Source organism: Kitasatospora sp. NPDC004723, from assembly GCF_040609255.1.
GTDB lineage: Bacteria > Actinomycetota > Actinomycetes > Streptomycetales > Streptomycetaceae > Kitasatospora.
This window is the reverse complement of record NZ_JBEXJT010000034.1, coordinates 1-57671: the sequence shown is the minus strand read 5'-3', so window position 1 is coordinate 57671 and position 57671 is coordinate 1. Positions and strand designations below refer to the sequence as shown.

Annotated in this window: 25 protein-coding genes (1 of these 25 running past the window's edge); 16 read left to right on the top strand and 9 right to left on the bottom strand. The window is 71.1% G+C overall.

Annotation, left to right across the window (positions count from 1 at the left end; genetic code table 11):
* Nucleotides 1-33851: the 5' portion of a non-ribosomal peptide synthase/polyketide synthase gene (locus tag ABZW10_RS26990; protein ID WP_355370438.1), read on the bottom strand. It extends 3457 nt beyond the left edge of the window; the window shows 33851 of its 37308 coding nt (coding positions 1-33851); it begins with the start codon at nucleotides 33849-33851; the stop codon falls past the left edge of the window.
* A 221-nt stretch (nucleotides 33852-34072) separates the two neighbouring features.
* Between ABZW10_RS26990 and ABZW10_RS26985 the strand changes: the two genes are divergently transcribed.
* The 3 genes from ABZW10_RS26985 to panD are packed head-to-tail and all read left to right on the top strand — an operon-like array spanning nucleotide 34073 to nucleotide 36529.
* Entirely contained in the window at nucleotides 34073-35431 is a 1359-nt protein-coding gene (locus ABZW10_RS26985; RefSeq protein WP_355370436.1) for a SidA/IucD/PvdA family monooxygenase, read from the top strand.
* Nucleotides 35418-36089, top strand: coding sequence for an FMN-binding negative transcriptional regulator (locus tag ABZW10_RS26980; protein WP_355370434.1), 672 nt, complete (start codon nucleotides 35418-35420; stop codon nucleotides 36087-36089). Before ABZW10_RS26985 ends, ABZW10_RS26980 begins: the two co-directional genes overlap by 14 nt.
* 32 nt (nucleotides 36090-36121) lie before the next feature.
* On the top strand, nucleotides 36122-36529 hold the full coding sequence (panD, locus tag ABZW10_RS26975) for an aspartate 1-decarboxylase (protein WP_355370432.1): 408 nt from the start codon (nucleotides 36122-36124) through the stop codon (nucleotides 36527-36529).
* A gap of 86 nt (nucleotides 36530-36615) precedes the next feature.
* Here the strand turns inward: panD and ABZW10_RS26970 are convergent, their stop codons facing one another.
* Complete coding sequence (locus ABZW10_RS26970; RefSeq protein WP_355370430.1) at nucleotides 36616-37647, bottom strand: streptomycin biosynthesis protein; 1032 nt, start codon at nucleotides 37645-37647, stop codon at nucleotides 36616-36618.
* Nucleotides 37648-38200: 553 nt separating this feature from the next.
* Between ABZW10_RS26970 and ABZW10_RS26965 the strand changes: the two genes are divergently transcribed.
* From ABZW10_RS26965 to ddaH, 3 genes are all read left to right on the top strand, one after another.
* On the top strand, nucleotides 38201-38971 hold the full coding sequence (locus ABZW10_RS26965; RefSeq protein WP_355370427.1) for an alpha/beta fold hydrolase: 771 nt from the start codon (nucleotides 38201-38203) through the stop codon (nucleotides 38969-38971).
* 93 nt (nucleotides 38972-39064) lie between these two features.
* Nucleotides 39065-39277 (top strand): MbtH family protein, encoded by a 213-nt coding sequence (locus ABZW10_RS26960; protein ID WP_355370424.1) that lies wholly within the window; start codon nucleotides 39065-39067, stop codon nucleotides 39275-39277.
* Between the two features lie 132 nt (nucleotides 39278-39409).
* Nucleotides 39410-40231 carry a dimethylargininase gene (gene ddaH, locus ABZW10_RS26955; protein WP_355370528.1) on the top strand — a complete coding sequence of 274 codons (822 nt, stop codon included), beginning with the start codon at nucleotides 39410-39412 and terminating at the stop codon, nucleotides 40229-40231.
* A 320-nt stretch (nucleotides 40232-40551) separates the two neighbouring features.
* On the opposite strand, the gene ABZW10_RS26950 is transcribed toward ddaH, so the two are convergent.
* On the bottom strand, nucleotides 40552-41229 hold the full coding sequence (locus ABZW10_RS26950; protein ID WP_355370422.1) for a uracil-DNA glycosylase: 678 nt from the start codon (nucleotides 41227-41229) through the stop codon (nucleotides 40552-40554).
* Nucleotides 41230-41303: 74 nt separating this feature from the next.
* Entirely contained in the window at nucleotides 41304-42407 is a 1104-nt protein-coding gene (locus ABZW10_RS26945; RefSeq protein ID WP_355370419.1) for an amidohydrolase family protein, read from the bottom strand.
* A 111-nt stretch (nucleotides 42408-42518) separates the two neighbouring features.
* Here ABZW10_RS26945 and ABZW10_RS26940 point away from each other — a divergent pair, with 111 nt between their 5' ends.
* Nucleotides 42519-43607 carry an aminotransferase class V-fold PLP-dependent enzyme gene (locus tag ABZW10_RS26940; protein WP_355370416.1) on the top strand — a complete coding sequence of 363 codons (1089 nt, stop codon included), beginning with the start codon at nucleotides 42519-42521 and terminating at the stop codon, nucleotides 43605-43607.
* A gap of 90 nt (nucleotides 43608-43697) precedes the next feature.
* Here the strand turns inward: ABZW10_RS26940 and ABZW10_RS26935 are convergent, their stop codons facing one another.
* A complete protein-coding gene (locus ABZW10_RS26935; protein ID WP_355370413.1) occupies nucleotides 43698-44315 on the bottom strand; it encodes a hypothetical protein in 618 nt (205 codons plus the stop codon).
* A gap of 184 nt (nucleotides 44316-44499) precedes the next feature.
* On the opposite strand from ABZW10_RS26935, the gene ABZW10_RS26930 reads away from it, so the two are divergent.
* A complete protein-coding gene (locus ABZW10_RS26930; protein ID WP_355370411.1) occupies nucleotides 44500-46083 on the top strand; it encodes a phosphonate degradation HD-domain oxygenase in 1584 nt (527 codons plus the stop codon).
* A gap of 76 nt (nucleotides 46084-46159) precedes the next feature.
* On the opposite strand, the gene ABZW10_RS26925 is transcribed toward ABZW10_RS26930, so the two are convergent.
* Nucleotides 46160-46990, bottom strand: coding sequence for a GntR family transcriptional regulator (locus ABZW10_RS26925; protein ID WP_355370525.1), 831 nt, complete (start codon nucleotides 46988-46990; stop codon nucleotides 46160-46162).
* Between the two features lie 344 nt (nucleotides 46991-47334).
* Here ABZW10_RS26925 and ABZW10_RS26920 point away from each other — a divergent pair, with 344 nt between their 5' ends.
* The 6 genes from ABZW10_RS26920 to ABZW10_RS26895 are packed head-to-tail and all read left to right on the top strand — an operon-like array spanning nucleotide 47335 to nucleotide 52510.
* Nucleotides 47335-48504, top strand: a complete 1170-nt coding sequence (locus ABZW10_RS26920) for an ABC transporter substrate-binding protein (protein ID WP_355370408.1) — start codon at nucleotides 47335-47337, stop codon at nucleotides 48502-48504.
* 46 nt (nucleotides 48505-48550) lie between these two features.
* On the top strand, nucleotides 48551-49516 hold the full coding sequence (locus ABZW10_RS26915) for an ABC transporter permease subunit (protein ID WP_355370405.1): 966 nt from the start codon (nucleotides 48551-48553) through the stop codon (nucleotides 49514-49516).
* A complete protein-coding gene (locus tag ABZW10_RS26910; protein ID WP_355370402.1) occupies nucleotides 49504-50355 on the top strand; it encodes an ABC transporter permease subunit in 852 nt (283 codons plus the stop codon). Before ABZW10_RS26915 ends, ABZW10_RS26910 begins: the two co-directional genes overlap by 13 nt.
* 19 nt (nucleotides 50356-50374) lie before the next feature.
* Entirely contained in the window at nucleotides 50375-51460 is a 1086-nt protein-coding gene (locus ABZW10_RS26905; protein WP_355370399.1) for an ABC transporter ATP-binding protein, read from the top strand.
* Between the two features lie 48 nt (nucleotides 51461-51508).
* Nucleotides 51509-52183, top strand: a complete 675-nt coding sequence (locus ABZW10_RS26900; protein ID WP_355370396.1) for an HAD family phosphatase — start codon at nucleotides 51509-51511, stop codon at nucleotides 52181-52183.
* A gap of 6 nt (nucleotides 52184-52189) precedes the next feature.
* A complete protein-coding gene (locus tag ABZW10_RS26895) occupies nucleotides 52190-52510 on the top strand; it encodes a multidrug efflux SMR transporter (RefSeq protein WP_355370394.1) in 321 nt (106 codons plus the stop codon).
* 77 nt (nucleotides 52511-52587) lie between these two features.
* On the opposite strand, the gene ABZW10_RS26890 is transcribed toward ABZW10_RS26895, so the two are convergent.
* From ABZW10_RS26890 to ABZW10_RS26880, 3 genes are all read right to left on the bottom strand, one after another.
* Nucleotides 52588-53337 (bottom strand): SDR family oxidoreductase, encoded by a 750-nt coding sequence (locus ABZW10_RS26890; RefSeq protein ID WP_355370392.1) that lies wholly within the window; start codon nucleotides 53335-53337, stop codon nucleotides 52588-52590.
* Between the two features lie 63 nt (nucleotides 53338-53400).
* Complete coding sequence (locus ABZW10_RS26885; RefSeq protein WP_355370389.1) at nucleotides 53401-54420, bottom strand: HEAT repeat domain-containing protein; 1020 nt, start codon at nucleotides 54418-54420, stop codon at nucleotides 53401-53403.
* Nucleotides 54421-54423: 3 nt separating this feature from the next.
* Complete coding sequence (locus ABZW10_RS26880) at nucleotides 54424-55086, bottom strand: HEAT repeat domain-containing protein (protein WP_355370387.1); 663 nt, start codon at nucleotides 55084-55086, stop codon at nucleotides 54424-54426.
* 226 nt (nucleotides 55087-55312) lie between these two features.
* On the opposite strand from ABZW10_RS26880, the gene ABZW10_RS26875 reads away from it, so the two are divergent.
* Together ABZW10_RS26875 and ABZW10_RS26870 are read left to right on the top strand one after the other, a co-directional pair.
* Nucleotides 55313-56734: an endonuclease/exonuclease/phosphatase family protein gene (locus tag ABZW10_RS26875; protein ID WP_355370384.1), complete on the top strand. Its 1422-nt coding sequence runs from the start codon at nucleotides 55313-55315 to the stop codon at nucleotides 56732-56734.
* Between the two features lie 14 nt (nucleotides 56735-56748).
* The coding region (locus ABZW10_RS26870; RefSeq protein ID WP_355370381.1) for an alkaline phosphatase family protein at nucleotides 56749-57671 on the top strand (923 nt) is incomplete at its 3' end.

Here is a 57671-nt window from a genome sequence, read left to right as displayed (position 1 = left end):
ATGTACGCGATGCGATCCGCCGGGTAGTCCGGGTCGACCGGCAGGTAACCCGCGCCCGCCTTCACCACACCCAGGATCGCCGCGAACAGTTCCGCGCCGCGCGGCAGCGCCAGCCCGACCAGGTCCTCAGCCCCGATGCCCCGGCCGATCAGCCAGTGCGCGATCCGGTTGGCACGCGCGTTCAGCTCCGCATACGTCCAGGTCGCATCGCCGGCCTCCAGCGCCACCGCGTCCGGCGCAACCGCCACCCTGGCCTCGAACAGCCCGGGCAGCGTCGCTTCCTCGACCTCGGGCCGGAACGTGGTCACCCAGTCCCGGAGCCGGGCCTCCTCACCCTCGGTGAGGAAGTCCAGCGAGCCGATCGGCCGGGACGGATCGGCGGAGACCGCCTTCAACAGCCGGGCCCAACGCTCGGTCAACGCCTCGATCGTCGACCGGTCGTACAGGTCCGTCGCGAACTCGATGTATCCGGCGACCCCCGTGGGCGAGCCGTCACGTTCGTGGAACTCGCCGATGTTGACGAACAGGTCGAAGCGGGACGTGTCCGTTGCCGCGGGCTGGTGGCTGACCCGCAGTCCCGGGAGCTGGAATTCGGCCTGCTCGTTGTTCTGCAGAGCCAGCATGACCTGGAAGAGCGGGTGGTGTGCCGCGGAACGGCGGGGGTTGAGCTTCTCCACCAGGTACTGGAACGGGACGTCCTGGTGCGCGTAGGCCTCCAGGCTGGTCCGCCGGACCTGCGCCAGCAGGTCGGTGAAGGACGGGTTGCCGGCCGTGTCGGTGCGCAGCACCAGGGTGTTGACGAAGAAGCCGACCAGGTCGTCGAGGTTCTCGTCGGTCCGCCCGGCGATACCGCTGCCGATCGGGATGTCGGTCCCGGCACCGAGGCGGGTCATCAGGGCGGCCATGGAGGCCTGCAGCACCATGAACACCGTCGCCCCGGCCGACCGGGCCAGCTGCGCGAGGTCCCGGTGCAGGTCGGCGTCGAAGGAGAAGGCGCAGACGTCACCGGCGTTGCCGGCGGTGGTGGGGCGGGGCCGGTCGGTGGGGACGGTGACCTGCTCCGGCAGACCGGCCAACTGCTCAGCCCAGTAACCGTACTGGCGACTGAACGGGCTCTCCGGGTCGCTGTCGTCACCGAGCAGCTCGCGCTGCCACAGCGTGTAGTCGGCGTACTGGACCGGCAGCTGCGGCCAGTCCGGCTCGGCACCCGTCAGGCGGGCGGTGTAGGCCGCGATCAGGTCGCGGGCCAGCGGCGCCATCGACCAGCCGTCACCGGCGATGTGGTGCAGCACCAGCATCAGCACCGAATCCGTCGGGCTGACGGTCAACAGCTCCGCGTGGAGCGGCACCTGGACCGACAGGTCGAACTCGTGGCGGGCGGCCCGGTTCAGCTCCTCCTGGATCCGGTCCTCGTCCACGGGGACGGCGTGCAGGTCGATGCGGGACCGATCGGGATCGAGGATGTACTGGCGGCCCTGTCCGTCGACGTCCCGGAAGACGGTGCGCAGCGCCTCGTGGCGTGCGATGACGTCGTTGATGGCGTCCTGCAGCGCCTGCCGGTCCAGGTCACCGGTCAGCCGCAGGGCGAGCGGCATGTTGTAGGTGGCGGAGGGGCCTTCCAGCTTGTGGATGAACCACAGCCGCTCCTGGGCGAACGACAGCGGGATGGCCTCGGGCCGGGTGGCCGGCGCCAGGGCGAGCCGTGTCTGCCCGTGCCCCTCCACCAGGCGCTCGGCCAGCTGGGCCACGGTCGGCGCCTCGAAGAAGGCCCGCAGCGGGGCCTCGATGCCCAGGGTCTTGCGGATGCGGCTGATCAGACGGGTGGCCAGCAGCGAGTGACCGCCCAGGTCGAAGAAGCTGTCGTCGACCCCGACACTCGGCCGTCCCAGGACCTCGGCGAACAGCGTGCACAGGATCTCCTCCCGCGGGGTGCGGGGGGCACGCCCGGTGGAGACGGGGGCGCGGTCAGGAGCCGGGAGTGCCGCGCGGTCGATCTTCCCGTTCGGGGTGAGCGGGATGCGGTCGATGACGATGACGGCAGCGGGGACCATGTAGTCCGGGAGCTGCTGCCGCAGGTCCTGTCGCAGCTGCGGCAGTGCGGGCTCGCCTCCGCCGCTCGGCACGATGTAGGCGATCAGGCGGACGTCGCCGGGCTGCTCCTCGCGGGCGACGACGACGGCCTGGGCGACCTCGGGGTTCCGGGTGAGCGCGGCCTGGACCTCTCCGGGCTCGATCCGGAACCCGCGGATCTTCACCTGGTCATCGCTACGGCCCAGGTACTCCAGCTCACCGTCCCGGTTCCACCGCACCAGGTCACCCGTGCGGTACATCCGGTCGCCCGCCGCACCGAACGGATCCGCCACAAACCGCTCGGCACTCAGACCGGGCCGGTTCAGGTAGCCACGGCCCACGCCCTTGCCCGCGACGTAGAGCTCGCCCGCGACACCCGGAGGAACCGGCTGCAGGTACTCGTCCAGCACGTGGAGCCGGGCGTTGGCGACCGGGTATCCGATGGGGGCGCGCCCGGCTGCGAACGGCCGGCTGATCGTCGCGTACACGGTGCACTCCGTCGGCCCGTACGCGTTGATCATCCGACGGCCCGGCGACCAGCGGTCCACCAGTGCCGGCGGTGTGGGCTCACCGATCATGCCCAGGACGTTCAGCTCGGACAGCTCGGCCTCGCTTCCCTCGGGCAGGCTCGCGAGCCGCGAGGCGGTGATGAAGGCGTGCGTGATGTGCCCGTCGGCGATGACCCTGGCGAGCTCAAGGCCCGCCAGGCGACCGCCGGACGGCAGCACGAGGGTTGCGCCCGCGGCGAAAGCCATGAAGATCTCGACCACAGCGGGGTCGAAGCTGGGCGAGGCCAGTTGCAGGACGCGGCTCTCCGGACCGGCCTCGCACCGCTCGACCGCGGTGGCTATGAGGTCGGCCAGCCCGGAGTGGGCGATGACGCTGCCCTTGGGCCGGCCGGTGGAGCCGGAGGTGTAGAAGGTGTAGGCGGTGTTCGCCGGGGTGAGCGGTGCGATCCGGTCCGTATCGGTCGGGTCGCCGGTCGGCTGCTGGTCCCACAGCCTGGCCTGGGACTCGATCGTGAGGATCTCGCTGCCGGGACCGGCAGCGCCGACGAGGTCCTCACTCAACCGGTCGGTGGTGAGCAGCAGGGCGGGGGCGGCATCCGCGAGCATGTAAGCGATGCGATCCGCCGGGTAGTCCGGGTCGACCGGCAGGTAGGCGGCGCCCGCCTTCGCGATGCCCAGGATCACGGCGAGCTGCTCGGCGCTGCGCGGCAGCGCGAGGCCGACGAGCTGCTCCGCCCCGATGCCCCGGCCGATCAGCCAGTGCGCGATCCGGTTGGCACGGGCGTTCAGCTCCGCATACGTCCAGGTCGCGTCCCCGGCCTCCAGGGCGGTGGCGTCGGGCGTGGCCTGCACCCGGGCCTGGAACAGCTCCGACAGCGTGGCGTCGCCGATCTCGGGCCGGGGGGTGGCCGCCCAGCTGCGCAGCTGGTGACGCTCGCCCGGGGCGAGGATGTCCAGCGAGCCGATCGGACGGGACGGGTCGGCGGCGACCGCCTTCAGCAGCCGGGCCCAGCGTGCGGTCAGCGCCTCGATCGTCGACCGGTCGTACAGGTCGGTGGCGAACTCGACCGTACCGGACATGCCGGCCGGGGTGCCGTTGTCGTCCCGGTGCTCCCCCATGTTGATGAACATGTCGAACCTGGACGTGCCCAGGGCCACGCCGGCCGGTTCCGCTTGCAGGTCGGGCAGTTCGAAGTCCGGCTGCTCGGTGTTGAGGAGGGCGAGCATGACCTGGAACAGGGGGTGGTGCGTGGTGCTGCGGTGCGGGTTGAGCTTCTCCACCAGGTGCTCGAACGGGATGTCCTGGTGGGCGTAGGCCTCCAGGCTCGTCCGGCGGACCTGCGCCAGCAGGTCGGTGAAGGACGGGTTGCCCGCCGTGTCCGTCCGTACCACGAGGGTGTTGACGAAGAAGCCGATGAGCTGGTCGAGGTTCTCGTCGGTGCGTCCGGCGATCGGTGCACCGAGCGGGATGTCCGTTCCGGCACCGAGACGGGTCAGCAGAGCGGCGAAGGACGCCTGCAGCACCATGAACATGGTGGTGCCGGTCGAACGCGCCAGCTCGGACAGCGCCTGGTGCAGCTCCGCGTCGATGCCGAAGGTGGTGGAATCGCCGGCGTAACTGGCGACGGCCGGGCGGGGCCGGTCGGCGGGGACGGTGACCTGCTCCGGCAGACCGGCCAACTGCTCTGCCCAGTAATCCTGTTGGCGGACGAAGAGGCTGTCGGGATCGGTGTCGTCACCGAGCAGGTCGCGCTGCCACAGGGTGTAGTCGGCGTACTGCACCGGCAGCTGCGGCCACTGCGGCGCGGAACCCTCCAGTCGGGCGGAGTACCCGGCGACCAGGTCGCGGGCCAACGGCGCGAGCGACCAGCCGTCACCGGCGATGTGGTGCAGCACCAGCATCAGCACCGACTCGCTCGGGCTGACGGTGAACAGCTCGGCGTGCAACGGCACCTGGACCGACAGGTCGAACTCGTGCCGGGCGGCCTGCTCCAGCACCTGCATGACGTCGGCCTGATCGACCTGCTGGACGTGCAGGTCGATGCGAGCGTGCTCGGGGTCGAGAACGCGCTGGTGGGGCTGCCCGTCGACGTCCTCGAAGACGGTGCGCAGTGCCTCGTGCCGCGCGATGACGTCGCTGATGGCCTCCCGCAGCGCCTGCTGGTCCAATTGACCGGTGAGCCGCAGCACCAACGGAATGTTGTAGGTGGCGGAGGGGCCTTCCAGCTGGTGCAGGAACCAGAGTTGCTGCTGGGCGTAGGAGAGGGGAAGGGGGTTGGGCCGGGTGGCGGGCAGGAGCGGCGGGCGCAGCTCGCTGTTCCGGGTCAGGCGCGGCGCGAGCCTGGCAACCGTGGGCGCCTCGAAGAGTGTCTGGAGAGGCGCCTCGGTGCCGAGGGTGGTCCGGATCCTGCTGGAGAGCTGGGTCGCCAGCAGGGAGTGACCGCCGAGCTCGAAGAAGTCGTCGTCCACCGTGACACCCGGCACGCCCAGCACCTCGGCGAACAGCGCGCACAGGATCTCCTCCTGCGGTGTGCGCGGTGCACGGCCGCCGGCGGTGGACGTGTACTCCGGTGCGGGAAGGGCCTTGCGGTCGATCTTGCCGTTCGGGGTCAGCGGAATGCGGTCCAGGGTGACGATCGCCGACGGGACCATGTACTCCGGCAACTGCGCCTGCAGCACCTGCCGCAGCGCCGTCACCAGTGCCCCGCTGGTGCGCGCCCGGGCCGGGGAGTTCGTCAGAGCGGAACCGCCACCGGAGGACCGGTAGACACCGGTCACCGCCCGGGTGTCCGCCGCGTCCAGCAGGACCGCGTCGAACCCGCCCGGAAGACCGGCGCTCCACGTGACCACCGCCCGGAATCCGAGACCCTCGGCCCACCCGTGGAAGGCCTCCGGATCGATCCCGGCCACCGAGCCGAGCACCGACCGCACCGCGTCCAGGTCCTCACCGGCGTCCAACGCCTCGACGGCAGCCGCCTCACCCGACAGACGCGCGTCGGGAACACCCACCACACGAAGCGGCACACCACCGGCAAGCCGCTCCCGCAACCCGTCCAACGTGCTGAGGTCGCTCCCCCACCGCACCACCGGCAGGCCGGCCAGATCCGTCAACGCCTCCGCACCCTTGTGAAGGGCGACCTCGTAACGGTGGCGGGTCAGCTCGTTGTGCGCCTCACCGCGCTTGATCCGGATGTCCACACCCACACCGCACTCGGCGGCGAGAGCGGTGAAATAGTCCGGGTGGACCAGCAGTTCCTTCTCCACCACCAGGGCGTGCTCCACCGCCGAACGCAGCCTGGCCGCACTCGCCGCCCGCGGCGCCTGCACCGCGGCATGGAACATCCGCAGCTGTCCCAGATGACGGATGTCACCCAGCAGAACCCGGCCACCCTCCGCCAACAACTCCAGAGCCTGACGCAGAACGGAGGTGAGGTACTCCCGGTTCGGGAAGTACTGCGCGACCGAGTTGATCACGATCGTGTCGAAGTAACCGGTAGGTAGTCCGGTGAAGTCCTCCGCCGGCCGGCAGCGCAACTCGACGTGCTCCCAGCCCCGCTCCGCGACCTGCCCCACCAGCCGGGTCACCACCGGCTGCGACAGATCCGTACCCCAGTAGGCCTCCACCTCCCCCGCCAGCGGCGCCATCAGCAGACCCGAACCGACACCGATCTCCAACACCCGCCGCGGCGCGAAGGAACGAATCCGCTCCACCGTCGCCGCACGCCACTCCCGCATCTCCTCCAACGGGATCGCCTCACCCGTGTACGAGCTGTTCCACCCCGCGAAATCCTCACCCAACGACGCGGCCGAACCCTCGTACAACGAGTCGTACAACTCCCGCCAGTCCTCAACCTGCTCACCGGCACCGACGCCCACGTCGGCACCACCGGCCCCCGGAACGACGTAAGCCACCAGACGGGTGTCACCGGGCTGGTCCTCACGCGGAACCACCACCGCCTGCGCCACCTCGGCATGCCGCGCCAGCACCGACTGGACCTCACCCGGCTCGATCCGGAACCCACGGATCTTCACCTGGTCATCACTACGACCCAGGTACTCCAGCTCACCCTCCCGGTTCCACCGCACCAGGTCACCCGTGCGATACATCCGGCCACCCGCCGCACCGAACGGGTCCGCCACGAACCGCTCCGCCGACAGACCCGCACGCCCCAGATAGCCACGCGCCAGACCCCGACCCGCCACGTACAGCTCACCCGCGACACCCTGCGGCACCGGCCGCAGATACTCGTCGAGGACGTACACCCGGGTGTTGACCACAGGCCGCCCGATCGGGACATGGGTACCCGACAGCGGACCACCGGTCGACGCATAGACGGTGGTCTCGGTCGGCCCATAAGCGTTGATCATCCGACGCCCCACCGACCACCGCTCCGCCAGATCGGGCGGGCACGCCTCACCCGCCACCACGACGGTGCCCAGATCAGGCAACGCACCCTCAGTACCGGACGGCAGACTCGCCAGAGCCGACGGCGGCAGGAACACATGACTGATCCGCCGCTCGGCCAGCACCCGGCCCAGCTCCTCACCCGCCAGCAGGGAAACCCGCGGCACCACCAACGTGGCCCCCACGGCAAACCCGAGCATCAACTCGATGACCGAGACATCGAAACTCGCCGAGGTGAACCGCAGCACACGACTGCCCTCACCAAGAGCGCAACGCTCGACCAGCGTGGCGACCAACGACGCCAGACCCGTATGCGCGACAGTGACACCCTTGGGCCGACCCGTGGAACCCGACGTGTAGATCGTGTACGCGGTGTTCGCCGGGGCGAGCGGCGCAACCCGCTCCGCATCCGTCGGATCACTCGCCGGCTGCCCGTCCCAGACCCCGGCCAGCCCCTCCACGGCCAACTCCTCGACCGCCAGACCCTCCGGCACCCCCTCCGCCAGCCGCCCCGTGCTGAGCAACAGGACGGGAGCCGCATCCGCCAACATGTACGCGATGCGATCCGCCGGGTACTCCGGATCCACCGGCAGATAACCCGCGCCCGCCTTCACCACACCCAGGATCACCGCGACCTGCTCGACACCGCGCGGCAACGCCACACCGACCAGATCCTCAGCCCCGACACCCCGGCCGATCAGCCAATGCGCGACCTGATTCGCCCGCGCGTTCAACTCCGCATACGTCCACGTCTCATCCCCGGCCTCCAACGCCACCACGTCCGGCGCGACCGCCACCCTGGCCTCGAACAGCCCGGGCAGGGTCGAGTCCTCGACCTCGGGCCGGGACGTGGTCGCCCAGTCCCGGAGCCGAACGCCTTCCCCGGAGGTGATGAGCTCCAGCGAGCCGATCCGCCGGGACGGGTCGGCGGCGATCGCCGTCAGCAGCCGGGCCCAGCGCGCGATCAGCGTCTCGATCGTGCTCAAGTCGTACAGGTCAGTCGCGAACTCGATGGCTCCGCCGATGCCTGCGGGCTCGTGGTCGCCGTCGTACTCCTCGGTCAGGGTGACCATCAGGTCGAAGCGCGAGGTGCTCGTGTGCGCACTCTCGGAGCGCATCTGCATTCCCGGCAACTCGAATTCGGCCTGCTCGTTGTTCTGCAGGGCGAGCGCGACCTGGAAGAGCGGGTGGTGCGAAGCGGAGCGGTGCGGGTTGAGCTTCTCCACCAGGTACTGGAACGGGACGTCCTGGTGGGCATGAGCCGCCAGGCTGGTCCGGCGGACCTGCGCCAGCAGGTCGGTGAAGGACGGGTTGCCGGCCGTGTCGGTCCGCAGGACCAGGGTGTTGACGAAGAACCCGACCAGGTCGTCGAGGTTCTCGTCGGTCCGCCCGGCGATCGGAGAACCGATCGGGATGTCCGTACCGGCGCCGAGACGGGTCAGCAGAGCGGCCACGGATGCCTGCAGCACCATGAACACCGTTGCCCCGGACGACCGGGCCAGCTCGGCGAGGTCCCGGTGCAGGTCCGCGCCGAAGTTGAAGTTGCACGCGGCACCGGCGTTGCCCGCGACGGCGGGGCGGGGCCGGTCGGTGGGGACGGTGACCTGCTCCGGCAGACCGGCCAACTGCTCCGCCCAGTAGCCGTACTGGCGGCTGAAGGCGCTCTCCGGGTCGCTGTCGTCACCGAGCAGCGCACGCTGCCACAGCGTGTAGTCGGCGTACTGCACCGGCAGCTGCGGCCAGTCCGGCTCGGCACCCGTCAGGCGGGCGGTGTAGGCCGCGATCAGGTCGCGGGCCAGCGGCGCGAGCGACCAGCCGTCACCGGCGATGTGGTGCAGTACCAGCATCAGCACCGAATCGCTCGGGCTGACGGCCAACAACTCGGCGCGCACGGGAACTTGGCCGGAAAGGTCGAACTCGTACCGGGCCGCTTCGTCGAGTTGTGCGGGGAGCGTGCCCTCACTGCTCGGTACGGCCTGCAGCATGATCTGTGCCTGGTCGGGGGCGAGGACGTGCTGGCTGGGCTGACCGTCGACCTCCCGGAAGACGGTGCGCAGCGCCTCGTGGCGGGCGATCACATCGGTGAGGGCGTCCTGCAGTGCCTGCCGGTCCAGGTCACCGGTCAACCGCAGGGCGAAGGCCATGTTGTAGGTGGCCGAAGGACCTTCCAACTTGTGCAGGAACCACAACCGCTCCTGCGCGAACGACAGCGGCAGCACCTGCGGCCGCGCGACCGGCACCAGCGCCGGGCGCAGCTCGCCCGCGTGGTCGGCCAATCGCCGGGCGAGCTGGGTCACGCTCGGGGCCTCGAAGATCGCGCGCAGCGGGATCTCGGTGCCGAGTGCGGCACGGACGCGGCTGATCAGACGAGTGGCCAGCAGCGAGTGACCGCCCAGGTCGAAGAAGTTGTCGTCGGCCCCGACCCCGGGCAGGCCGAGGATCTCGGCGAACGCCGCGCTGAGGATCTCTTCCTGCGGGGTGCGGGCGGCGCGGCCGATGCCGGCCGACGCGTAGACGGGAGCGGGCAGGGCGTTGCGGTCGATCTTCCCGTTCCGCGTCAGCGGGATGCTGTCGATCACCATGATCGCGGCCGGGACCATGTAGTCGGGAAGCTGTTGTCCCAGCTCACGGCGGAGCTGCGGCAGGGAGGGCTCGCCCCCCTGGTCGGCGTCCGGGACGATGTAGGCCACCAGGCGGACGTCGCCGGGCTGCTCCTCGCGGGCGACGACGACGGCCTGGGCGACCTCGGGGTTCCGGGTGAGCGCGGCCTGGACCTCTCCGGGCTCGATCCGGAATCCGCGGATCTTCACCTGGTCGTCGCTACGGCCCAGGTACTCCAGCTCACCGTCCCGGTTCCACCGCACCAGGTCACCCGTGCGGTACATCCGGCCCCCGGCCGCACCGAACGGGTCGGCGACGAACCGCTCGGCGGTCAGCGCCGGCCGGTTGAGGTAGCCGCGGGTCAGTCCCTTGCCGGCGATGTAGAGCTCGCCGCCCACCCCGACGGGGGCCGGCTGGAGACGTTCGTCCAGCACGTAGGTGAGGACGTTGTGGTTCGGGTACCCGATCGGGGTCGGCAGCTGGGTGAGTGGGCGGCTGATGGTGGTGAGGACGGTGGTCTCCGTCGGGCCGTAGACGTTGTACAGCGCACGGCCCGGCGCCCAGAGCTCGACCAGGTGCGGCGGGAACGGCTCCGCGCCGACGAGGAGGTGGACGAGGTCGGGCAGGTTCCGCGCGGTCTCGGCCGGGATGGTGTCGAGGATGGACGGCGGGATGAAGGCGTGGGTGATCCGCCGCTCAGCGAGGACGCGCCCGAGTTCCTCGCCGGCGAGACGGCCGGCCGGAGGCAGGACGAGGGTGCCGCCGTTGCTGATCGCCATGAGGAATTCCAGCATCGAGGCGTCGAAGCTGGGCGAGGCCAGTTGCAGGGTCCGGCTGTCGGGACCGGTGGCGGAGCGATCGCCCAGGGTGGCGGCGAGGCTGGCGAGTCCGGTGTGGGTGACGGTGGTGCCCTTGGGTCGGCCGGTGGAGCCGGAGGTGTAGATGGTGTAGGCGAGGTGCCGGGGGGTGAGCGGGGCGATCCGGTCCGCGTCGGTCGGGTCAGTGGTCGGCTGCCGGTCCGCGTCGGCCGAGTAGGCCCGGAGGGGGACGATCTCGGTTTCGCTGCCGGAGAGCCCCTGCGCCAACCCGTCGGTGGCGAGCACGAGTGCGGGAGCGGCATCCGCGAGCATGTAGGTGATGCGATCCGCCGGGTAGTCCGGGTCGATCGGCAGGTAGCCGGCACCCGCCTTCACCACACCCAGGATCGCCGCGAACAGTTCCGCGCCGCGCGGCAGCGCCAGGCCGACGAGCTGCTCCGCACCGATGCCCCGGCCGATCAGCCAGTGCGCGACCTGATTCGCCCGCGCGTTCAGCTCCGCGTACGTCCACGTCGCATCGCCGGTGTCGAGGACGGTCGTGTCCGGGCCCGCCTTGGTCACGGCCTCGAACAGCTCGGGCAGGGTGGCGTCGGCAAGGTCAGGGCGGGATGTGGTCGCCCAGTCGCGGAGTTGGCTTCGTTCGCCGGGGACGAGGATGTCCGGCGAACCGATGGGCTGGGTCGGGTCGGCGGCGACCGCCTTCAGCAGCACGGTCCAGCGCTCGGTCAGCGCCTCGATCGTCGACCGGTCGTACAGGTCGGTCGCGAACTCGATCATCCCGTGCATGCCGGAGGGCACACCGTTGTCGCCGCGATCCTCGGTCACGACGATGGCGAGGTCGAATCGCGCGGTGCCGGTTCCGACGCCGCCGGACTCGACCTGGAGTCCCGGCAATTCGAAGTTCGGCTGCTGGGTGTTCTGGAGTCCCAGGGAGATCTGGAACAGCGGGTGGTGGCTGGAGGAGCGGTGCGGGTTGAGCTTCTCCACCAGGTGCTCGAACGGGATGTCCTGGTGGGCGTAGGCCTCCAGGTTGCTCCGGCGGACCTGCGCCAGCAGGTCGGTGAAGGACGGGTTGCCCGCCGTGTCCGTGCGTACCACGAGGGTGTTGACGAAGAAGCCGATGAGCTGGTCGAGGTTCTCGTCGGTGCGTCCGGCGATCGGTGCGCCGAGCGGGATGTCCGTGCCGGCACCGAGACGGGTCAGCAGAGCGGCGAAGGACGCCTGCAGCACCATGAACATGGTGGTGCCGGTGGAACGGGCCAGCTCGGACAGCGCCTGGTGCAGCTCCGCGTCGATGCCGAAGGTGCTCACGTCACCCGCGTAGCCGGCCACCACGGGGCGGGGCCGGTCGGTGGGGACGGTGACCTGCTCCGGCAGGCCGGCCAACTGCCCGGTCCAGTACTGCTGCTGGCGGGCGAACAGGCTGTCGGGATCGGTGTCGTCACCGAGCAGGTCGCGCTGCCACAGGGTGTAGTCGGCGTACTGCACCGGCAGCTGCGGCCAGTCCGGCTCGGCACCCGTCAGTCGGGCGGAGTACGCGGCCACCAGGTCCTGGGCCAGCCGGCCCATGGACCAGCCGTCACCGGCGATGTGGTGCAGCACCAGCATCAGCACCGAATCCGTCGGGCTGACGGTGAACAACTCGGCGTGCAACGGCACCTGGACCGACAGGTCGAACTCGTGCCGAGCGGCCTGACGCAGCTGGTGGGAGAGACCGTCCTCGCTCGTGGTGCCGATCCGCAGGTCGATCCGGGCGTGCTCGGGGTCGAGAACGCGCTGACGGGGCTGCCCGTCGACCTCCTCGAAGACCGTGCGCAGCGCCTCGTGGCGTGCGATGACGTCGTTGATGGCCTCCCGCAGCGCCTGCCGGTCCAGGTCACCCGTCAGCCGCAGGGCGAGCGGCATGTTGTAGGTGGCGGAGGGGCCTTCCAGCTGGTGCAGGAACCACAGCCGCTGCTGGGCGAAGGAGAGCGGCAGCACCTCCGGGCGGGGCAGCGCGACGAGAGCCGGACGCGTCGCCCCCTCGTCCAGCCGCACGGAGAGCTTGGCAACCGTGGGCGCCTCGAAGAGCGCCTGGAGGGGCATCTCGGTGCCGAGGGTGGTCCGGATCCTGCTGGAGAGCTGGGTCGCCAGCAGGGAGTGACCGCCGAGCGAGAAGAAGTCGTCGTCCACCGTGACACCCGGCACGCCCAGCACCTCGGCGAACAGCGCGCACAGGATCTCCTCCTGCGGCGTGCGCGGTGCGCGGCCTCCGGCAGTGGACGTGTACTCCGGTGCGGGAAGGGCCTTGCGGTCGATCTTGCCGTTCGGCGTCAGCGGAATGCGGTCCAGGGTGATGATCGCCGACGGGACCATGTACTCCGGCAACTGCGCCTGCAACACCTGCCGCAGCACCGTCACCAGCGCCCCGCTCGTCCGCGCCCGGGCCGGGGAGTTCGTCAGAGCGGAACCACCACCGGAGGACCGGTAGACACCGGTCACCGCCCGGGTGTCCGCCGCGTCCAGCAGGACCGCGTCGAACCCGCCCGGAAGACCGGCACTCCACGTGACCACCGCCCGGAACCCGAGACCCTCGGCCCACCGGTGGAAGGCCTCCGGATCGATCCCGGCCACCGAGCCGAGCACCGACCGCACCGCGTCCAGGTCCTCACCGGCGTCCAGCGCCTCGACGGCAGCAGACTCGCCCGACAGACGCGCGTTGGGAACACCCACCACACGAAGGCCGCCTTCGGCCAGCCGCTCCCCGAGCTGCTCCAAGGTCGTGAGGTCGCTCCCCCAGTGCAGGACCGGCTGGCCGGCCTGGTCGCCCGAACCGGCAACGTCGGTCAGCTCCGCCGGGTTCTTGTGGAGGGTGACGTCGTAGCGGTGGCGGGTCAGCTCGTTGTGCGCCTGACCGCGCTTGAGGCGGATGTCCACACCCGCACGGTGGGTGGCGGCGAAGGCGGTGAAGTAGTCCGGGTGGACCAGCAGTTCCTTCTCCACCACCAACGCGTGCTCCAGCGCGGAACGCAGCTGCTCGGCGCTGGCGGCCCTCGGCGCCTGCACGGCGGTCTGGAGGGTGCGCAGCAGTCCGACGTGGCGGATGTCGCCCAGGACGATCCGTCCGCTCTCGGCCAGAAGGTGGAACGCCTGGGTGAGGACGGAGGTGAGGTAGTCCTGGTTCGGGAAGTACTGCGCGACGGAGTTGATCACGATCGTGTCGAAGTAGCCGGCGGGCAGCCCGGTGAAGTCCTCCGCCGGCAGGCAGCGCAGCTGGACGTGCTCCCAGCCCCGCTCCGCGACCTGCCCCACCAGCCGGGTCACCACCGGCTGCGACAGGTCGGTGCCCCAGTAGGCCTCCACCTCCCCCGCCAGCGGCGCCATCAACAGACCCGAACCGACACCGATCTCCAGCACCCGCCGCGGCGCGAAGGAACGAATCCGCTCCACCGTCGCCGCACGCCACTCCCGCATCTCCTCCAACGGGATCGCCTCACCCGTGTACGAGCTGTTCCACCCCGCGAAATCCTCACCCAACGACGCGGCCGAACCCTCGTACAGCGAGTCGTTCAACTCCCGCCAGTGCTCGACCTGCTCACCGGCACCGACGTCGGCACCATCGGCCTCCGGAACGACGTAGGCCACCAGGCGGATGTCACCGGGCTGGTCCTCACGCGGAACCACCACCGCCTGCGCCACCTCGGCATGCCGAGCCAGCACCGACTGGATCTCACCCGGTTCGATCCGGAACCCACGGATCTTCACCTGGTCATCGACCCGGCCGAGGTACTCCAGCTCCCCGTCCCGGTTCCACCGCACCACATCACCCGTGCGGTACATCCGGCCCCCGGCACCACCGAACGGATCCGCCACGAACCGCTCCGCCGACAGACCCGCACGCCGCAGATAACCACGCGCCAGACCCCGACCCGCGACGTACAGCTCACCCGCGACACCCTGCGGCGCCTGTTCCAGATTCTCGTCCAGCACGTACACCTGGGTGTTGACCACCGGCCGCCCGAGCGGGACGTGGGTACCCGACAGCGGCTCACTGGCCGTGACGTCCACCGTCGTCTCCGTCGGACCGTAGGAGTTGATCATGCGGCGGCCGACCGACCACCGCTCGACCAGCTCCGGCGGGCACGCCTCACCGGACACCACGATCGTGCCCAGGTCGGACAGCGCCGACTCACTGCCCGCAGGAAGCGTCGCCAACACCGAGGGCGGGAGCGCCACATGGGTGATCCGCCGCTCGGCCAGCACGCGGACGAGCTCCTCGCCCACCAACCGCTGCGGCCCCGCCACCACCAGCACCGAGCCGGTCGTCAGCGCCATCACCAGCTCCCACACCGCGCCGTCGAAGCTCGGCGAGGCGAACTGCAGCACCCGACTGCCCGCGGTCACCGCGAACCGCTCCAGATGCGTCATCGTCAACGACGCCAGACCCGTGTGGGTGACGGCGACGCCCTTGGGCCGGCCCGTGGAACCCGAGGTGTAGATCGTGTAGGCGGTGTTCGCCGCCCTCAGCGGTGCGACCCGCTCCGCGTCCGTCGGATCGGTGACCGGCTGCCCGTCCCAGACCGCGGCCAGTTCCTCGACGGCCAGACCGCCCGGCAACTCCTCCGCCCGTCCCGCACCGGTGAGCAGCAGCACGGGAGCCGCATCGGCGAGCATGTACGCGATGCGCTCGGACGGGTACTCCGGATCCACCGGCAGGTAGCCCGCGCCCGCCTTCACGATGCCCAGGATCACCGCGATCTGATCCGCACTGCGCGGCAGCACCACACCGACCAGGTCCTCGGCCCCGATGCCGCGCGAGATCAGCCAGTGCGCGATCTGGTTCGCCCGCGCGTTCAACTCCCCGTAGGTGAGGAGGCGATCCCCGGTTTCCAGCGCGACGGCGTCCGACGAAGCCTCCACCTGGGCCTGGAAGAGCTCTGGCAGCGTCGGCTGCTCGGCCCGCTCGGACTGGACCACCCGGTCGAGGCGTTCGCGCAGGGTGAGGATGTTCAGGGCACCGATCCGGTGGGACGGGTTCGCGACCGCGGCCCGCAGCAACTGCGTCCACCGCTCGATCAGCGTCTGGATGGTGGCCCGGTCGTAGAGGTCGGTCGAGAACTCGATGAAGCCGCTGATTCCCGTCGGAGCGCGCTCGACGTCGTACTCCTCGCCAAGGCTGATGAGCACGTCGAGGCGCGAGGTGCTGGTGCGCGTCTCCTCCGGGCGGACCTGGAGGTCCGGCAGCTTGAAGTCCGCCTCTTCGGTGTTCTGCAGCACGAAGGCCACCTGGAAGAGCGGGTGGTGCGCGGCGGAGCGGTACGGGTTGAGCTTCTCCACCAGGTACTGGAACGGGATGTCCTGGTGCGCGTGAGCGGCCAGGCTGGTCTGGCGGACCTGCGCGAGCAGATCGGTGAAGACGGGGTTGCGAGCCGTGCTGGTGCGCAGCACGAGCGAGTTGACGAACAGCCCGATGAGGTCGTCGACGTTCTCGTCGGTACGCCCGGCGATACCGCTGCCGATCGGGATGTCGGTCCCGGCGCCGAGGCGGGTCATCAGGGCGGCCATGGAGGCCTGCAGCACCATGAACACGGTCGTGTCGGTGCTGCGGGCCAGCTCGGCGAGGTCCCGGTGCAGGTCCGCGTCAAGACTCAGCCGGATGACGTCGCCGGCATAGCTGGCGACGGCGGGGCGGGGCCGGTCGGTGGGGATGGTGACCTGCTCCGGCAAACCAGCGAGCTGCTCGGCCCAGTATTCGTACTGACGGGTGAACACGCTGGTCACGTCGGTCTCCTTGCCGAGAAGGTGGCGTTGCCAAAGGGTGTAGTCGGCGTACTGGACCGGCAGCTGCGGCCAGTCGGGGTCGTCGCCGGTCAGGCGAGCGGTGAAGGCGGCGATGAGGTCGCGGGCCAGGGGGGCCATCGACCAGCCGTCCGCAGCGATGTGATGGATGATCAGCATCAGTACCGACTCGGTCGGACTGAGGGTGTACAGCCGGGCGTCCAGCGGCACCTGTGCGGACAGGTCGAACTCGTGACGCGCGGCCCGGTTCAGCGTCTGAGTGAGGTCGGCCTCGTCGATCTGCTGGATGTGCAGGGCGACCCGGGCCCGGTCGGGGGTGAGGACGTGCTGGCCGGGCCGTCCGTCGACCTCCCGGAAGACGGTGCGCAGCGCCTCGTGGCGGGCGATGACGTCGTTGATGGCGTCCTGCAGCACCTGGGGGTCGAGATCACCCGTGAGACGCAGGGCGAAGGCCATGTTGTAGGTGGCCGAAGGGCCTTCGAGCTTGTGCAGGAACCACAACCGCTCCTGGGCGTAGGACAGCGGCAGCACCTGCGGCCGCGCGACCGGCACCAGCGCCGGGCGCAGTTCGCCCGCGTGGTCGGCCAGCCGACGCGCGAGCTGCGCCACGGTCGACGCCTCGAAGATCGCGCGCAGCGGGATCTCCACGCCCAGTGCCCTGCGTATCCGGCTGATCAGACGGGTGGCCAGCAGCGAGTGACCGCCCAGGTCGAAGAAGCTGTCGTCGACCCCGACGCTCGACAGGCCGAGGATCTCGGCGAACGCCGCGCTGAGGATCTCCTCCTGCGGCGTGCGGGCGGCACGCCCGGCGCCCGCCGCGGTGTAGACCGGGGCCGGCAGGGCCTTGCGGTCGATCTTCCCGTTCGCGGTCACCGGCATCCGGTCCAGCGCCACGACGGCCGCCGGGACCATGTAGTCCGGCATCTGCTGCCGCAGACGGTCGCGGACCTCCTCGGTGGACACACCGCGCTCCGGTTCCGGAACGACGTAGGCCACCAGGCGCACATCGCCGGGCTGGTCCTCACGCGGAACCACCAGGGCCTGCGCGACCCCGGGCATCCGCGTGAGCACCGCCTGGACCTCGCCGGGCTCGATTCGGAACCCGCGGATCTTCACCTGGTCATCGCTACGGCCGAGGTACTCCAGCTCACCGTCCCGGTTCCACCGCACCAGGTCACCCGTGCGGTACATCCGGCCTCCGGCCGCACCGAACGGATCCGCCACGAACCGCTCCGCCGACAGACCCGCACGCCCCAGATAACCACGCGCCATGACCGTACCGGCGCTGTACAGCTCCCCGGCGACACCTGGGGGCACCAACCGGAGGTACTCGTCCAGCACATAGAGCTGCGTGTGGACGATCGGCCGCCCGATCGTGACGTTCCTGCCCGCCAGCGGTGAGCTGATGGAGCTGACGAACGTCTCCGTCGTCCCGTACAGGTTGATCATCTGGCGGCCCTGCGACCAGTGCTCCACCACCTCGGGCGGGCACGCCTCGCCCGCTACCAGCACCGTGTGCAGGTAGCGCAGCGAGGCCGCGGTGGCCTCGGGCATGCTCGCCAGCGCCGACGGCGGGATGAACGCGTGGGTGACGCGGCGGTCGGCCAGAGTGCGCGCAAGCTCCTCCCCCGCGAGGCGGCCGGGCTGGGGCACGACGAGGGTGCCGCCACGGCTGATGGCCATGAGGATCTCGATGATCGAGACATCGAAGCTGGGGGAGGCCAGTTGCAGGACGCGACTGTCAGGACCGGTCGCGCAGCACTCGATCAGGCTGGCGATGACACCGGCCAGTCCGGTATGGGGGACGGCGGTGCCCTTGGGCCGGCCGGTGGAGCCGGAGGTGTAGATGACGTAGGCGGTGTTCGCCGGAGTGAGCGGCGCGACCCGGTCCGCGTCCGTCGGATCGCTCGCCGGCTGCCCGTCCCAGACCCCGGCCAACTCCTCGACGGCCAGACCCTCCGGCAACTCCTGCGCCAGCCGCCCGGTGGTGAGCAGCAGGGCGGGAGCGGCATCGGCCAGCATGTACGCGATGCGATCCGCCGGGTAGTCCGGGTCGACCGGCAGGTAGGCGGCGCCCGCCTTCGCGATGCCCAGGATCACCGCGAGCTGCTCCATGCGGCGGGGCAGAGCCACACCGACGAGCTGCTCCGCCCCGATGCCCCGGCCGATCAGCCAGTGCGCGATCCGGTTGGCACGCGCGTTCAGCTCCGCATACGTCCAAGCCGCGTCCCCGGCCTCCAGGGCGATGGCGTCGGGCGTGGCCTGCACCCGGGCCTGGAACAGCTCCGACAGCGTGGCCGCACCGATCCCCACACCCGGAATGCTCGCCCAGTCCCGGAGCTGGGCAGCCTCACCATGGGTGAGGACGTCCAGGAATCCGATGGGCCGGGACGGGTCGGCGGCGATCGACCTGAGCAGTCGGATCCAGCGTGCGGTCAGCGCCTCGATCGTCGACCGGTCGTAGAGGTCGGTGGCGAACTCGACCGTGCCGGACATGCCGGCCGGGGTGCCGTTGTCGTCCCGGTGCTCCCCCATGTTGATGAACATGTCGAACCTGGACGTGCCCATGGCGACACCGTCTGCCGCGACCTGCAGGTCGGGCAGTTCGAAGTCCGGCTGCTCGGTGTTGAGGAGGGCGAGCATGACCTGGAACAGGGGGTGGTGCGTGGTGCTGCGGTGCGGGTTGAGCTTCTCCACCAGGTGCTCGAACGGGATGTCCTGGTGGGCGTAGGCCTCCAGGCTCGTCCGGCGGACCTGCGCCAGCAGGTCGGTGAAGGGCGGGTTGCCCGCCGTATCCGTGCGCAGCACCAGGGTGTTGACGAAGAAGCCGATGAGCTGGTCGAGGTTCTCGTCGGTGCGTCCGGCGATCGGTGCACCGAGCGGGATGTCCGTGCCGGCACCGAGACGGGTCAGCAGAGCGGCGAAGGACGCCTGCAGCACCATGAACATGGTGGTACCGGTCGAACGGGCCAGCTCGGACAGCGCCTGGTGCAGCTCCGCGTCGATGCCGAAAGTGCTCACGTCACCCGCGTAGCCGGCCACCACGGGGCGGGGCCGGTCGGCGGGGACGGTGACCTGCTCCGGAAGACCGGCCAACTGCCCGGCCCAGTAATCCTGTTGGCGGGCGAACAGGCTGTCGGGATCGGTGTCGTCACCGAGCAGGTCGCGCTGCCACAGCGTGTAGTCGGCGTACTGCACCGGAAGCTGCGGCCACTGCGGCGCGGAACCCTCCAGTCGGGCGGAGTACGCGGCGACCAGGTCGCGGGCCAACGGCGCGAGCGACGAACCGTCACCGGCGATGTGGTGCAGCACCAGCATCAGCACCGACTCGCTCGGGCTGACGGTGAACAGCTCGGCGTGCAACGGCACCTGGACCGACAGGTCGAACTCGTGCCGAGCGGCCTGACGCAGCTGGTGGGAGAGACCGTCCTCGCTCGTGGTACCGATCCGCAGGTCGATCCGGGCGTGCTCGGGGTCGAGAACGCGCTGGCGGGGCTGCCCGTCGACCTCCTCGAAGACCGTGCGCAGCGCCTCGTGCCGCGCGATGACGTCGTTGATGGCCTCCCGCAGCACCTGCCGGTCCAGGTCACCGGTCAACCGCAGGGCGAGCGGCATGTTGTAAGTGGCGGAGGGACCTTCCAGCTGGTGCAGGAACCACAGCCGCTGCTGGGCGAAGGAGAGGGGAAGGGGGTTGGGCCGGGTGGCGGGCAGGAGCGGCGGGCGCAGCTCGCTGTTCCGGGTCAGGCGCGGCGCGAGCCTGGCAACCGTGGGCGCCTCGAAGAGTGTCTGGAGGGGCATCTCGGTGCCGAGGGTGGCGCGGATCCTGCTGGAGAGCTGGGTCGCCAGCAGGGAGTGACCGCCGAGCGCGAAGAAGTCGCCGTCGATCCCGACGCCGGGCAGGCCGAGGATCTCCGCGAACAGGGTGCAGAGGATCTCCTCCTGCGGCGTGCGCGGTGCACGGCCACCACCTGCGGACGTGTACTCCGGTGCGGGAAGGGCCTTGCGGTCGATCTTGCCGTTCGGGGTCAGCGGAATGCGGTCCAGGGTGACGATCGCCGACGGGACCATGTACTCCGGCAACTGCGCCTGCAACACCTGCCTCAGCGCCGTCACCAGCGCCCCGCTGGTCCGCGCCCGGGCCGGGGAGTTCGTCAGAGAAGCGGAACCACCACCGGAGGACCGGTAGACACCGGTCACCGCCCGGGTGTCCGCCGTGTCCAGCAGGACCGCGTCGAACCCGCCCGGAAGACCGGCACTCCACGTGACCACCGCCCGCAACCCGAGACCCTCGGCCCACCGGTGGAAGGCCTCCGGATCGATCCCGGCCACCGAGCCGAGCACCGACCGCACCGCCTCCAGGCCCTCACCCGCGTCCAGCGCCTCGACCGCAGCCGCCTCACCCGACAGACGCGCGTCGGGAACACCCACCACACGCAGCGGCACACCACCGGCAAGCCGCTCCCCGAGCTGCTCCAAGGTCGTGAGGTCGCTCCCCCAGTGCAGGATCGGCCGGCCGGCCTGGTCGCCCGAACCGGCAACGTCGGTCAGCTCCGCCGGATTCTTGTGGAGGGCGACCTCGTAACGGTGGCGGGTCAGCTCGTTGTGCGCCTGACCGCGCTTGATCCGGATGTCCACACCCGCACCGCACTCGGCGGCGAGAGCGGTGAAGTAGTCCGGGTGGACCAGCAGTTCCTTCTCCACCACCAGGGCGTGCTCCACCGAAGCATGGAGCTGGGCACTGCCGGCGGCATTCGGGGCATGGATGGCCGTCTGGAACATCCGCAGCTGTCCCAGATGACGGATGTCACCCAGCAGGACCCGGCCACCGTCCGCCAGCAACTCCAGCGCCTGACGCAGAACCGAGGTCAGGTACTCCCGGTTCGGGAAGTACTGCGCAACCGAGTTGATCACGATCGTGTCGAAGTAACCGGCGGGCAGCCCCGTGAAGTCCTCCGCCGGCCGGCAGCGCAGCTGGACGTGCTCCCAGCCCCGCTCCGCGACCTGCCCCACCAGCCGGGTCACCACCGGCTGCGACAGATCGGTGCCCCAGTAGGCCTCGACCTCCCCCGCCAGCGGCGCCATCAGCAGACCCGAACCGACACCGATCTCCAACACCCGCCGCGGCGCGAAGGAACGAATCCGCTCCACCGTCGCCGCACGCCACTCCCGCATCTCCTCCAACGGGATCGCCTCACCCGTGTACGAGCTGTTCCACCCCGCGAAATCCTCACCCAACGACGCGGCCGAACCCTCGTACAGCGAGTCGTACAACTCCCGCCAGTCCTCAACCTGCTCACCGGCACCGACGTCGGCACCACCACCGGCCCCCGGAACGACATAGGCCACCAGACGGGTGTCACCGGGCTGGTCCTCACGCGGAACCACCACCGCCTGCGCCACCTCGGCATGCCGCGCCAGCACCGACTGGACCTCACCCGGCTCGATCCGGAACCCACGGATCTTCACCTGATCATCACTACGACCCAGGTACTCCAGCTCACCGTCCCGGTTCCACCGCACCAGGTCACCCGTGCGATACATCCGGCCCCCGGCACCACCGAACGGATCCGCCACGAACCGCTCCGCCGACAGACCCGCACGCCCCAGATAACCACGCGCCAGACCCCGACCCGCCACATACAACTCACCCGCGACACCCTGCGGCACCGGCCGCAGATACTCATCCAGCACATACACCCGGGTGTTGACCACAGGCCGCCCGATCGGAACCCTCGGCCCGGACAACGGACCACCGGTCGACGCATAGACGGTGGTCTCGGTCGGCCCATAAGCGTTGATCATCCGACGCCCCACCGACCACCGCTCCGCCAGATCGGGCGGGCACGCCTCACCCGCCACCACGACGGTGCCCAGATCAGGCAACGCACCCTCAGTACCGGACGGCAGACTCGCCAGAGCCGACGGCGGCAGGAACACATGACTGATCCGCCGCTCGGCCAGCACCCGGCCCAGCTCCTCACCCGCCAGCAAGGAAACCCGCGGCACCACCAACGTGGCCCCCACGGCAAACCCGAGCATCAACTCGATGACCGAGACATCGAAACTCGCCGAGGTGAACCGCAGCACACGACTGCCCTCACCAAGAGCGCAACGCTCGACCAGCGTGGCGACCAACGACGCCAGACCCGTATGCGCGACAGTGACACCCTTGGGCCGACCCGTGGAACCCGAGGTATAGATCGTGTAGGCGGTGTTCGCCGCCCTCAGCGGTGCGACCCGGTCCGCGTCCGTCGGATCGGTGACCGGCTGCCCGTCCCAGACCGCGGCCAGTTCCTCGACGGCCAGACCGTCCGGCAACTCCTCCGCCCGTCCCGCAGCGGTGAGCAGCAGCACGGGAGCCGCATCGGCGAGCATGTACGCGATGCGATCCGCCGGGTACTCCGGATCCACCGGCAGATAACCCGCGCCCGCCTTCACCACACCCAGGATCACCGCGACCTGCTCGACACCGCGCGGCAACGCCACACCGACCAGATCCTCAGCCCCGACACCCCGGCCGATCAGCCAATGCGCGACCTGATTCGCCCGCGCGTTCAACTCCGCATACGTCCACGTCTCATCCCCGGCCTCCAACGCCACCACGTCCGGCGCCACCGCCACCCTGGCCTCGAACAACCCGGGCAGCGTGGCGGACGGCACCTCGGCGGCGGTGTCGTTCCATTCGCTGAGGATGCGCCGGCGCTCGACCTGGTCGAGGATCTCGACCGTGTCGACGGTCAGCTGCGGATCGGCAACGACGGCCCGCAGCAGGCGTGCCCACCGCTCGGCCATGACCTCCATGGTCGACCGGTCGTACAGTTCCGTCGCGAACTCGACGAACCCGTTGATTCCCGCAAGCGCGCCGTCTTCGCCATGCTCCTCGCCGACAGTGATGAACACGTCGAATCGCGCGGTGCCGGTGGGAATCGGCTCGGGGCTGACTCGCAGCCCGGGAAGCTGGAAGTCGGCCTGCTCGTTGTTCTGCAGAGCCAGCATGACCTGGAAGAGCGGGTGGTGCGAAGCGGAGCGGTGCGGGTTGAGCTTCTCCACCAGGTGCTGGAACGGGACGTCCTGGTGCGCGTAGGCGGCCAGGGTGGCCCGGCGGACCTGCGCCAGAAGGTCCGTGAAGGCCGGGCCGCCGGCCGTGTCGGTCCGCAGGACCAGGGTGTTGACGAAGAAGCCCACCTGGTCGTCGAGGTTCTCGTCGGTACGCCCGGCGATCGGAGAACCGATCGGGATGTCCGTACCGGCGCCGAGACGGGTCATGAGGACGGCGAGGGAGGCCTGCAGCACCATGAAAACGGTCGTGTCGGTGCTGCGGGCCAGCTCGGCGAGGTCCCGGTGCAGGTCCGCGTCGAGACCGAAGGCGATGGTGTCACCCGAGTTGCCGGCGACGGCGGGGCGGGGCCGGTCGGTGGGGAAGGTGACCTGCTCCGGCAGGTCGGCCAACTGCTCAGCCCAGTAACCGTTCTGGCGACTGAACGCGCTCTCCGGGTCGCCGTCGTCACCGAGCAGCGCACGCTGCCACAGGGTGTAGTCGGCGTACTGCACCGGCAGCTGCGGCCAGTCCGGCTCGGCACCCGTCAGGCGGGCGGTGTAGGCCGCGATCAGGTCGCGGGCCAGTGGGGCCATGGACCAGCCGTCCGCCGCGATGTGGTGGACGATCAGCATCAGCACCGAATCGGTCGGGCTGAGGCTGAACAAGCGGGCGCTCAGGGGTACCTGGCCCGACAGCCTGAACTCGTGCTGGGCGGCTTGGTGGAGCTGGTCGCTCAGCCGGTCTTCGTCCGTGGCGACGGTCTGCAGGGCGACCCGGGCCCGGTCGGGGGTGAGGACGTGCTGGCCGGGCTGACCGTCGACCTCCCGGAAGACGGTGCGCAGCGCCTCGTGGCGGGCGATGACGTCGTTGATGGCGTCCTGCAGCACCTGGGGGTCGAGATCACCCGTGAGACGCAGGGCGAAGGCCATGTTGTAGGTGGCCGAAGGGCCTTCCAGCTTGTGCAGGAACCACAACCGCTCCTGGGCGTAGGACAGCGGCAGCACCTGCGGCCGCGCGACCGGCACCAGCGCCGGGCGCAGCTCGCCCGCGTGGTCGGCCAGCCGACGCGCGAGCTGCGCCACGGTCGACGCCTCGAAGATCGCGCGCAGCGGGATCTCCACGCCCAGTGCCCTGCGTATCCGGCTGATCAGACGGGTGGCCAGCAGCGAGTGACCGCCCAGGTCGAAGAAGCTGTCGTCGACCCCGACACTCGACAGGCCGAGGATCTCGGCGAACGCCGCGCTGAGGATCTCCTCCTGCGGCGTGCGGGCGGCACGCCCGGCGCCCGCCGCGGTGTAGACCGGGGCCGGCAGGGCCTTGCGGTCGATCTTCCCGTTCGCGGTCACCGGCATCCGGTCCAGCGCCACGACGGCCGCCGGGACCATGTAGTCCGGCATCTGCTGCCGCAGACGGTCGCGGACCTCCTCGGTGGACACACCGCGCTCCGGCTCCGGAACGACGTAGGCCACCAGACGGGTGTCACCGGGCTGGTCCTCACGCGGAACCACCAGGGCCTGCGCGACCCCGGGCATCCGCGTGAGCGCGGCCTGGACCTCGCCGGGCTCGATCCGGAACCCGCGGATCTTCACCTGGTCATCGACCCGGCCGAGATACTCCAGCTCACCGTCCCGGTTCCACCGCACCAGGTCACCCGTGCGGTACATCCGGTCGCCCGCCGCACCGAACGGATCCGCCACGAACCGCTCCGCCGACAGACCCGCACGCCCCAGATAGCCACGCGCCAGACCCCGACCCGCGACGTACAGCTCGCCGGCGACACCCGGGGGCACCAACCGGAGGTACTCGTCCAGCACATGGACCCGGGTGTTGGCCACCGGCCGCCCGATCGGAATGTACGTACCCGCCAGTGGCTCACTGACCGTGGCGGCCACGGTCGACTCCGTCGGCCCATAGGCGTTGATCATCCGACGGCCCGGCGACCACCGTTCGACCAGCTCCGGCGGGCACGCCTCGGCGCCGACGATGAGGCCGGAGAGCTCGGTGAGCGTGCTGGGCGCCTGGGCCGGGAGGGTGGCCAGGACGGACGGCGGGATGAACGCGTGGGTGATCCGCCGGTCCGCCAGGACCCTGGCCAGATCCTCCCCCGCCAGACGGCCCGGCGGGGGCACGACGAGGGTGCCGCCGCCACTGAGGGCCATCAGCAGTTCCAGGACCGAGGCGTCGAAGCTGGGCGAGGCCAGCTGCACCACCCGGCTCCGGTCAGTGGTACGGCAGCGCTCGACCAGCGTGGAGGCCAGCGAGGCCAGACCCGTGTGCGTAACGGTGACGCCCTTGGGCCGACCCGTGGAACCCGAGGTGTAGATCACGTAGGCGGTGTTCACCGGGGTGAGCGGCGCAACCCGCTCCGCATCCGTCGGATCGCTCGCCGGCTGCCCGTCCCAGACCCCGGCCAGCTCCTCGACCGCCAGACCCTCCGGCAACTCCTCCGCCAGCCGCCCGGTCGTGAGCAGCAGGGCGGGAGCGGCATCCGCGAGCATGTACGCGATGCGATCCGCCGGGTAGTCCGGGTCGACCGGCAGGTAACCGGCACCCGCCTTCACCACACCCAGGATCGCCGCGAACAGTTCCGCACCGCGCGGCAGCGCCAGCCCGACCAGGTCCTCAGCCCCGATGCCCCGGCCGATCAGCCAGTGCGCGATCCGGTTGGCACGCGCGTTCAGCTCCGCATACGTCCAGGTCGCATCGCCGGCCTCCAGCGCCACCGTGTCCGGCGCCACCGCCACCCTGGCCTCGAACAACCCGGGCAGCGTCGCTTCCTCGACCTCGGGCCGGAACGTGGTCACCCAGTCCCGGAGCCGGGCCTCCTCACCCTCGGTGAGGAAGTCCAGCGAGCCGATCGGCCGGGACGGATCGGCGGAGACCGCCTTCAACAGCCGGGCCCAACGCTCGGTCAACGCCTCGATCGTCGACCGGTCGTACAGGTCCGTCGCGAACTCGACGAAGCCACTGATCCCCGAAGGTGCGCCGTTCGAGCCATGCTCCTCGCCCACCGTGATGGCCAGGTCGAACATCGAGGTTCCGGTGGGCCAGATCTCACTGTCCGCCTGCAATCCGGACAGTTGGAAGTTCGGCTGCTGGGTGTTCTGGAGTCCCAGGGAGATCTGGAACAGCGGGTGGTGGCTGGAGGAGCGGTGCGGGTTGAGCTTCTCCACCAGGTGCTCGAACGGGATGTCCTGGTGGGCGTAGGCCTCCAGGTTGCTCCGGCGGACCTGTGCCAGCAGGTCGGTGAAGGACGGGTTGCCCGCCGTGTCCGTGCGCAGCACCAGGGTGTTGACGAAGAAGCCGATGAGCTGGTCGAGGTTCTCGTCGGTGCGTCCGGCGATCGGTGCGCCGAGCGGGATGTCCGTTCCGGCGCCGAGACGGGTCAGCAGAGCGGCGAAGGACGCCTGCAGCACCATGAACATGGTGGTGCCGGTCGAACGGGCCAGCTCGGACAGCGCCTGGTGCAGCTCCGCGTCGATGCCGAAAGTGCTCACGTCACCCGCGTAGCCGGCCACCACGGGGCGGGGCCGGTCGGCGGGGACGGTGACCTGCTCCGGAAGACCGGCCAACTGCCCGGTCCAGTACTGCTGCTGGCGGGCGAACAGGCTGTCGGGATCAGTGTCGTCACCGAGCAGGTCGCGCTGCCACAGGGTGTAGTCGGCGTACTGCACCGGAAGCTGCGGCCAGTCCGGGCCGGCGCCCGCCAGTCGGGCGGAGTACGCGGCCACCAGGTCCTGGGCCAGCCGGCCCATGGACCAGCCGTCACCGGCAATGTGGTGCAGCACCAGCATCAGCACCGCCTCAGCGGAACCGGTCACGAACAAGTCGGCGGACAGCGGAATCTGCGAGGACAGGTCGAACTCATAGCGGGCGGCCCGATCCAGCGCCCGGGCGACGTCGGCCTGCTCGACCCGCTGGACCGGCAGCTCGATGCGGGCCTGCTCCGGGTCGAGAACGCGCTGGCGGGGCTGCCCGTCGACGTCCTCGAAGACCGTGCGCAGCGCCTCGTGGCGTGCGATGACGTCGTTGATGGCCTCCCGCAGCGCCGGCCGGTCCAGGTCACCCGTCAGCCGCAGGGCGAGCGGCATGTTGTAAGTGGCGGAGGGACCTTCCAGCTGGTGCAGGAACCACAGCCGCTGCTGGGCGAAGGACAGCGGCAGCACCTCCGGCCGGGGCAGCGCGACGAGAGCCGGACGCGTCGCCCCCTCGTCCAGCCGCACGGAGAGCTTGGCAACCGTGGGCGCCTCGAAGAGCGCCTGGAGGGGCATCTCGGTGCCGAGAGTGGCCCGGATCCTGCTGGAGAGCTGGGTCGCCAGCAGGGAGTGACCGCCGAGCGCGAAGAAGTCGTCGTCCACCGTGACACTCGACAGGCCGAGGATCTCCGCGAACAGGGTGCAGAGGATCTCCTCCTGCGGTGTGCGCGGTGCGCGGCCACCACCCGCGGACGTGTACTCCGGTGCGGGAAGGGCCTTGCGGTCGATCTTGCCGTTCGGCGTCAGCGGAATGCGGTCCAGGGTGACGATCGCCGACGGGACCATGTACTCCGGCAACTGCGCCTGCAGCACCTGCCGCAGCGCCGTCACCAGCGCCCCGCTCGTCCGGGCCCGGGCCGGGGAGTTCGTCAGAGCGGAACCACCACCGGAGGACCGGTAGACACCGGTCACCGCCCGGGTGTCCGCCGCGTCCAGCAGGACCGCGTCGAATCCGCCCGGAAGGTCGGCACTCCACGTGACCACCGCCCGCAACCCGAGACCCTCGGCCCACCGGTGGAAGGCCTCCGGATCGATCCCGGCCACAGAGCCGAGCACCGACCGCACCGCGTCCAGGTCCTCACCGGCGTCCAGCGCCTCGACGGCAGCAGACTCGCCCGACAGACGCGCGTCGGGAACACCCACCACACGAAGGCCGCCTTCGGCCAGCCGCTCCCCGAGCTGCTCCAAGGTCGTGAGGTCGCTCCCCCACCGCACCACCGGCAGGCCGGCCAGATCCGTCAACGCCCCCGCACCCTTGTGAAGGGCGACCTCGTAACGGTGGCGGGTCAGCTCGTTGTGCGCCTCACCACGCTTGAGGCGGATGTCCACACCCGCACCGCACTCGGCGGCAAGAGCGGTGAAGTAGTCCGGGTGGACCAGCAGTTCCTTCTCCACCACCAGGGCGTGCTCCACCGAAGCATGGAGCTGAGCGCTGCCGGCGGCATTCGGGGCATGGATGGCCGTCTGGAACATCCGCAGCTGTCCCAGATGACGGATGTCACCCAACAGGACCCGGCCACCGTCCGCCAGCAACTCCAGCGCCTGACGCAGAACCGAGGTGAGGTACTCCCGGTTCGGGAAGTACTGCGCGACCGAGTTGATCACGATCGTGTCGAAGTAACCGACGGGCAGCCCCGTGAAGTCCTCCGCCGGCCGGCAGCGCAGCTGGACGTGCTCCCAGCCCCGCTCCGCGACCTGCCCCACCAACCGGGTCACCACCGGCTGCGACAGATCAGTGCCCCAGTAGGCCTCGACCTCCTCCGCCAGCGGCGCCATCAGCAGACCGGAACCGACACCGATCTCCAGCACCCGCCGCGGCGCGAAGGAACGGATCCGCTCCACCGTCGCCGCACGCCACTCCCGCATCTCCTCCAACGGGATCGCCTCACCCGTGTACGAGCTGTTCCACCCCGCGAAATCCTCACCCAACGACGCGGCCGAACCCTCGTACAACGAGTCATACAACTCCCGCCAGTCCTCAACCTGCTCACCAGCACCGGCACCCACATCGGCACCACCACCGGTCCCCGGAACGACGTAGGCCACCAGACGCACATCGCCGGGCTGGTCCTCACGCGGAACCACCACCGCCTGCGCCACCTCGGCATGCCGCGCCAGCACCGACTGGACCTCACCCGGCTCGATCCGGAACCCACGGATCTTCACCTGATCGTCACTACGACCCAGGTACTCCAGCTCACCCTCCCGGTTCCACCGCACCAGGTCACCCGTGCGATACATCCGGCCACCCGCCGCACCGAACGGATCCGCCACAAACCGCTCCGCCGACAGACCCGCACGCCCCAGATAACCACGCGCCAAACCCCGACCCGCCACATACAACTCACCCGCGACACCCTGCGGCACCGGCCGCAGATACTCATCCAGCACATACACCCGGGTGTTGACCACAGGCCGCCCGATCGGGACATGGGCACCCGACAGCGGCTCACTGGCCGTGACGTCCACTGTCGACTCCGTCGGACCGTACGCGTTGATCATCCGACGGCCCACCGACCACCGCTCGACCAGCTCCGGCGCGCACGCCTCACCAGCCACCACGATCGTGCCCAGGTCGGACAGCACGGACTCGCTACCCGCCGGCAAGGTCGCCAACACCGACGGCGGGAGCGTCACATGCGTGACCCGCCGCTCGGCCAGCACCCGGCCCAGCTCCTCACCCACCAACCGCTGCGACCCCGCCACCACCAGCACCGAACCGGTCGCCAGCGCCATCACCAGCTCCCACACCGCGGCATCGAAACCCGGCGAGGCGAACTGCAGCACCCGACTGCCCGCGGTCACCGCGAACCGCTCCAGATGCGTCACCACCAGGGATGCCAGACCCGTGTGCGTGACGGTGACGCCCTTGGGCCGGCCCGTGGAACCCGAGGTGTAGATGACGTAGGCGGTGTTCGCCGGGGTGAGCGGCGCGACCCGCTCCGCATCCGTCGGATCGCTCGCCGGCTGCCCGTCCCAGACCCCGGCCAGCTCCTCGACCGCCAGCCCCTCCGGCAACTCCTCCGCCAGCCGCCCCGTGGTGAGCAACAGGGCGGGAGCGGCATCCGCGAGCATGTAGGTGATGCGCTCGGACGGGTACTCCGGATCCACCGGCAGATAACCCGCGCCCGCCTTCACGACGCCCAGGATCACCGCGACCTGATCAGCACTGCGCGGCAGCACCACACCGACCAGGTCCTCGGCCCCGATGCCGCGCGAGATCAGCCAGTGCGCGATCTGGTTCGCCCGCGCGTTCAACTCCCGGTACGTCCAGCAGACATCAGCCCCGTCCACCGCCACCGCGTCCGGCGCGACCGCCACCCTGGCCTCGAACAGCCCGGGCAGGGTCGAGTCCTCGACCTCGGGCCGGGACATGGTCGCCCAGCCCCGGAGCCGGGCCTCCTCACCCTCGGTGAGGAAGTCCAGCGAGCCGATCGGCCGGGACGGATCGGCGGTCACCGCCTTCAACAGCCGAGTCCAGCGAGCGATCAGCGCCTCGATCGTCGACCGGTCGTACAGGTCCGTCGCGAACTCGACCGTGCCGGACATGCCCTTGGGCGTGCCATCGGGGTCGTGGCTCTCGTACATGCTGATGAACGCGTCGAAGCGCGCTGTGCCGGTGCCCCAGGTCTCGGAATCCGCCTGCAGGCCGGGCAGGTCGAAGTGAGCCTCCTCGTTGTTCTGGAGGACGAGCGCGACCTGGAAGAGCGGGTGGTGCGCATTGGATCGCAGCGGGTTGAGCTTCTCCACCAGGTACTGGAACGGGACGTCCTGGTGCGCGTAGGCGTCCAGGCTGGTCCGGCGGACCTGCCCGAGCAGGTCCGCGAAGGCCGGGTCGCCCGCCGTGTCGGTCCGCAGGACGAACGTGTTGACGAAGAAGCCGACCAGGTCGTCGAGGCTCTCGTCGGTGCGCCCGGCCACGCCGCTGCCGATCGGGATGTCGGTCCCGGCGCCGAGGCGGGTCAGCAGGGCGGCCACGGAGGCCTGCAGCACCATGTACAACGTACTGCCGGTGGAACGGGCCAGCTCGACGAGGTCCCGGTGCAGCTCCGCGTCGAGGCTGAAGGCGCTGGTGTCGCCCTCATAGCTGGCGACGGCGGGGCGGGGCCGGTCGGTGGGGACGGTGACCTGCTCCGGCAGACCGGCCAACTGCTCAGCCCAGTAGCCGTACTGGCGGCTGAAGGCGCTCTCCGGGTCGCTGTCGTCACCGAGCAGATCACGCTGCCAGAGCGTGTAGTCGGCGTACTGCACCGGCAGCTGCGGCCAGTCCGGCTCGGCACCCGTCAGGCGGGCGGTGTAGGCCGCGATCAGGTCGCGGGCCAGCGGCGCGAGCGACCAGCCGTCACCGGCGATGTGGTGCAGCACCAGCATCAGCACCGAATCCGTCGGGCTGACGGTCAGCAGCTCCACGCGCAGCGGCACTTGGCCGGAAAGGTCGAACTCGTACCGGGCGGCCCGGTTCATGGCCGGCGTGAGACCGGCCTGATCGACCTGCTGGACGTACAGCCTGGCGCGAGCCTGGTCGGGAGTGAGGACGCGCTGGCTGGGACGGCCGCCACCCTCCTCGAAGACGGTGCGCAGAGCCTCGTGGCGCGCGACCACGTCGTCGATGGCACCCTGCAGCGCCTGCTGCTCCAGGTCGCCGGTCAGCCGCAGGGCGAGCACGATGTTGTAGGTGGCGGAGGGGCCTTCGAGCTTGTGCTGGAACCACAGCCGCTCCTGGGCGTAGGACAGCGGCAGCACCTGCGGCCGGTCCACCGGTTCGAGTGCGCGGCGCAGTTCTCCGGCGTGGTCGGCCAGCCGGCGGGCGAGCGCTTCCGCGGTGGGCGCGTCGAACACGGTTCGCAGCGGGATCTCCACGCCGAGTGCCGTCCGGATCCGGCTGATCAGACGGGTGGCCAGCAGCGAATGGCCGCCCAGGTCGAAAAAGCTGTCGTCGACCCCGACCCCGGACACGCCCAGGATCTCGGCGAACGCCGTGCACAGGATCTGCTCCTGCGGCGTGCGCGGAGCGCGTCCGGTGCCCGTCAGGGTGTAGTCGGGTGCGGGAAGGGCCCTGCGGTCGATCTTCCCGTTCGGCGTCATCGGCATCCGGTCCAGCGCCACGACAACCGCAGGAACCATGTGGGCGGGAAGAACGCTTCGCAGCTGCTCCCGGATCCGCTCCGAGGAGAAGCCGGCGGCCGTCACCGGTACCGCGTACGCCACGAGGCGGGCACCGCCGGGCTGGTCCCGGCGAGCGACGACCACGGCCTGGGAGACGCCGGGCTGCTCCTGGAGCACCGCCTCGATCTCTCCGGGCTCGATCCGGAATCCGCGGATCTTCACCTGGTCGTCGCTACGGCCCAGGTACTCCAGCTCACCCTCCCGGTTCCACCGCACCAGGTCACCCGTGCGGTACATCCGGTCCCCCGCCGCACCGAACGGATCCGCCACGAACCGCTCGGCACTCAGACCGGGCCGGTTCAGGTAGCCACGGGCGACGCCCTTTCCCGCGATGTAGAGCTCGCCGTCCCCGCCCGCGGCGACCGGCTGGAGCCGGGCGTCGAGAACGTACACCCGAGTGTTGAACAGCGGCCGTCCGATGGGCACCTGACGGCCGGACAGGGCCCCGCTCGCCGTCGCGTACACGGTGCACTCCGTCGGCCCGTAGGCATTTATCATCCGACGGCCCGGCGACCAGCGTTCCACCAGCTCCGGCGGAACCGCCTCGCCGATCATGGTCAGGGTGCCGAGTCCGGACAGGGCCGACTCGCTTCCCACCGGGAGCGTCTCCAGCACCGAGGCGGTGATGAAGGCATGGGTGATCCGGCGGTCGGCCATGATCCGCATGAGCTCGTGGCCGGCCAGGCTGTCGGCGTCGGTCAGGACGAGGGCGGCGCCGGACGTCAGCGCGAGGAATATCTCCGAGACGGAGGCGTCGAAGCCGAGCGAGGCGAGCTGCAGGATCCTGCTGCCCCGACCTGCCGCACAGCGGTCGGTCAGCGCGGCGGTGAGGCTGGCGAGCCCGGTGTGGGTGACAGCCACGCCCTTGGGCCGGCCGGTGGAACCGGACGTGTAGATGGTGTAGGCAAGACCCGCGGCGGTGAGCGGCGCACGGCGGTCGGCATCGGTGGGATTGCCGGTGGCCTGCTCGCGCAGCAGCCCGGGAAGCATCTCGACCGGGACCGTCTCAGCATCGGCGACGGACAGGCTTGCGGCCAGGGAGGCCGTGGTCAGCAGCAGGGCCGGCTTGGCGTCAGTGAGCATGAAGTCGATGCGCTCGGCCGGGTATCCCGGGTCCACGGGCAGGTAGGCGGCACCCGCCTTCGTGATGCCCAGGATCACGGTGATCTGCTCGGCGCACCGGGGGAGGGCCACACCGACCAGCTGCCCGGGAGCGATGCCGCGTGAGATGAGCCAGTGCGCGATCCGGTTCGCCTGCGCGTTGAGCTCGGCGTAGGTGAAGGAGCGGCCACCGTCCTCCAGCGCGAGCGCCTGCGGGGTCGCTTCGACCTGAGCCTCGAACAGCTGCGGCACGGTGGCGTCTTCGATGTCGTCCCGCCGGTTTCCACCCAGGTCGGACAGCAGCCGGTCCTGTGCGCCGGGTGCTACGGGCACGCCCCCGTCGGCATCGGGGCGGAGGGTCTCAGCGAACCGCTTGTCAGGGGTGGTCATGAAGACTCCACAGGAGAGGCGACGAGCGTCCAGGCGCGGAAGCCGAGATTCACTGACTGATCTCAAGCCTGAACCGGAAATGACTCGGGTCGGTAATGCGAGCAGGCCGAAGAGAACCGCGGCGATCGCACTGATCGTCCACCGGCTTCGAGTGCCTTTACTTGGAGGTTCGACAACGGAGCACCCGCGCCGGCAAGACGTTCGCGCCAGAACAGGCATACTCGGTGATCCTCACCAGCGGCCAGAACCCTGTCAAGAAGCCCTGTTCAACCGTAAGGGCCGGGCAACTGTAAGAATCCGGGCAACTGTACAGACCCGCCGATAGCCGGGGAGCCCTCCTTGACGTCCACCCCGAACGTGTGCGGAGATATCTTCCCAACAAGGGAACCCTGGATTTATTCCGCGCACGGTAGCGCCCAGGAACGGGATAAGAACACCAAATGCAACCGAAGACGACGTACAGCGGTCCAGTTTTCGACATTCTGGGAGTGGGTTTCGGGCCCTCCAATCTGGCCTTGGCCGTGGCGGTCGACGAGCACAACGCGGCCACCCCGGACTCCCCTCTGCGCGCCGGGTTCATCGAACGCAAGCAGGCCTTCGGATGGCACAAGGGCATGCTGCTCGACGAGGCGACGATGCAGGTCAGCTTCCTCAAGGATCTGGCCACCATGCGGAACCCGCAGAGCCGGTACACCTTCCTGATGTACCTTCACCAGCGCGGTCGACTGGTTCAGTTCATCAACCACAAGACGCTCTTCCCACTGCGCATCGAGTTCCACGACTATCTGGAATGGGTGGCCGCGCAGTTCGAGGAGCTCGTCCGCTACGGTGCCGAGGTGGTCGAGGTCCGCCCTGTCGAGGAGGGCGGCAGGATCGTCTTCCTGGACGTGGTCTCGCGCGACGGCGACGACCCGGACACGGTGATCGTGCAGCGGACCCGCAACCTGGTGATCGCCAGCGGCATCGTTCCCACCCTGCCGCTCGGGCTGGAGGGCACGGAACGCCTCTGGCACAGCTCGGAATTTCTGAACCGGCTGGCGGCGCTCCCCTCGGACCCGTCGGTGTGTACGGTCATCGGCGCCGGCCAGAGCGCCGCGGAGATAGCCGGACACCTGCACGACAGATTCCCCCGCGCCGATGTCCACGCGGTCTTCTCGCGCTACGGCTACAGCCCCGCCGACGACTCGCCCTTCGCCAACCGCGTCTTCGACCCGGAAGCCGTCGACGAATTCTTCTCCGCACCCCCGCACGTGCAGCAGAAGTTCTTCCACTACCACGCGAACACGAACTACTCGGTGGTCGACCCGGAGGTCATCGACGACCTTTTCGGCCGGGTCTACCGGGAGTCCGTCCGCGGTGTTCCGCGCCTGCACATCCGCCACATGACGGAAGTGAAGCAGGTCGTTTCCGAACCCGACCGGGTCCGGCTCCGGCTGGAGCACCTGCCCACCGGGGAGGAAACCGACCTCGACACCGATCTGGTGGTCTTCGCGACCGGCTACCGGCCGATGGATCCGCTCGCGGTGCTCGGCCCGGCGGCCTCCCTCTGCAAGCGGGACTCCTCCGGTCTCCTGCACGTCCAGCGCGACCACCAGGTCGTGACCGAGGGCTCGGTGGAATGCGGGATCTACCTGCAGGGCGGCACTGAACACACACACGGCCTGTCGTCCTCGCTGCTGTCGACCACAGCCGTCAGGGCCGGCGAGATCGTCCTCTCCGTGGCCGGGCGCTCCCCGGACACGGATCCCGAGCTGACCGAACGAAGGATGTCGAAGGGCTTCAGCGATGTACGTTCCTGAGCAGTACCGGCCACAAGACCCGTCCTGGACCCGCGAACTGATCCGCTCCAATCCCCTGGCCCTCCTGGTCACCAACGGCCCCCAGCACCCCTGGGCCACACACGTTCCCGTGCTCCTCGCCGAGGAGCTGGACGGTGCCCAGGCACCCGGGGAGGACCTCGTCGGCCGGCGGATCCTCGGACACATGAACCTGCTCAATCCCCACTGGAAGGCGCTGTCGGAGGCCGAGCACGCCCTGCTCGTCTTCCAGGGGCCCGACTCCTATGTCTCGCCCACGGTCTACGAGCAGGTGCCCGCAGCTCCGACCTGGGACTTCACCTCCGTTCACGTGCACGGCACGCTGCAGGTGATCGAGGATCCCGACGCCCTGAGGAAGATCGTGCGTGCCACCGTGCGCGCCTTCGAGCGGGAGGTCGGCACCGGGTGGGACATGACCGGGTCCCTCGACTACTTCGAGCGCCTCCTGCCCGGAATCCGCGGGTTCGAGATCGAGGTCCAGAACGTCGACAGCATGTTCAAGCTCAGCCAGGAGCAGCCGCGGGAGACCGTGGCGAAGGTGGTCCACGACTTCCGCCGGAGCACCGGGAACCGCCGGCACGAACTCGCCGCCATGATCGAGCGGGCGGCGTCCGGCGCGTCCGGTGACCTCGCGCCGTAACGCCGCCACCGTGTGACATGAGAGGACCAACAATGCAGCGCACCATGCTGAAGTCGAAGATCCATCGAGCCACCGTGACCCAGTGCAACCTGCACTACGTGGGCTCGGTGACGGTCGACGAGGATCTGATGGAGGCCGCGGACCTGGTCGCGGGCGAACTCGTACACATCGTGGACATCAACAACGGCGCCCGTCTGGAGACCTACGTCATCACCGGGCCGCGCGGCAGCGGGATCATCGGGATCAACGGCGCCGCGGCCCGGCTCGTCCACGAGGGCGACCTGGTGATCCTCATCTCCTACGCGACGGTCGACGACGCCGAGGCCCGCAAGCTGCGGCCCAGCGTCGTCTTCGTCGACGAAGCCAACCGTGTCCTGGAGGCCGGCACCGATCCGGCCGCCGTGCCGCCGGGCCATGGCCTGGTGTCCGGAGCCCACTAGAGGGACGGCGCCGCCCCGGCTCGCGTGGAGCCGGGGCGGCGAGGCTGTTCAACTGTCCGATCCGAACAGTTGAACAGCCACCGGTCTCAGTCCGGCCAGCGCTCGAGCTCGTCCGCGAACGAGTTCCAGCCCTGCGCGCAGGCGCGGGCGAACTGCGCCACGGCGTTCGCCGCATGGGGTGGCACCTGCCGCACGAGGTCGTTCAGCTGCTCGCTACTGGTCGCCTGCGCACCGAGCCAGCGCAACAGCGAGCGGCGGGCCTCGTTGAAGCGGAGCGACGGGTCACGACGGAGCCTCTCCACGATGTCCGTGGGCCGGGTGGCCGTACCGTGCCCCCGCCCTCCCGGTAGTGCTTCCACGGTGCGCTGCCTCGGCGCCGTCCACTCCGTCCGCGGCTTCGGAATCCTCTCCGTCGCCCGCTGCCTCGGAGGGACCGGGTCCTGGCCACGCCGCATCCGGTCGCGGACGTCCCGCACGGTGGCCGGAGCGATGCCTGCGACCTTGGCGATCTCCCGCAGAGAGGCTCCGGGTTGCTCGGCTATCAGCTTTCCGGCCAGCCGGCGCCCCTCGGCCGAGCTGAGTGGTCGCACCTTGCCGTCCCGGCCGATCCGCGCCTCCGCCGAGGACCCGCCGGACTCGCGCTGCCGGATCCCGCTCACCGTGACCGCGGAGAGCCCGACAGTGGCCGCGATCGCGCGGTCGGACCAGTAGGGATGCGCCTTGAGGATGCGGCCCACCGCGGCGGTTCGGTCCGCCTGCGTCAACGGCAGGCCGTGCGCACTGTTGGCCTTCACGGCGAGGACGAAGGCAGCCTCCGCGTCGCCGTCGAACAGACACACCTCGATGTCCTGGTCACCGCGCATCCGGGCCGCGAGCAGGCGGTGCTGGCCGTCGATGACCTTCATCGACGGCCAGTGGACGAGGATCGGCGGCAGCGGATCACCGACCTGCGCGAGCGTTTCGACATGCCGCTCGTCCGGTCCGAGGAGCCTCGGAGAATCTCCGGGCAGAAGGGAACTGACGGGCAGTGTCCCGGTGCGGAGCCCGGGGAGTGACCTGGGCTCTCCAGCCTCGCTGCTCAAAGTTCCCAGACGTGTCTCATCAAGAGGATTCATCATGGATACCGCTTCCCCCGTCACCTGAACGACCCCTCACCTCAGGTTCAAAGCCTTGTCTTGCCATGGAGATCCGCCTTCCATCCTACGCACACGCTGAAACGTCCGGCGTGATTCTGACCGTATGTCAACTTTTCGGCTGGAACAGGCACTTACAGCGATCGGCGGGCGCCTCCGGAACGCCGGGCCGCGACCGGGCGGGCGGACCCTTGTCCGGACACGACCGACGGGGGGATGTTCCGCCAGGAGCCGCCGGGCACGGCAGCGGGACCGTTGACACCCGCAGGAGACGCATGGAAGCATCGTCGAAGTCCTGATCATCCTGATCTGATTCCCTGGTGCAGGCTTCCTCGATTGACTGCGAATCAGATCCCCGGTTCTGGACCATCGTCTCGTTCTCGGAATTTTCTGATCACAGAATCTCGAGCACGGCTCTGCTCCCGGCGGCTCCGGCAACATCTCCCGTCCCGTTCCGGGTCGTTCGACGACAGCAGGCCACCTACCGGTTCGGAAATGATCCGGAGCGGCGCCCCGGTGCAATTTGAGGAAGAGTGGTATGCGCAGCCAGGATGACACGCGAGTCGGCCGATGGTTTCGGGAGGTGCGACATAGCCCGAACCCGCAGACGCGATTGATCTGCTTTCCCCACGCCGGCGGACTGGCGAGCTTCTTCCGCCCCTGGGGCCAGCTCGTGCCGCCCGGTACGGAACTCCTCGCGGTCCGCTACCCGGGCCGGGAGGACCGGTTCCTCGAGCCGTTCGCCGAAACGATGGACGAGCTCGTGGAGCAGATAGCGGGTGAATGCGTCCGCCTGCTCGACGCACCGCTGGCGTTCTTCGGCCACAGCATGGGCGCCTCGGTCGCCTACGAGGTCGCACTGCGCCTGCAGGCGGAGCACGGCGCAGCTGTCTCGGCGCTCTTCGTCTCCGGCCGCTCGGGCCCCGGACGAGAGCACATTCGACCGCTATCCGGCGCCAGCGACCACCAACTCATGAAAGAACTGACCGAGTTGGGAGGGACCGACGCGGAGGCCTTCGAGGACGCGGAGCTGCGCGAGCTGGTGCTGCCGACGATCCGCGCCGACTACCGGCTGGTCGAGGCGTACACGGCGACGAAGGCCGGCGTCGTACTGAACGCCCCGGTCACCGCCTACTACGGCACACGGGACGCGGAGGTGAGCCGCGATTCCGTGGAGGCGTGGGCCGAGGTGACGGACTCCGGTTTCCGCATGCTTCCCTTCGAGGGCGGCCACTTCTTTCTCCTGGACCACCCCAGGGCTATCGTCGATGACATCCGCTCCCGTCTCGATCCCATCGCCAGACGCTGACTCCGCCCGAAGTCGGCCAGTCGGCCATCCGGGTCCGGTCGGCCCGAAATACCTCCCGCTCGAAACCAAACACCTTCCAGACAGAGGAATCCAATGTCCAACCCATTCGATGACCCCAACGCCACCTACTTCGTCCTGGTCAACGAAGAGGGACAGCACTCGCTCTGGCCGGCCTTCGCCGAGGTGCCGGCCGGCTGGGACACGGCCTTCGGCGAGGCCAGCCGCGAGGAGTGCCTCGAATTCACCGAGAGGTCCTGGACCGACATGCGCCCGAAGAGCCTCATCGCCGCCATGAAGAACGACTGAACCCATTCTTCCGTATGCGATCGGCCGGAGGCTTAGGTGAATTCCTTCACCTCCGGCCGCAGGCCTGCCGAACGCAAGGAGATTTCCGTGTCGCCGAGTACCGGCAGCACCGGTTCCGGGTACGCCGAAACGATGGGGTCGATCACTCGCACCGCAACACAGCGGCGCCTTTTGATGTGCTCCCCCAGCCACTTCGACGTCACCTATTCCATCAACCCCTGGATGGCCCCCGAGAAACCCACCGACGGTTCTCTGGCAGTGGCCCAGTGGGAGAGGCTCCGCGATCTCTACCGCGACCTCGGGCACATCGTGGAGATGATCGATCCGCTCCCCGGGCTGCCCGACATGGTGTTCGCCGCCAACGGCGCGACCGTGGTGGACGGTCGGGTGTTGGGTGCGCGCTTCCGCAGCTTCGAGCGCACGGCCGAGGGCCCGGCCTACCTCGCGTGGTTCCGGGAGCACGGCTTCGGGGAGATCAGCTGGCCGGAGCACCTCAACGAGGGCGAAGGCGACTTCCTGCTCGCCGGCCGCACGCTGCTGGCGGGTACGGGATTCCGCACCGACCGCCGTTCCCACGACGAGGCCCAGGACTTCTTCGGGGTCCCGGTGATCTCCCTGAACCTGGTGGACCCTCGCTTCTACCACCTGGACACCGCACTGGCGGTGCTCTCGGACCACGAGGTGATGTACTTTCCGGAGGCCTTCTCGGAGAGCAGCCGCAGGGTGCTCCGGAATCTGTTCCCCGACGCGATCCTGGCGACCGAGGAGGACGCTCTCGCCTTCGGCCTGAACGCGTTCTCCGACGGCCGCCACGTCCTGCTGCCGCAGTCGGCGGTCCACCTGATCGACGAGTTGAGGCAGCGTGGGTTCGAGCCGATCGGCGTCGACCTGTCCGAGCTCCTCAAGGCCGGAGGCAGCGTCAAGTGCTGCACCTTGGAGCTGCGCAGCGGCTGAACGGCGCAACCGCAGGCCGGGCGTCGCGCGGCCGGGCCGTTCGCGGGACCTCGACGGGTTCCGCGAACGGCCCGGCGCGGCGGTCCTTCCCGGCGCGCGGAACACCGATCCCGTCCAGGTCGTGCCGGAGTTCAGCCGCCGGGCCGTCCCGCCGCCCGCTCCCCGAGCGCTGCAACTCCCGCCACAGGGTGTCGGCGAGCTCGGCCCGGGCAGCCGGCAGCGGGCAGCAGTGAGTCAGCCGAACGTGGGAGTGGCCGACAGCTGTCCAGTTGGTCGCGGCCGCAGTGTTCCGGTCTGCTCCGACACCTGTGCCGCCTCGCTCAAGGAAGTCGCCAGTCCACCGGCTGCGCCCCCTGCCGCACCAGCAGCTCGTTGGCCCGGCTGAACGGGCGCGAGCCGAAGAAGCCCCCGCTCGCCGAGTACGGGCTCGGGTGCGCCGACTCGATCGCCGGGATCTCGCCCAGCAGCGGCCGCAGATTGCGCGCGTCGCGGCCCCAGAGGATCGCCACCAGCGGGCCGCCGCGCGTCGCCAGGGCACGGATCGCCTGCTCGGTGACCTCCTCCCAGCCCTTGCCGCGGTGCGCGGCGGGCTTGCGCGGGGCGGTGGTCAGGGCGCGGTTCAGCAGCAGCACGCCCTGCCGCGTCCACGGGGTGAGGTCGCCGTTGGACGGCTGCGGGAGGCCGAGGTCGCTGCCGTACTCCTGGAAGATGTTGATCAGACTGGCCGGGATCGGCCGGACCTCGGCCCCCACCGAGAAGCTCAGGCCGACGGCGTGACCGGGGGTCGGGTAGGGATCCTGGCCGACGATCAGCACCCGCACCTCGGCGAACGGCTGCTGGAAGGCGCGCAGCACGTTCGGGCCCGAGGGCAGATAGGTGCGGCCGGCGGCCAGTTCTGCGCGGAGGAAGTCGCCCATCGCGGCGACCCGCCCGGCCACCGGCTCCAGCGCGGTGGCCCACCCGGGCTCGACGATCTCGTTCAGTGGACGCGGTGCCATGGGCGTAACCCTATCGGCCTACACCGACAGCCCGTTCACCGAGATGATCACACCGGGGCACCTCGAACTGCGGCTCACGCCACCGGGCGCCCGCGCAGCACCACCAGCCGCGGATCGGCCAGCACCCGGACATCGGCGCGCGGGTCGTGCGCGTACACCACGAAGTCCGCCGGCGCGCCCTCCTCCAGGCCGGGGCGCCCCAGCCAGGCGCGCGCGCCCCAGGTGGCCGCGGACAGCGCCTCGGCGGGGGTGAGGCCGGCCTTCACCAGCTCGGCGACCTCCTCCGCGACCAGCCCGTGGGCGAGCGAGCCGCCCGCGTCCGTCCCGACGTAGACGGGGATGCCCGCGTCGTGCGCGGCGCCGACCGTGTCGTAGCGGCGCTCGTGCAGCCGACGCATGTGGGCGGCCCAGGCCGGGAACTTGCCCTCGCCGCCGGCCGCCAGCTGCGGGAAGGTGGCGATGTTGACCAGGGTCGGCACGATCGCGACCCCGCGCTCGGCGAAGACCGGGATCAACTCCTCGGTCAGGCCGGTGGCGTGCTCGACGCAGTCGATGCCGGCGGCCAGCAGGTCCGGCAGCGACTCGGCGGCGAAGCAGTGCGCGGTGACCCGCGCGCCCTCCTCGTGCGCCGCCGTGATCGCCTCGGCGAGCGCGTCGCCCGGCCAGCAGGCGGCGAGGTCGCCGCGGTCGCGGTCGATCCAGTCGCCGACCAGCTTGACCCAGCCGTCGCCCCGCCGGGCCTCGGCGCGCACGTAGGCGGCGAGGTCGCCCGGCTCGATCTCGTGCGCGTAGTTGCGGATGTAGCGGCGGGTGCGGGCGATGTGCCGGCCGGCCCGGACGATCCGGGGCAGGTCCTCGCGGTCGTCGATCCAGCGGGTGTCGGCGGCGGACCCGGCGTCGCGGATCAGCAGGGTGCCGGCGTCGCGGTCGGTGAGCGCCTGCTTCTCGCTGGTGGCGGCGTCGACGGCGCCGTGCGCGTCCAGGCCGACGTGGCAGTGCGCGTCCACCAGGCCGGGCAGCACCCAGCCCTGGACCGTCCGGACGTCCGGGTCGGCGGCGCCCACGGCGGCCGGACGGGAGAAGGTCACCCGGCCGTCCACCACCCAGAGTTCGTCCCGGACGTCCTCCGGACCGACCAGCACCCGACCCCGGACGTGCAGCACCGCGCCATCGCTCATGGCCGCACTCTACCGACGGCGCCGTTCCCGGGAAGCGGCGAAGATGGGGCAGACTCGTTCCCGGCCACCCGCCGCTCCCTCCCTCGCACCCCCTCGAAAGGCCCAGAGACCGTGAGCCCCTTCCTCGACCTGCCCCCGCTCACCGCCGCCGACTTCGCGGCGATCGAGGACCAGGTCGCCGCGCTGCTGCACACCACCGCCGACGTGATCGTCACCCAGGGCGAGGCGCTGCTGCCGCTGGAGGCCGCCATCCGCGGCGCCGCGCACCCGGGCTCGACCGCGCTCAACATCGTCACCGGCCCGTACGGCCAGACCTTCGGCAACTGGCTGCGCGACTGCGGCGCGAAGGTCGTCGACCTCGCCGTGCCGTTCGACAGCGCGGTGACCGCCGAGCAGGTCGCCGCGGCCCTGGCGGCCGAGCCGGCCATCGACTTCGTCTCGCTGGTGCACGCCGAGGCCGCCACCGGCAACACCAACCCGGTCGCCGAGATCGGCGCCGTGGTGCGCGAGCACGGCGCGCTGCTGATGGTGGACGCGGTCGCCTCGGTGGCCGCCGAGCCGCTGCTGACCGACGCCTGGGGCGTCGACCTGTGCGTGATCGGCGGGCAGAAGGCGATGGGCGGACCGGCCGGCGTCTCGGCCGTCTCGGTCTCCGAGCGGGCCTGGCAGCGGATCGCCGCCAACCCGGCCGCCCCGCGCCGTTCCTACCTCTCGCTGCTGGACTGGAAGGAGCGCTGGACGGACGCCGGTCGCACCGTCCTGCCGCACGCGCCCGCGCAGCTGGAGATGCTCGCGCTCGGCGCCTGCCTGGACCGGATCGCGGCGGACGGCCTGCCCGCCGTCATCGCCCGCCACCGGGCGGCCGCGGCCGCCACCCGCGCGGGCGTGCGGGCGCTCGGCACGCTCAGCCCGTTCGTCCCCGAGGACGCGCACGCCGCGCCGGTCGCCACCACCCTGCGCACCCCGGCCGGCCTGGACGCCACCGCCCTCGCCGCCGAGCTGCGCCGGCTCGACGCCTCGCTGCCGGTCCAGGCCGGCGGCGGCGTGCTGGCCGCCGAGATGCTGCGGGTCAACCACTACGGCACCGCCGCCGCCCTCGACACCGTCCGGGCCACCCTCACCGCCCTCGCCACCGCGACCGGCGCCGACGCCGCCCCCGCCCTCACCGCGGCCGAGCAGGCCTGGCACGCGACCGTCTGAGGTCCCTCGGCGGCCACCCGACCGCCCCGACCGCCCCGACCGCCGCAGCGGGCGGGGCGGTCCGCCGTCCGGCCTCGGCTCGGACAGGCCCTACGCCGGTACCTCGGCGAGGCCGCGGAACTCACGGGCGCGCCCGGCCAGCACGTCGGGGTCGACGGTCGCGCCGTCGAGGACCTCCGCGAAGGCGGCCCACATGCTGCCGTCCGCCCAGGTGCACACCGACAGCTCGCCGTCCTCGAAGCCGGCCAGGCCGCACTTCATCACGCCGCCGCGCTCGCCCGGGTCGACGTCGTGCAGGTCGGTGTAGGTGTAGCCGCTCCGGCGCTGCGCGGCGATCGCGTCGTCGAGCTGCGAGGCGGGCAGGAAGATGTGCATCTCCGCGACGGTCACGAAGACCAGCCGCGCGTCGTCCGAGCTGCGGTAGCCGGTGGCCGAGACGCCGGAGCCGCCGCCGATCCGCCAGGACTGCTTGTCGCGAGTGCCGTCGGAGGCCTTCGGCAGGCCCTGGAACTGCTCCGGCGGCCGGTAGCCGTAGGCGCCGAGGGCGGCGAAGTTGTCGGCGAAGGCCACCCCGAAGGCGGTGCAGCCGACGACCGCGGCGGCGGCGAGGCCGATCCAGAGCCGGCGGCGGGAGGGGCGCACCGGCCGCGCGTCCGCGGACGGCACGTCGACCGCCGCTTCGACGGGCTGTTGATCATGTTCGAGCATCGGCACATCCGAGCAGGTCCGGTCCTGCCCGGCAAGGGGTTCCGGGCGTTCGGCCCGGCACTGTTCCCGAATCGTTCACTCCCCCGGCACCCACGGCTCACCGCCCCCCGGCAGGCTCCAGCGCGACGGAGAAGTTGGCTATACAACTTCGACCCCACGCCCCCGGGCCGCCGAGGAGACGACCATGACCACCGAGCTGCCGCCGTACTGGCTGCGCGACAACTGCCCCTGCGCCGAATGCCGCGACCCGCGCAACGGGCAGAAGCTGTTCCAGATCACCGACCTGCCGGACGGCCTCGCGATCGCCGCGCGGGCCGAGCTGGAGGGGCACCTGGAGGTGCTCTGGTCGGACGGGCACCGCTCCCGGTACCCGTCCGGATGGCTGGCCCGGGAGGCCGACGGCGACGGGCGCACGGAGGCCGACAAGCGGCTCTGGGAGGCCGCGGACTTCGCCGCCGGCCTCCCCGAGGCCCAGTGGTCGGCCTACCTGGCCGACCCGGCCGAGCAGGCGGCCGTGCTGGCCGCCGTGCGCCGCTCCGGCTTCGCCGTGCTGCGCGGGGTGCCGGTGCGCGAACGGCAGGTGCTGGCGGTCGCGGAGAGCTTCGGCCACGTGCGGGTCACCAACTACGGCGAGCTGTTCGACGTCCGGGTCGAGCCGGACCCGAACAACCTGGCCTTCACCAGCGCCGCGATCACCCCGCACACCGACAACCCGTACCGCGACCCGGTGCCGACCCTGCAACTGCTGCACTGCCTGGAGAACTCGGCGAGCGGCGGCGACTCCGGCCTGGTGGACGGCTTCCGGGCCGCCGCGCTGCTGCGCGCGGAGGCGCCGGAGCACTTCGCGGTGCTGACCCGCACCCTCGTGCCGTTCGTCTTCCGCGACCGCGCCGCCGAACTGCGCGCCGACCGGCCGCTGATCGACGTGGACCCGCTGGGCCGGATCCGCGAAGTGCGGTTCAACAACCGCTCGATCGCCACCCTGCGCGGCTCGGCGGCGGAACTGGACGCGTTCTACGCCGCGTACCGCGCGTTCGCCGCGGTCACCCTGCGCCCGGAGCTCCAGCTGGAGTTCCGGCTCGACCCGGGCGACTGCCTGGTCTTCGACAACACCCGGCTGATGCACGCCCGCACCGCCTTCGCGCAGGACGGCCGCCGCCACCTCCAGGGCTGCTACGCGGACCTGGACTCGCTGGCCTCCACCCTGGCCGTGCTGCACCGCCGTTCGGCCGCGCTGGACGAGCTGGCCGCGCTGTTCGCGGGCGAGGGCGCCGGGGAGTACCTGGGCGAGGCGGTCACCATGGCCGAGCACATGCTGCAGGCCGGCGCGCTGGCCGAGGCCGCCGGGGCGGCCCCGCAGCTGGTCGCCGCGGCCCTGCTGCACGACATCGGCCACTTCCACGGCGTCCTGCACGGACGGGATCTGATGGAGGGTCAGGACAACCGGCACAGCGACACCGGGGCCGAATGGCTGGCCCGCTGGTTCGGCCCGGAGGTCACCGAGCCGGTCCGGCTGCACGTGGCGGCCAAGCGCTACCTGTGCGCCGTCGAGCCGGACTACCGGGCGAAGCTGTCCGAGGCCTCCGAGTACACCCTCCAGGTGCAGGGCGGCCCGATGTCCGAGCAGGAGGCCGCCGACTTCGCCGCCCACCCGGGCGCCGAGGACGCGGTGGCGGTGCGCCGCTGGGACGAGCTGGCCAAGGAAGCGGGGGCGGTCACGCCGGACTTCGCCCACTTCCGGCCGCTGCTGGCCTCGTTGATGCGCTGACGAATGCGCTGACGCCCCGTCAAGGACGAGCACGAGCGGGGCGGCCACCCGGCCGCCCCGCCGCAGTCCTCAGTCCTCAGTCCATCTCCCGGGCATGCCGCGAAAGCGCCGAAGTGGCCAGCGAGTTGTGCACGCTGAACGCCACCGTGCCGGGCAGGTAGCGGTCCTGGGACCACTCCACCGGCGTCCCGGTCGGGTCCGTCGTCCGGCGCCGCTCGCGCAGCAGCGGGCCGCCGCGCCGGCAGCCGAGCAGCCGGGCGTCGTCCCCGTTGGCGGCGACGATGTCGATCGTGTGGTCGGCGTCGGTGAACAGGATCCCGTGCTCGCGCAGGACTTCGGTGTGCGAGACGACGTCCGGCGGCAGCTCGGCGACGATCTCGCCGACCCGCGGCGGGTAGACGGTCCGCTCGACCATCACCGGCGTGCCGGAGAGCGTGCGCAGCCGGACCATCACGTAGACCTCGTCGCCCGGTTCGAGGCGCAGCTGCTCGCGCTCGGCGGCGTCGGCCGGGCGGCGCACCATCGAGTCGAGTATGCCGCCGGGCTCCTCGCCCATCGAGTACGCCCAGCGCGTGAAGCTGAGCAGTTCGGAGAAGCTCTGCACCCGGGCCGTGCCGAGCACCACCCGGCGGGTGCCCCGGCGCGAGGTGACCAGGCCGTCCGAGCGCAGCACCGCGAGCGCCTGGCGGACGGTTCCGCGCGAGACCCCGTACTGCTCGGCGAGCGCGCCCTCGGCCGGCAGCCGTCCGGCCTCGCCGAACGCGCCGGTGGTGATCGCCTCGCGCAGGTCTGCGGCAACCTTGCGGTAGAGCGAACCGGCCCCGCGCTCGGCTGCGGAAGCGCCCGCGGATGCGCCGGCCGGCGCATCCGCCGAACCGGCTCCCTGGCGCCCCGACTCCAGTGCCACGTCAGTCAATGTCCCTCCTGGGCGGTGTCCTGCGCAGCCCTTCCGGCGCCGGACAGCCCGACCTTATCCCGCTGCGCTCCCGAAGCATCGCATTCGCCGAATGCTCCGCCGCCGACCTGATTCGACCGTTCCCGCAGCCGACCCCGGGGCTGGGCCATCCGTTCACCTTCCCGTCACCGGGCTCCGGCGTACTTACCCACGTCAGCGAAGTTGGCTAGTCAACTCGGACGACGTCGATCGGCCGCTCACCCCGGCCGACCCGCCGCCCTTCGCGAGACGCAGGCACGCGGAACCCCCCGCGGACGCCCCCTCGCAGTACGCCCCCCTTAACAGGAGACTTCCCCGTGACCGTGCACCGTGCCCGCGCCGCCGCCTTCGCGGCCGTACTGACCGCCGCCGCGCTCTCCCTCACCGCCTGCGGCTCCGCCGGGTCGAGCGCCAAGGCCGGCGACGCCGCCAAGGCCGGCACCAAGGACGCCAAGGAGGCCACCTCCGCCGCCGACTTCGGCGGCATGGACGGCCTGGTCGCCGCCGCCAAGAAGGAGGGCAAGCTGCACGTCATCACGCTGCCCCGGGACTGGGCGAACTACGGCAAGATCATCGACTCGTTCAAGGCCAAGTACGGCATCGAGGTCGAGGAGGAGAACCCGGACGGCTCCAGCCAGGACGAGATCAACGCGATCAACTCCCGCAAGGGCCAGGACCGCGCCCCCGACGTGGTCGACCTGGGCAGCGCCTTCGCCCTGCAGGCGGTCAAGGACGGCATCCTCGCCCCCTACAAGGTGGCCACCTTCGACAAGGTGCCGGACACCATGAAGGACGCGAACGGCGCCGCCGTCAACGACTACGGCGGCTACGTCTCGATCGGCTGCGACGCCAAGAAGATCGCCAACTGCCCGAAGACCTTCGCCGACCTGCTCAAGCCCGAGTACAAGGGCCAGGTCGCCCTCAACGGCAACCCGACCAAGTCCGGCTCGGCCTTCGGCGGCGTCTACGCTGCGGCGCTCGCCAACGGCGGTTCGCTGGAGAACATCCAGCCCGGCATCGACTTCTTCGGCAAGCTGAAGCAGTCCGGCAACTTCAACCCGGTCGAGTCGACCCCGGCCACCATCGAGAAGGGCGAGACCCCGATCTCGATCGACTGGTCCTACCTGAACGCCGGCTACACCGACGAGTTCAAGGGCAAGGGCATCGACTGGCAGGTCTCCATCCCGGTCGACGGCTCCTACGCCCAGTTCTACAACCAGGCGATCAACAAGTGGGCCCCGCACCCGGCGGCCGCCCGCCTGTGGCAGGAGTACCTGTTCAGCGCCGAGGGCCAGAACCTCTTCCTCGGCGGCTACGCCACCCCGTCCACCTTCGAGGCCCTGAAGAAGGACGGCACCCTGGACGCCACCGCCGCCGCCAAGCTGCCGGCCGTCGAGAAGCCGTTCACCACCTTCCCGACCGTGGACCAGATCAACGCGGCCAAGAAGGTCGTCACCGAGAACTGGACCAAGGCCATCGCGGGCTGACGCCCCACCGGCCGCGTACCACCCATCGGGCTGAGAAAAGGCACTCATGACCACGGCTCCCACCCCGGTGCCGACCACCCCCGCCGCCACCGTCCCCGGTGGCGGCGCGGGGGCGTCCGCCACCGCCACGACCACCACCCCCACCCCCCGGCGACGGCCGCCGGCCCGCCTCGGCGGCGCCTCCTGGCTCGCCACCGTCCCGCTGCTGCTGTTCTTCCTGATCGGCTTCGGACTGCCCACCGTCGCCATCGTGATCGGCGCGTTCACCGCCTCCAGCGACGCGGAGGCCGGGGCCGGGCAGTTCACCTTCGACAACCTGACGGCCTCCGTCCAGGGCGGCTACCTGACCGCCATGCTGAGCAGCCTCAAGCTCTCCGCGCTGACCGCGCTGCTCGCCACCGTGATCGGCCTGCCGATCGCCCAGGCGGTCGTCACCTCCCGGCACGGCTGGCTGCGCCAGGCGGTGCTCACCGCCTCCGGCGTGCTCGCCAACTTCGGCGGCCTGCCGCTGGCCTTCGCGTTCGTCGCGACCCTCGGCAACGCCGGTGAGATCACCAAGCTGCTGCACCTCACCGACCACGGCTGGTCGCTGTACTCGTTCACCGGCCTGACCGTCGTCTACCTGTACTTCCTCATCCCGCTGATGGTGCTCACCATCACCCCGGCCCTGGACGGCCTGCGCACCCAGTGGCGCGAGGCGGCGCAGAACAACCGCGCCACCACCGTGCAGTACTGGCGCCACGTGGCCCTGCCGATCCTGCTGCCCTCCCTGCTCGGCGGCTTCGTGCTGCTGTTCGGCAGCGCCTTCGCCGCCTACGCCACCGCCGCCGCCATGGTCGGCGCGACCGTCCCGCTGGTCAGCCGCTCGATCGCGGACGCGCTCTCCGGCAATGTGCTGGTCGGCCAGGGCAACCTCGCCCTCGCCCTCAGCCTCAACATGATCGTCGTGGCCGTCCTGGTGATGGCCGTGTACCTCCCCCTCCAGCGCCGGAGCGCCCGATGGCTCAGCTGACCACCTTCGCCCCCGCTCCCGCCCGGCGCCGCCCCGTGCGCTGGTGGCGCGGCGCCGTACTGCTGCTCGCCGGCGTGTACTTCGTCGTCCCGCTCGCGGCCTCCTTCTGGTTCTCCATCGACGACCCGCAGGGCATCTCCTTCGAGGCCTACACCGGGCTGATCTCCGCCCCCGGCTTCCTGGACAGCCTCTGGCTGACCCTCGGCCTCGCCGTCGTCACCGTCCTGGTGCTGCTGGTGCTGCTCGTCCCGGCGCTGATCGCCGTCCGGCTCGGCGCGCCCAAGCTGCGCCCGGTCATCGACGTGCTCTGCACCCTGCCGCTGGTCGTCCCGCCGGTCGCGCTGACCGCCGGCCTGATCGGCGTGCTCCGCTGGGGCCCGGACTACCTGATGGACACGCCGTTCTTCCAGACCTTCGTGTTCATCCAGGACCCGGACTTCCCGCTGGTGCTGGTCATCGCCTACGTGCTGATGGCCCTGCCGCTCGCCTACCGCGCCCTGGACGCCGGCCTGCGCTCGGTCGACGTGCGCACCCTCGTCGAGGCCGCCCGCAACTGCGGCGCGAGCTGGCCGCGCGCGGTGTTCACCGTCGTCCTGCCCAACCTGCGCGGGGCCCTGCTGAACGCCTCCTTCCTCACCCTGGCCCTGGTGCTCGGCGAGTTCACCGCCGCCTCGATCCTCGGCTTCCAGCCCTTCCCGGTCTGGATCTACTCGGTCGGCAACAGCCAGGCCCACATGTCGGTCGCGGTCTCCATCCTGAGCCTGCTGCTCACCTGGCTGCTGCTGCTCCTGCTGGCCACCGTCGGCCGCGAGCGCCGCCACAAGCCCGCCACCTCCTGAACCCCCGGAGTCACCCATCATGACCACGGCCACCGCCCCCGTCACCGGCGTCCCCCTCGCCCCCGGCAGCGCGACCGTCGAATTCCGCTCGCTGCGCCGCGCGTTCGGCGCCACCACCGCACTGGACGGCCTCGACCTCACCGTCCACCCCGGCGAACTGCTCGCGCTGCTCGGCCCCTCCGGCTGCGGCAAGACCACCGCGCTGCGCATCCTGGCCGGCTTCGAGCAGCACGACTCGGGCCAGGTCCTGGTCGACGGCACGGACATCACCGCGATCCCCGCCCACAAGCGCGACGCGGGCATGGTGTTCCAGTCGTACAGCCTCTTCCCGCACCTGACCGCCGCCGACAACGTCGCCTTCGGCCTGCGGATGCGCGGCACCGGCAAGGCCGAGCGCCTCAAGCGCGCCCAGGAACTGCTGGAGCTGGTCGGCCTGCCGCAGCACGCCGGCCGCTACCCGCACCAGATGTCCGGCGGCCAGCAGCAGCGCATCGCGCTCGCCCGCGCGCTCGCCCTGCAGCCGCGGGTGCTGCTGCTCGACGAGCCGCTGTCCGCGCTGGACGCCAAGGTGCGGCTGTCGCTGCGCGAGGAGATCCGCCGCCTCCAGCAGGAGCTGGGGATCACCACCCTGTTCGTCACCCACGACCAGGAGGAGGCGCTGTCGATGGCCGACCGGGTCGCCGTCCTGCGCGCCGGCCGCCTGGAGCAGTGCGCCACCCCCTCCGAGCTTTACGCCCGCCCGGCCACCGCGTTCGTCGCCGAGTTCGTCGGCACCATGAGCCGCATCCCCTGCGAGCGCTCCGGCGAGGGCGTCGACGTCCTCGGCCGCCGCCACGCCGTGGACGGCACCCTGCCCGCCGACGGCGAACTGCACGTGCTGGTCCGCCCGGAGAACGTCCAGCTGGCCCCCGACGAGCACGGGGCCGCCCTGGTGGTCTCCGCGTCCTTCCTGGGCGCCGTCACCCGCCTCACCGTCCGCCTGAACGACGGCACCGAGGTCAAGGCCGACCTGCCCACCGAGGCCGCCGCCGCCCTGCCGATCGGCTCGCGCGCCGCGCTGACCCTGCCGGAGCGACCGGTCCTGGTCGACCGTCGTACGGTCTGACCGACGACCGACCGTTGCTCCTTCTCGTGAACCATCGAAGGTACCGCCATGCCTGACACTCCCCCACCCGCCGCCGTCCTCTTCGACATGGACGGCACCCTCGTCGACACCGAACAGCTCTGGTGGCAGGCCGCCGCCGAACTCGCCGACGAGCTGCACCACCCCCTCACCGACGCCGACGCCCCCGAGGTCCTCGGCCAGGCCATCGAGCACACCGCCGCCCACCTCCACCGGGTCAGCGGCACGTCGCTGACCGAGGCCGAACTCGCCACCCGCCTCGGCGACTCCTTCGCCGGCAAGGTCGCGGCCGAGACGGTCCCGCGCCCGGGCGCCCTCGCCCTGCTCGCCTCCCTCCGCGACGCCCAGGTGCCCACCGCGCTGGTCTCCGCCTCCCCCCGCCGGGTCGTCGACCTCGTCCTCTCCACCCTCGGCCACGACTGGTTCGCCGTCACCCTGGCCGCCGAGGACACCCCCCGCACCAAGCCCGCCCCGGACCCCTACCTGGCCGCCGCCTCGCGGCTCGGCCTGGACCCGGCCACCTGCGTGGCCGTCGAGGACACCCCCACCGGCGTCGCCTCCGCCAGCGCCGCCGGCTGCGCCGTCCTCGCCGTCCCGTCCAGCGACGTCCCGATCCCGGACGGCTCCCGGGTCACCCTCCTGGACAGCCTGGAGCACGCGGACCTGACCCTGCTCGGGAAGCTCACCGCCGCGCCCGGGGTTTGAGCCCCCATGCCTTACGTACTCCTCACCCTCGCCATCCTCAGCGAGGTCTGCGCCACCAGCTGCCTCAAACTGACCGAGGGCTTCAGCAGGCTCTGGCCGAGCGTCGGCGTGGCCATCGGCTACGTCCTCTCCTTCGCCCTGCTGGGCCGCGCCCTGAAGCACATCCCGGTCTCGGTGGCCTACGCCGTGTGGTCCGGCGCCGGAACGGCGGCCGTGGCCGGCATAGGCGTCGTCGCCTTCGGCGAGTCCCTGGGCCGCCTCCAATGGCTCGGCATAGCCTTGGTCATCGCCGGAGTCGTCGTCCTCAACCTGAAGAGCAGCCACTGACACCTCACGGGCCCCGTACGCACGCGTACGGGGTCCGTTCCACTGCCCCGTGCCGATCACGGCGGCCGGCGGCGGTGTCAGGCGCGGGGGCCGAGGAAGAGGCCGCCGGTGGCGTCGATGATCTGGCCGGTGATCCAGCGGGCGGCGTCGGAGGCCAGGAAGGCGACGATGTCGGCGACGTCCTCCGGGGTGCCCAGGCGGCCGAGGGCGGTCGACCGGGTGATGGAGTCGGTCAGGCCCGGGGCTTCGAAGACCGGGGCGTTGGCGGGTGTGCGGGTGGCGCCCGGGGCCACGGCGTTCACGGTGATGCCGCGGGTGCCGAGGTCGTTGGCCAGGGTCAGGGTCATCGTCTCGACCGCGCCCTTCGTCATCGCGAAGGAGGTCTGGGCCGGGTTGGCCATCCGGGTGGCCACGGAGGAGATCGTGATGATGCGGCCGCCGTCGCGGAGCAGGGGCAGCGCGCGCTGGACGGTGAAGTACGGCGCGCGGACGTTCACCGCGAAGAGGTGGTCGAACTCCGCCCTCGTCGTGACGCCGAGCGGTCCCGCGGGTGGGGCGGCCGCGTTGTTGACCAGGACGTCGAGCGGGCGGCCGGCCAGGACCGCCTCCACCCCGGCGAAGAGCGTGTCGACGTCGTCGTCCGTGCCCAGTTCCGCGCGCACGGCGTAGGCGGTTCCGCCGGCACGCTCGATCGTCTCCACCGTCGCCGCCGCGCCGGCCTCGTCGGTGCCGTAGTGCACGATGACCGCCGCCCCGTCGGCGGCCAGCCGGGTCGCGATCACCCGGCCGATTCCGCGCGACGCCCCGGTGACCAGAGCCGTCCTCATCCCACCACCCCAACCCGGTCGTGACTGCCGTTCACACAGGGCTATCACAGGCCCGGACAGCCCTCAACACCCCACGCCCGGCGGGGAGTCGCGCCGCTGGAGGGCGTAGGCGGCGGTGAGGGCGACGGCGCGGTCCCCGTCCTCGGTCAGGGCGGTGAGGGCGCGGGTGGCCGTGGGGCCCGGGATGTCCACCAGGGCCTGGGTCAGGCGGCGGCGGGCGGGCGGGTCCACGGCGGCGGGGGCAAGGCGGTCGACGAGGGCGGTGGCGATCCGGTCGGCCGACGCGGGGTCGGTCGCCAGCGCGGCCAGGGCGTCGGCCGCATCGACGTCGTTCGTTCCCTCGACGATCAGGCCGACGAGCGGCGCGACCGCGTCGGCCGCCCCACGCGCCCCGAGGGCCAGCGCCGCGCGGCCGCGGACCGCCCGGTCGGGGTGGGTGAGGGCGTCCCGCAGCAGTGCGATGGCCACGGCGTCCGGCAGTTCGGCGAGCGAGCGGACGGCACGCTCGCGCACCTCCGCCGAGGGTGCGTCGAGGCCGGCCGCCAGCAGCGCCGCCGCCTCCTCGCCCGACTGCGCCAACACCCAGCGGAGAGCGCCGGCGACGTTCGGGTCCGATTCCCCCAGCACCGCCTCGACCAGCGCCTCCACCGGCACGGGGACGCCGTCGGTCGCGGCCAGGGCCGCGCGCTGGCGCGTCCTGGCGCTCTTCGACCCCAGCGCCTGCAGCAGCGCGACGGTCCGCAGGACGTCCTCCCAGCCCGCCGGTTCGGCGGCGCCGATCCGGCGCAGGCGCGTGAGCAGCTCGGTCTCCGCCGCGATGCGCTGCCGGGTCTCGCGGATGAGGTCGTCGACGAGTTCGGCGGGCGCGAAGCCGGGGTCGTCGAGCGCCCGCCCGACGTCGCGCAGCGACAGCCCCAGCGACCGCAGGCTCTCGATGTGGAAGATCCGCCGGACGTCCTCGTCCGCGTACTCCCGGTAGCCGCCGTCGGTCCGCCCCGTCGGCCGCACCAGGCCGAGCGCCTCGTAGTGCCGGAGCATGCGGGCGCTGACCCCGGACCGTCGCGCGACCTCGCCGATCAGCACCGACTACCGTCCTTCCCCGCCCAGGGCCACCACGCGCTTCGCCTCCTCGATCGCGAACGCGAAGCCGGCGTCCGGATCGCGCCACAGCCGCTCCGTGGCGAGCGCGTGGGCGCGCACCCGGGGGTCGGGAGCCGCGGCGGCGGCGTCCAGGGCCGGCCGCGTCACCTCCCCGAGCGCGATCAGCGCCCGGCTGAGGCTCAGCTGCGTTTCGCGCTCGCCGCGACCGAGGTGTTTCGCCAACTCTACGGCCAAGGCGGGCTTCTCACAGTCGGGTGCGAGGACGACCGCCGCCCGCCAGGCGGTCCGGGCCACCTCGTCGTCGGCGTCGGCGAGCAGCGCCGGTGTGATCCCGGGCCAGGCCCGCCGGTCCCCGATCTTGGACAGCGTGTGCAACGCCTGGCTCCGCGCCCGGGCGCGGTCCGAGCGGAGTTCCTCGACCAGCGGCGGGACCACCGCCGACGGCTCGTGGCGGGTGAGTGCCCAGGTCAGCATCTCCCGTACGGAGAACTCCGGCTCGACCGCGCAGCGCTCGACGAGCTCGGCGACGAACCCCGGGTCCGGCGCGGTGCCGACCGCCAGCGCGGCCTGCAGCCTCACCGACGCGTCGGGGTGCGCCAGCGCCCGGAACGCCCGCATCGTGGTCGTCTCCTCCTGCGGCAAGGTCATCAGTGCCACCTCCTGCTCCGCAGTCAAGACCTTGCCACCGTGTCAAGGTCAAGCGGACGGCGCAGACGGGCCCGAATGATTCGCCGACGACCGGCACTCAAGCACGAGTTGGCCGACCTCCCCGCGCCCAGCCATGCCGTGTTCACGCCACGTACTCCCTCCTTCGGGTCAATAGGCGTCCAGTTGTCCAGCCAACTGGACCGTCCGCCCGACTCGAAGGACCCCCGTGGCCGTAGGAAGCACGCTCGCCCTCAGTTCCCCCACCGCTCCGGTCGAAGGTGACCGGCTCACCTTCCACTGGACGACCGACGCCGCCGATCCGAAGAACTGGGTCGGCGTCTACGACGGCACCCGGCAGCCCGGCAACGGCGCCTCGCTGCTCTGGAAGTACACGCCGGGCGCGTCCGGCGACGTCCAGCTCGACACCTCGGCGCTGACCGGGGGGCCGTACACGGCGTACCTGCTCGCCAAGGACGGCTACGGCGTCCTCGCGCAGAGCGCGCCGTTCACCTTCCGGCCCAAGCCGGTGGCGCCGCGCCCGCACCTGGCCGTGGACGCGCTCACCGCCACCGCCGTCGCGCCCGGCGCGGCCGTCACCGTCAAGCTCGGCGGACTCTGGTGCCGCCCCTCCGGCGCCCCCGCCTTCCGCAAGATCAGCGGGCCGGCCTGGCTCGCCGTCGCCGCCGACGGCACGGTCAGCGGCACGGCGCCCGCGAGCACGGGCGAGTGGCAGCTGCTGGTCGGCGTGAAGGACACCGGGGGCGCCACGGACGCGCTGACCCTCGTCGTCCCGGTCACCGACCCGACGGCGGCGCCCCGGCTCAAGGTGGCCGCCTGGAACCTCGCCAACGCGGGCGCCGCCTTCACCGACGCGGTCGAGAAGCAGTTGCGCGTCGTCCTCACCCAGGGCCTGGACGTGCTGGCGCTCCAGGAGACGGCGGGCGGAGCCGCCCGGGCGCTGGCGACCGCGCTCGGCTGGTACGCCCACCAGAGCGCCGGCAGCGTCGGCATCCTCAGCCGCTACCCGCTGACCGCCGCCACCGCGCCGACGACCGCGCTGCCCGCCGCCGGGGCGACCGTCCAGCTGCCGGGCGGCCGTGCCGTCCGGGTCTGGAGCGCCCACCTCGACGAGGCGAACTACGGGCCGTACGCCGCCCAGGACGGGCAGAGCGCCGCGCAGATCACCGCCGCCGAGAACGCCTCCACCCGCCTCCAGCAGGCCAGGGCGCTGGCCGCCGCCGTCCGGGCCGATGCGGCGACGGGCGTCCCGGTGCTCCTCGGCGCCGACCTCGCCTCGCCGTCGCACCTCGACTGGACGGCCGCCACCGCCGCCGCGCACAGCGGCGTCGGCGCGCTGGACTGGCCCGTCACCACCGCGATCCAGGGGGCCGGACTGACCGACAGCTACCGTGCCGCCCACCCCGATCCGGCCGCCGCGCCCGGGGCCACCTGGTCGCCGAGCCGCAAGCAGCGCGCCGCCGGCAAGCCCGAGCCGCAGGACCGGATCGCCGCCGTGCACTTCGCCGGACCGCTCACCCTCGTCGAGGCGCACACCATCGCCACCGGCTGGCCGCAGCCCGAGCCGGGTGCCGCCGCCAACGGCTGGCCCTCGGACTGCGCCGCCGCCGTCGCCACCTTCCAGCTCTGAGAGGCCAGTTCACGATGTCCGAGCTCTCCCGCCGCACCTTCGTCGGGGCCACCGCGGCCGCCGGCGCCGCCGCCCTGACCGGCCTGCCCGGCACCCCGGCCCAGGCCGCCGAGCCCTCCCCCGCCGGCACCATCGCCGACGTCAGGCACGTGGTCGTCCTCATGCAGGAGAACCGCAGCTTCGACCACTACTTCGGCACCTTGAACGGCGTGCGCGGCTTCGGCGACAAGCAGGCGCTGCGGTTCCCCGACGGCACCGACGTGTTCCGCCAGCCCGACGGCGGCCGCAGCGACGGCGGCGTGATGCTGCCGTACCGGATGGACACCACCAAGTACAACGCGCAGAACGCCGGCGGCCTCGCCCACGACTGGGCCACCGGCCACCAGGCCATCAACAACGGCGCGATGAACAAGTGGATCGCCGCCAAGGGCGAGCGCACCATGGGCTACTTCACCCGCGAGGACATCCCCTACCAGTACGCACTGGCCGACGCGTTCACCCTCTGCGACGCCTACTTCACCTCGCTCGCCGGCCCGACCGACCCCAACCGGCTCTACCTGTGGACCGGTACCGCCGGCCCCGGCCGCGACGGCACCACCGGCCCCTGGATCGACAACACCCCCGTCACCGACAACCCCGTCGCCGACTGGACCACCTACGCCGAGCGCCTCCAGCAGGCCGGCGTGAGCTGGCGGGTCTACCACAACCCCAGCAAGGACGACCGCACCGGCGACTACGACGACAACGCGCTCTCCTACTTCAAGCAGTTCCACAAGTTCCCGGCCACCGACCCGCGGTACATCAACGCGATGACCAAGTTCGACCCCGCGGCCTTCGACGCCCACTGCAAGGACGGCACCCTGCCGACCGTCTCCTGGCTGGTCGCCCCCTACCTGTTCTCCGAGCACCCCGAGGCCGGCCCGGCGTACGGCGCGCA

Excerpts from the sequence above, each read along its gene's own strand:
- ABZW10_RS26900 (WP_355370396.1), top strand. The coding sequence starts at position 51,509 with ATGCCTGACACTCCCCCACCCGCCGCCGTCCTCTTCGACATGGACGGC.
- ABZW10_RS26890 (WP_355370392.1), bottom strand. The coding sequence starts at position 53,337 with ATGAGGACGGCTCTGGTCACCGGGGCGTCGCGCGGAATCGGCCGGGTG.
- ddaH (WP_355370528.1), top strand. The coding sequence starts at position 39,410 with ATGGGGTCGATCACTCGCACCGCAACACAGCGGCGCCTTTTGATGTGC.
- ABZW10_RS26880 (WP_355370387.1), bottom strand. The coding sequence starts at position 55,086 with ATGACCTTGCCGCAGGAGGAGACGACCACGATGCGGGCGTTCCGGGCG.
- ABZW10_RS26895 (WP_355370394.1), top strand. The coding sequence starts at position 52,190 with ATGCCTTACGTACTCCTCACCCTCGCCATCCTCAGCGAGGTCTGCGCC.
- panD (WP_355370432.1), top strand. The coding sequence starts at position 36,122 with ATGCAGCGCACCATGCTGAAGTCGAAGATCCATCGAGCCACCGTGACC.
- ABZW10_RS26950 (WP_355370422.1), bottom strand. The coding sequence starts at position 41,229 with ATGGCACCGCGTCCACTGAACGAGATCGTCGAGCCCGGGTGGGCCACC.
- ABZW10_RS26935 (WP_355370413.1), bottom strand. The coding sequence starts at position 44,315 with ATGCTCGAACATGATCAACAGCCCGTCGAAGCGGCGGTCGACGTGCCG.
- ABZW10_RS26960 (WP_355370424.1), top strand. The coding sequence starts at position 39,065 with ATGTCCAACCCATTCGATGACCCCAACGCCACCTACTTCGTCCTGGTC.
- ABZW10_RS26905 (WP_355370399.1), top strand. The coding sequence starts at position 50,375 with ATGACCACGGCCACCGCCCCCGTCACCGGCGTCCCCCTCGCCCCCGGC.
- ABZW10_RS26980 (WP_355370434.1), top strand. The coding sequence starts at position 35,418 with ATGTACGTTCCTGAGCAGTACCGGCCACAAGACCCGTCCTGGACCCGC.
- ABZW10_RS26985 (WP_355370436.1), top strand. The coding sequence starts at position 34,073 with ATGCAACCGAAGACGACGTACAGCGGTCCAGTTTTCGACATTCTGGGA.
- ABZW10_RS26945 (WP_355370419.1), bottom strand. The coding sequence starts at position 42,407 with ATGAGCGATGGCGCGGTGCTGCACGTCCGGGGTCGGGTGCTGGTCGGT.
- ABZW10_RS26965 (WP_355370427.1), top strand. The coding sequence starts at position 38,201 with ATGCGCAGCCAGGATGACACGCGAGTCGGCCGATGGTTTCGGGAGGTG.
- ABZW10_RS26915 (WP_355370405.1), top strand. The coding sequence starts at position 48,551 with ATGACCACGGCTCCCACCCCGGTGCCGACCACCCCCGCCGCCACCGTC.
- ABZW10_RS26910 (WP_355370402.1), top strand. The coding sequence starts at position 49,504 with ATGGCTCAGCTGACCACCTTCGCCCCCGCTCCCGCCCGGCGCCGCCCC.
- ABZW10_RS26930 (WP_355370411.1), top strand. The coding sequence starts at position 44,500 with ATGACCACCGAGCTGCCGCCGTACTGGCTGCGCGACAACTGCCCCTGC.
- ABZW10_RS26970 (WP_355370430.1), bottom strand. The coding sequence starts at position 37,647 with ATGATGAATCCTCTTGATGAGACACGTCTGGGAACTTTGAGCAGCGAG.